The organism is Pedococcus sp. P5_B7 (genome assembly GCF_054049895.1).
This window is the reverse complement of record NZ_JBFULM010000004.1, coordinates 1-57671: the sequence shown is the minus strand read 5'-3', so window position 1 is coordinate 57671 and position 57671 is coordinate 1. Positions and strand designations below refer to the sequence as shown.

At 70.9% G+C, this 57671-nt stretch carries 38 protein-coding genes and 1 tRNA gene (1 of these 39 running past the window's edge); 23 read left to right on the top strand and 16 right to left on the bottom strand.

From position 1 onward, the window contains the following. Window positions 1-388 carry the 5' portion of an O-methyltransferase gene (locus ACXJKD_RS10855; RefSeq protein WP_457254551.1) on the bottom strand. The gene continues 266 nt to the left of window position 1, outside the view, so the window shows 388 of its 654 coding nt (coding positions 1-388); its start codon is at window positions 386-388; its stop codon lies beyond the left edge, outside the window. 69 nt (window positions 389-457) lie between these two features. Then, the gene (locus tag ACXJKD_RS10850) at window positions 458-1057 is read right to left on the bottom strand and encodes a TetR/AcrR family transcriptional regulator (RefSeq protein WP_457254854.1); all 600 of its coding nucleotides are present in this window, start codon (window positions 1055-1057) and stop codon (window positions 458-460) included. Between the two features lie 83 nt (window positions 1058-1140). On the opposite strand from ACXJKD_RS10850, the gene ACXJKD_RS10845 reads away from it, so the two are divergent. Continuing rightward, window positions 1141-1971 carry a peptidoglycan recognition protein family protein gene (locus ACXJKD_RS10845; RefSeq protein ID WP_457254550.1) on the top strand — a complete coding sequence of 277 codons (831 nt, stop codon included), beginning with the start codon at window positions 1141-1143 and terminating at the stop codon, window positions 1969-1971. A gap of 7 nt (window positions 1972-1978) precedes the next feature. Here the strand turns inward: ACXJKD_RS10845 and ACXJKD_RS10840 are convergent, their stop codons facing one another. Beyond that, the gene (locus ACXJKD_RS10840; protein ID WP_457254549.1) at window positions 1979-2977 is read right to left on the bottom strand and encodes an acyl-CoA desaturase; all 999 of its coding nucleotides are present in this window, start codon (window positions 2975-2977) and stop codon (window positions 1979-1981) included. A 191-nt stretch (window positions 2978-3168) separates the two neighbouring features. On the opposite strand from ACXJKD_RS10840, the gene ACXJKD_RS10835 reads away from it, so the two are divergent. Both ACXJKD_RS10835 and ACXJKD_RS10830 read left to right on the top strand, forming a co-directional pair. Then, window positions 3169-3247 (top strand) — tRNA-Gln (locus ACXJKD_RS10835). 147 nt (window positions 3248-3394) lie between these two features. Continuing rightward, window positions 3395-3679 (top strand): PspC domain-containing protein, encoded by a 285-nt coding sequence (locus ACXJKD_RS10830; RefSeq protein ID WP_457254548.1) that lies wholly within the window; start codon window positions 3395-3397, stop codon window positions 3677-3679. Window positions 3680-3827: 148 nt separating this feature from the next. On the opposite strand, the gene ACXJKD_RS10825 is transcribed toward ACXJKD_RS10830, so the two are convergent. Then, window positions 3828-4283 (bottom strand): hypothetical protein, encoded by a 456-nt coding sequence (locus tag ACXJKD_RS10825; protein WP_457254547.1) that lies wholly within the window; start codon window positions 4281-4283, stop codon window positions 3828-3830. A gap of 231 nt (window positions 4284-4514) precedes the next feature. Between ACXJKD_RS10825 and glmU the strand changes: the two genes are divergently transcribed. Next, complete coding sequence (gene glmU / locus ACXJKD_RS10820; RefSeq protein ID WP_457254546.1) at window positions 4515-6038, top strand: bifunctional UDP-N-acetylglucosamine diphosphorylase/glucosamine-1-phosphate N-acetyltransferase GlmU; 1524 nt, start codon at window positions 4515-4517, stop codon at window positions 6036-6038. Next, window positions 6035-7015, top strand: a complete 981-nt coding sequence (locus tag ACXJKD_RS10815; protein ID WP_457254544.1) for a ribose-phosphate diphosphokinase — start codon at window positions 6035-6037, stop codon at window positions 7013-7015. Before glmU ends, ACXJKD_RS10815 begins: the two co-directional genes overlap by 4 nt. Here the strand turns inward: ACXJKD_RS10815 and ACXJKD_RS10810 are convergent, their stop codons facing one another. Both ACXJKD_RS10810 and ACXJKD_RS10805 read right to left on the bottom strand, forming a co-directional pair. Next, complete coding sequence (locus ACXJKD_RS10810; protein ID WP_457254543.1) at window positions 7016-7873, bottom strand: hypothetical protein; 858 nt, start codon at window positions 7871-7873, stop codon at window positions 7016-7018. A gap of 48 nt (window positions 7874-7921) precedes the next feature. After that, on the bottom strand, window positions 7922-8479 hold the full coding sequence (locus ACXJKD_RS10805; protein ID WP_457254542.1) for a CGNR zinc finger domain-containing protein: 558 nt from the start codon (window positions 8477-8479) through the stop codon (window positions 7922-7924). 94 nt (window positions 8480-8573) lie between these two features. On the opposite strand from ACXJKD_RS10805, the gene ACXJKD_RS10800 reads away from it, so the two are divergent. The 9 genes from ACXJKD_RS10800 (at window position 8574) to ACXJKD_RS10760 (ending at window position 25765) form a co-directional block, all read left to right on the top strand. Further along, window positions 8574-9548 carry an EamA family transporter gene (locus tag ACXJKD_RS10800; RefSeq protein ID WP_457254541.1) on the top strand — a complete coding sequence of 325 codons (975 nt, stop codon included), beginning with the start codon at window positions 8574-8576 and terminating at the stop codon, window positions 9546-9548. Window positions 9549-9698: 150 nt separating this feature from the next. Then, entirely contained in the window at window positions 9699-10394 is a 696-nt protein-coding gene (locus ACXJKD_RS10795) for a 50S ribosomal protein L25/general stress protein Ctc (protein ID WP_457254540.1), read from the top strand. Between the two features lie 84 nt (window positions 10395-10478). Further along, complete coding sequence (gene pth, locus ACXJKD_RS10790; RefSeq protein ID WP_457254539.1) at window positions 10479-11081, top strand: aminoacyl-tRNA hydrolase; 603 nt, start codon at window positions 10479-10481, stop codon at window positions 11079-11081. Window positions 11082-11379: 298 nt separating this feature from the next. Continuing rightward, window positions 11380-12855, top strand: coding sequence for a sugar transferase (locus tag ACXJKD_RS10785; protein ID WP_457254538.1), 1476 nt, complete (start codon window positions 11380-11382; stop codon window positions 12853-12855). Further along, window positions 12855-13514, top strand: a complete 660-nt coding sequence (locus ACXJKD_RS10780; protein WP_457254537.1) for a hypothetical protein — start codon at window positions 12855-12857, stop codon at window positions 13512-13514. Before ACXJKD_RS10785 ends, ACXJKD_RS10780 begins: the two co-directional genes overlap by 1 nt. Further along, the gene (locus ACXJKD_RS10775; RefSeq protein WP_457254536.1) at window positions 13511-14827 is read left to right on the top strand and encodes a hypothetical protein; all 1317 of its coding nucleotides are present in this window, start codon (window positions 13511-13513) and stop codon (window positions 14825-14827) included. The genes ACXJKD_RS10780 and ACXJKD_RS10775 overlap by 4 nt, the downstream gene beginning before the upstream one ends. Continuing rightward, entirely contained in the window at window positions 14817-19796 is a 4980-nt protein-coding gene (locus tag ACXJKD_RS10770; protein ID WP_457254535.1) for a PKD domain-containing protein, read from the top strand. The genes ACXJKD_RS10775 and ACXJKD_RS10770 overlap by 11 nt, the downstream gene beginning before the upstream one ends. Before the next feature lie 102 nt (window positions 19797-19898). Beyond that, a complete protein-coding gene (locus ACXJKD_RS10765; protein WP_457254534.1) occupies window positions 19899-24611 on the top strand; it encodes a PKD domain-containing protein in 4713 nt (1570 codons plus the stop codon). Window positions 24612-24616: 5 nt separating this feature from the next. After that, window positions 24617-25765, top strand: coding sequence for a glycosyltransferase family 4 protein (locus ACXJKD_RS10760; protein WP_457254533.1), 1149 nt, complete (start codon window positions 24617-24619; stop codon window positions 25763-25765). Here ACXJKD_RS10760 and ACXJKD_RS10755 read toward each other — a convergent pair. After that, window positions 25717-27039: an O-antigen ligase family protein gene (locus ACXJKD_RS10755; RefSeq protein WP_457254532.1), complete on the bottom strand. Its 1323-nt coding sequence runs from the start codon at window positions 27037-27039 to the stop codon at window positions 25717-25719. The two genes, ACXJKD_RS10760 and ACXJKD_RS10755, sit on opposite strands and share 49 nt — an antisense overlap. Window positions 27040-27153: 114 nt before the next feature. Here ACXJKD_RS10755 and ACXJKD_RS10750 point away from each other — a divergent pair, with 114 nt between their 5' ends. Continuing rightward, window positions 27154-27837 (top strand): arsenate reductase/protein-tyrosine-phosphatase family protein, encoded by a 684-nt coding sequence (locus ACXJKD_RS10750; protein ID WP_457254531.1) that lies wholly within the window; start codon window positions 27154-27156, stop codon window positions 27835-27837. Between the two features lie 24 nt (window positions 27838-27861). Here the strand turns inward: ACXJKD_RS10750 and ACXJKD_RS10745 are convergent, their stop codons facing one another. The 6 genes from ACXJKD_RS10745 to ACXJKD_RS10720 form a co-directional block, all read right to left on the bottom strand. Continuing rightward, window positions 27862-29574, bottom strand: coding sequence for a polysaccharide biosynthesis tyrosine autokinase (locus ACXJKD_RS10745; RefSeq protein ID WP_457254530.1), 1713 nt, complete (start codon window positions 29572-29574; stop codon window positions 27862-27864). 118 nt (window positions 29575-29692) lie between these two features. Further along, window positions 29693-30565, bottom strand: a complete 873-nt coding sequence (locus tag ACXJKD_RS10740) for a hypothetical protein (RefSeq protein WP_457254528.1) — start codon at window positions 30563-30565, stop codon at window positions 29693-29695. Continuing rightward, the gene (locus ACXJKD_RS10735) at window positions 30565-31662 is read right to left on the bottom strand and encodes a Gfo/Idh/MocA family protein (RefSeq protein WP_457254853.1); all 1098 of its coding nucleotides are present in this window, start codon (window positions 31660-31662) and stop codon (window positions 30565-30567) included. Before ACXJKD_RS10735 ends, ACXJKD_RS10740 begins: the two co-directional genes overlap by 1 nt. Window positions 31663-31743: 81 nt before the next feature. Then, window positions 31744-32865 (bottom strand): DUF1972 domain-containing protein, encoded by a 1122-nt coding sequence (locus ACXJKD_RS10730; RefSeq protein WP_457254527.1) that lies wholly within the window; start codon window positions 32863-32865, stop codon window positions 31744-31746. 147 nt (window positions 32866-33012) lie between these two features. Next, window positions 33013-33813: a CDP-alcohol phosphatidyltransferase family protein gene (locus ACXJKD_RS10725; protein ID WP_457254526.1), complete on the bottom strand. Its 801-nt coding sequence runs from the start codon at window positions 33811-33813 to the stop codon at window positions 33013-33015. Continuing rightward, a complete protein-coding gene (locus ACXJKD_RS10720; protein WP_457254525.1) occupies window positions 33813-34229 on the bottom strand; it encodes an adenylyltransferase/cytidyltransferase family protein in 417 nt (138 codons plus the stop codon). The genes ACXJKD_RS10725 and ACXJKD_RS10720 overlap by 1 nt, the downstream gene beginning before the upstream one ends. 257 nt (window positions 34230-34486) lie before the next feature. Here ACXJKD_RS10720 and mfd point away from each other — a divergent pair, with 257 nt between their 5' ends. From mfd to ACXJKD_RS10705, 3 genes are all read left to right on the top strand, one after another. Beyond that, entirely contained in the window at window positions 34487-38083 is a 3597-nt protein-coding gene (gene mfd / locus ACXJKD_RS10715; protein ID WP_457254523.1) for a transcription-repair coupling factor, read from the top strand. 65 nt (window positions 38084-38148) lie between these two features. Further along, entirely contained in the window at window positions 38149-38676 is a 528-nt protein-coding gene (locus ACXJKD_RS10710) for a hypothetical protein (protein ID WP_457254522.1), read from the top strand. A 7-nt stretch (window positions 38677-38683) separates the two neighbouring features. Continuing rightward, window positions 38684-39706, top strand: a complete 1023-nt coding sequence (locus tag ACXJKD_RS10705; RefSeq protein WP_457254521.1) for a MazG family protein — start codon at window positions 38684-38686, stop codon at window positions 39704-39706. Here the strand turns inward: ACXJKD_RS10705 and ACXJKD_RS10700 are convergent. Continuing rightward, window positions 39664-43830: an nSTAND1 domain-containing NTPase gene (locus tag ACXJKD_RS10700; protein ID WP_457254519.1), complete on the bottom strand. Its 4167-nt coding sequence runs from the start codon at window positions 43828-43830 to the stop codon at window positions 39664-39666. The two genes, ACXJKD_RS10705 and ACXJKD_RS10700, sit on opposite strands and share 43 nt — an antisense overlap. A 151-nt stretch (window positions 43831-43981) precedes the next feature. Between ACXJKD_RS10700 and ACXJKD_RS10695 the strand changes: the two genes are divergently transcribed. Next, window positions 43982-44656, top strand: coding sequence for a hypothetical protein (locus ACXJKD_RS10695; RefSeq protein WP_457254518.1), 675 nt, complete (start codon window positions 43982-43984; stop codon window positions 44654-44656). 106 nt (window positions 44657-44762) lie between these two features. Here the strand turns inward: ACXJKD_RS10695 and ACXJKD_RS10690 are convergent, their stop codons facing one another. Together ACXJKD_RS10690 and ACXJKD_RS10685 are read right to left on the bottom strand one after the other, a co-directional pair. Beyond that, on the bottom strand, window positions 44763-48959 hold the full coding sequence (locus ACXJKD_RS10690) for an nSTAND1 domain-containing NTPase (protein ID WP_457254517.1): 4197 nt from the start codon (window positions 48957-48959) through the stop codon (window positions 44763-44765). Window positions 48960-49094: 135 nt separating this feature from the next. Further along, the gene (locus tag ACXJKD_RS10685; protein WP_457254516.1) at window positions 49095-53318 is read right to left on the bottom strand and encodes an nSTAND1 domain-containing NTPase; all 4224 of its coding nucleotides are present in this window, start codon (window positions 53316-53318) and stop codon (window positions 49095-49097) included. Window positions 53319-53469: 151 nt separating this feature from the next. Here ACXJKD_RS10685 and ACXJKD_RS10680 point away from each other — a divergent pair, with 151 nt between their 5' ends. The 4 genes from ACXJKD_RS10680 to eno all read left to right on the top strand — a co-directional run bounded on the left by ACXJKD_RS10680 (window position 53470) and on the right by eno (window position 57469). Further along, window positions 53470-53787 (top strand): hypothetical protein, encoded by a 318-nt coding sequence (locus ACXJKD_RS10680; protein ID WP_457254515.1) that lies wholly within the window; start codon window positions 53470-53472, stop codon window positions 53785-53787. 108 nt (window positions 53788-53895) lie between these two features. Further along, window positions 53896-55047 (top strand): PfkB family carbohydrate kinase, encoded by a 1152-nt coding sequence (locus ACXJKD_RS10675; protein ID WP_457254514.1) that lies wholly within the window; start codon window positions 53896-53898, stop codon window positions 55045-55047. Continuing rightward, window positions 55044-55973: a pseudouridine-5'-phosphate glycosidase gene (locus ACXJKD_RS10670; RefSeq protein WP_457254513.1), complete on the top strand. Its 930-nt coding sequence runs from the start codon at window positions 55044-55046 to the stop codon at window positions 55971-55973. Before ACXJKD_RS10675 ends, ACXJKD_RS10670 begins: the two co-directional genes overlap by 4 nt. 206 nt (window positions 55974-56179) lie before the next feature. Continuing rightward, the gene (gene eno / locus ACXJKD_RS10665; RefSeq protein WP_457254512.1) at window positions 56180-57469 is read left to right on the top strand and encodes a phosphopyruvate hydratase; all 1290 of its coding nucleotides are present in this window, start codon (window positions 56180-56182) and stop codon (window positions 57467-57469) included. The last annotated feature ends 202 nt before the right edge of the window (window positions 57470-57671 follow it).

Sequence of the window (57671 nt, the reverse complement as noted above, 5' to 3'; positions counted from 1 at the left end):
TCGGCAGGGACCGCAGGGTGTCGAGTGCGGGCGCGATGCGCAGGTCGATGCGGTCGGCGACCCCGGCCGCCCGCCAGGCCTCGACCCCGATCGCGGTCCACTCCTCGCTGATGTCGCAGCACACCAGGGTGCCGCCCTCGGCCAGTCCCCGGGCGATGCAGAGGCTCGAGTAACCGGTGAACGTGCCGACCTCGACCGCCACCCGGGCGCCGACGAGGTGCGTGAGCATGGTGAGGAGCTGCCCCTGGTCGTCGCCGATCTGCATGCCGGCGGGCCCGCCGAGGGCACGGGTGCGTTCCTGGAGCTCGCGCACGACCGGGTCGGGTCGCCACGAGCTGTGCGCAGCGGAGTAGTCGCGAACCGCATCGGTGACCAGGAACGAGCGCATGCCGTCAGGGTAGTCCGGGCTGACGCGGGTCCGTCCGCCGCGACGAGGGTCCGTCCGCCGCGACGAGGGTCAGTCCGCGCTGATGAGGGTGGGCTTCTTCTCGAGGCCGGCCAGGCCGTTCCAGGCCAGGTTGACCAGGTGGGCCGCGACGTCTGCCTTCTTCATCCTGCGCGAGTCGAGCCACCACTGACCGGTGAGCGCCACCATGCCGACGAGCATCTGCGCGTAGAGGGGAGCGGTCTTCGGGTCGAGCCGGCGACGCTTGAACTCCGCCGCGAGGATGTGCTCGACCTGGCTGGCGACGTCGGAGATGAGGCTCGCGAACGACCCGGTCGACTGCCCGGCCGGACTGTCGCGCACGAGGATCCGGAAGCCGTCGGTGTTGCTCTCGATGTAGTCGAGGAGGGCGCCGGCGGCCCGTTCGAGGGTCTCGCGGCTGTTGAGCTCGGCGCTCAGGGCACCGGTGATCCCGCCGAGCAGCGCGGCGATCTCTCGGTCGACGACGACCGCATAGAGACCTTCCTTGCCGCCGAAGTGCTCATAGACGACCGGTTTCGAGACGCTCGCCTTGGCCGCGATCTCCTCGACCGTCGTGCCCTCGAAGCCCTTGTCCGCGAACAGTTTCCGACCGACCTCGATGAGCTGCTCGCGCCGCTGCTTGCCGGTCATGCGCGCGCGGGAGCTCGGGGTCGTGGACTTCTCGCGGGCGTCGGTCACGCGGTCCATCATGCCTCCTGCGTAGCGTGGTGGTCGTGAAGGGCGGAGCCGGGTATGCCGGGGGAGCGAGACGGTTCGCGATGGCAACTGCCGTCGTGGTCGCCCTGTTGGTGCTCGGTGTGGCCCTCGACCAGGGGCTGCTCGGACGGGCCGAGTCCGCGACGCGCGACTGGGTGGCCGGCGTTCGCGACGCGGCGCACCCGAGCGGGGCACCCGAGCAGACGGCAGGTCCACCCCCGACCGGGGCGCCGGGCCCGGCCACGACTGCACCGGCCCTCGACATCCCTGCTGCGCCGCGCATCGTGGCCGACCACCTGACGTTCGGAGCAGCGCGCAAGGCCGAGACGGCGGCATACGCCCAACGTCACTACGGCACGCGGACCTCGCGGTTGCGACCGACGATGATCGTGCTGCACTACAGCGAGAGCGACACCTACGCCTCCGTGCGTTCGCTCTTCGAGGCCGACCTGCCCAACCGTGGTGAGGAGCCGGGGACCTGCGCCCACTACGTCGTGGACCAGGACGGGACGATCCACGAGCTGGTGCCGCCGACGCTGATGTGCCGCCACACGGTGGGGCTCAACCACGTCGCGATCGGGATCGAGTTCGTCCAGTCGTCGCGGGGGCACGATCCACGCTGGGCCACCCAGCAGGTGCTCGCCCGTCGGGCGCAGGTGGCCGCCGGGGTCGCCCTCGTGGAGCACCTGCAGCGCCGGTTCGCGATCTCGGACGACGACGTGATCGGCCACTCGATGGCCAACCAGGCCAACGAGTTTCGCGATCGCGAGGGCTGGCGCAACGACCACGTCGACTGGCAGGCGCCGGAGGTCGTGACGTTCCGCCGCCTGCTGACGACGGCTCCCTGAGGCCTGCTCAGGCAGACGCGACCCGGCGGGCGTCGATCCGCTTGGCCACCGGCCAGCGCACGTCCGTGGCCCAGCCGAGCTTCTCGAACGCCCAGATGACGCGAGCCGTCGAGTCGATCTGACCCTTCTCGACGCCGTGCCGGGCGCAGGTGGGATCGGCGTGGTGCAGGTTGTGCCACGACTCGCCCATCGACAGGAAGGCCAGCCACCAGACGTTGCCCGACCTGTCGCGGCTCTTGAACGGCCGCTCGCCGATGGTGTGGCAGATCGAGTTGATCGACCAGGTCACGTGGTGCAGCAGCGAGACCCGCACGAGGGACGCCCAGAAGAAGGCCGTCAGCGCCCCCTGCCAGCTCATCGACCAGAGCCCACCGACCACCGCGGGGAGCAGCATCGAGCCGGCGACGATGAGGGGGAAGGCGCGATCGACCTTCTGGAGGTCGGGGTCGGCGACCAGGTCGGGCGCGTACTTGCTGCGGGGCGTCTGCTCGATGTCGAACAACCAGCCGGTGTGCGCCCACCAGAGCCCCTTGGCCAGCGCCGGGATGGTCTCGCCGTAGCGCCACGGGCTGTGCGGGTCGCCCTCGCGGTCGGAGAACGCGTGGTGGCGCCGGTGGTCGGCGACCCACCGGACCACGGGACCCTGGATCGCCATCGAGCCCGCCACCGCCAGCGCGATCTTCAGGCCGCGGTTGGCCTTGAACGACCCGTGCGTGAAGTGACGGTGGTAGCCGACGGTGATGCCGTGCCCCGCGAGCGCGTACATCACGATGAAGATGACGATGTCGTGCCAGCCCAGACCCCACCCCCAGGCCACCGGGACGGCGGCCAGCAGGGCAAGGAACGGGATCCCGATGAAGAGCGCCAGCGCGACCTGCTCACCGCCGCGCTTCAGCTCGGGTTCGACGGTCGGAGGTGCGGGTGCGGCTGCGGCTGTGGGTCCGGATGCGGTCGCGGGGGGCGGTGTCGCGGGAGCGGACTGTGCGGAGGGGGTCGCGGTCGTCATCGCCGGGGAACCTTCCTTCAAGTGGTCGCCACGGAGGCATCGTCGTCAACTTACGAAACCGTAACCTACGGATTCGTAGGTTGTCATCGTGAGCGACCGCTGCTCAAGGACCCGCGCCGACCGACCCGTCGTGACGATGCCGAGGTATGCCGCGTGCTTGGCTACCCTTGGCGGGTCCCCCTAGGGGGCGTTCCCCGGTTGGTCTGCTGGCAGGGCCCGCCTGACTTTGAATCAGGACAAGCGACGTAGGTTCGATTCCTACCCGGGGAGCACGACGCTCCGAACGAGACCCTGAGAACCCCGGGCCCCAACCGGGGTCGGGTCAGGGGCGCACCCGATGGGCAGCGGCGTCGCCGGCGAGCACTCTTGAGGTGTCAGGGAAAGCCCCTGACACCAACCGAAGGAAGTGCTCCACCCATGAACGACATCCACTCGAGCTTCGCCCAGCAGGGCCTGGTCCGACCCCGCGACGAGCGCGTCCTCGGCGGAGTCGCCTCCGGTCTCGGTCGCCGGTTCGGCATCGCGCCGTGGCCCGCGCGGATCCTCTTCGTGCTGCTGCTCATGGTGATCCCCGGCAGCCAGATCCTCATCTACCCGATCCTCTGGATCCTCATGCCGTCCGAGCACGTCGTCGGCGCCCAGGGCGCCGCCCAGCCGGCCGGACCCGCGTACCCCGGCCAGGCGCCGACCGTCGCCTCCTGACCGTCGCCTCCTGACCGGCGCGCCAGCCGAGTCCCCGCCCGGAGCCGGGGCACGGAAGGGCCCGACCGCCAACCCTCGACGTGGACGAGGTGGTGGTCGGGCCCTTCCGGCCTGGGGTGCTGACCTGCCTGGCCGGCAGGTGGTCGGATCAGCTCGTGGGCTGTGAGGACGAGCTCGAGCTGGAGGAGCTGGAGCTGGACGTCGACGTGCTCGGTCCGCAGTAGTAGTTGGACAGCACGAACTGGCCGGTCCAGGTGGTGGGGACGACCGCGGTGGCGTCCGTCACGAGGGTGCCGGTGAACCAGGCGTCGTAGTGGGCGACGGATTGGGTCTGCTTGGACTTGGCCACGGTCTGCGAGCTGCCGTCAGCGAGCGAGACGTTGATGGAAGCCGGGCCCGACGAGATCTGGTTGATGATGAAGTGGGCTCCGATGACGCCGTCCGGGCAGTCCGCCGCGTGGTCAGCGACGCTGGCCTGCTTGACGTGGACGACCATGGTGTCCGCGGCCTGCGCCGGACCCATGCTGATGGCGATGGCCGCCGCTGCAACGATGGCCGCGCCGGCTGCCGGCAAGCTCCACCTGTTGATGGTGAGTGTCCTCATGACTTTCCTTCCAAGCGTTCCCTGTAACGGACCTCCAGTCTCACCAGCGCGAGGGTGGGCCGGATCGCGTTGAAGTTCGACAGCCACCTACAGCCTCGGTATGAGTCCGTGTGCGTGTCGTGGTGGTTTGTCCTGACCCGGGGCGGTTGACCGCCGGGAGAACGGGGTGCGACTGGCGGGTAGCATGACGCCCGTCCCGTCGCACCCGACCAGATCGCTGGAGCCTCGCGCGTGAACACCCCCACCGGCTCGCACCGCCTAGCCGCAGTCATCGTCCTCGCCGCCGGTGAGGGCACCCGGATGAAGTCCTCGACCCCCAAGGTCCTGCACCGCATCGGGGGCCGGACCCTCGTCGGGCACGCGATCGCCGCAGCGCGGGCGGTCAGCCCCGAGCACCTCGCCGTGGTGGTCCGCCACGAACGCGACCTGGTGGCCGCGCACGTGGCCGAGGTCGACCCTGAGGCCGTGATCGCCGACCAGGACGAGGTCAAGGGCACCGGCCGGGCCACCGAGTGCGCCCTCGACGCGCTGCCCGCCGGACTCGAGGGCACCGTCCTCGTGACCTACGGCGACGTGCCGCTGCTGGCCGGCGACACCCTCCGGTCGCTGGTCGAGGAGCACGTCGCGACCCAGAGCGCGGTCACGGTCATCACCGCCCACCTCGAGGACCCGACCGGCTACGGACGGATCCTGCGCGGCGCCGACGACGGCGTCGAGGGGATCGTCGAGCAGAAGGACGCGACCGACGAGCAGCGCGCCATCACCGAGATCAACTCCGGCATCTATGCCTTCGACGCGGCCGTCCTCGTCGAGGCGCTCGGCCAGGTCGGCACCGACAACGCCCAGGGCGAGAAGTACCTCACCGACGTCCTGGCCATCGCGCGCAAGGCCGGCGGGCGGGTCAGCGCCCACCTCATCGCCGACCTGTGGCAGACCGAGGGCGTCAACGACCGCGTCCAGCTCGCCCGACTCGGCAAGGAGCTCAACCGTCGCACCACCGAACGCTGGATGCGCGAGGGCGTGACGATCATCGACCCCGACACGACGTGGATCGACAGCGACGTCACGATCGGCCGCGACACCACGATCCTCCCCGGCACGCAGCTGTTGGGTGCCACCACGATCGGGGAGCGCGCCACGATCGGCCCCGACACCACGCTCACCGACACCGAGGTCGGCGCCGCCGCCGAGGTCAAGCGCACCGAAGCCCTCCTGGCCGTCATCGGCGAGGGCGCCACCGTCGGCCCGTTCTCCTACCTGCGCCCCGGCACCGAACTCGGCGCCAAGGGCAAGATCGGCGGGTTCGTCGAGACGAAGAACGCCAAGATCGGTGCCGGGGCCAAGGTCCCGCACCTCACGTATGCCGGTGACGCCACGATCGGGGAAGGTGCCAACATCGGGGCGGGCACCATCTTCGCCAACTACGACGGGGTGGCGAAGCACCACACCACCGTGGGCAAGCACAGCTTCGTCGGGTCCGACACCGTGCTCATCGCTCCCGTGACCATCGCCGACGGCGCCTACGTCGGCGCCGGCTCCGCGCTCACCGGCGACGTCGACCCCGGGCAGATCGCGGTGGCCCGCGGGCGCCAGCGCAACATCGACGGCTGGGTCGCCCGGGCCCGGGCCGGCACGAAGACCGCCGAGGCGGCTGCCGCCGCGCTCGCGCAGGTGACCGAAGGCCACGGCGACGACGTCGCCGAGGCGAGCACGCGGCATACCGATGACTCCAGCGAAGGGCAGGCCCAGGCGTGACCGGCATCACCAAGACCACCGAGAAGAACCTCATGGTCTTCACCGGGCGAGCCAACCCCGAGCTCGCCGAAGAGGTGGCGAGCATGCTCGGCACCGGGCTGGTCCCGACCAGCGCCTACGACTTCGCCAACGGTGAGATCTACGTGCGCTACGAGGAGTCGGTGCGCGGGTCCGACGCGTTCGTCATCCAGAGCCACACCACGCCCATCAACGAGGCGATCATGGAGCAGCTCATCATGATCGACGCGCTCAAGCGGGCCAGCGCCAAGCGGATCACGGTCGTGCTCCCGTTCTACGGCTACGCCCGGCAGGACAAGAAGCACCGCGGCCGCGAGCCGATCTCGGCCCGGCTGATGGCCGACCTGTTCAAGACGGCCGGCGCGAACCGGCTGATGGCGGTGGACCTGCACACCGCGCAGATCCAGGGCTTCTTCGACGGTCCGGTCGACCACCTGATGGCGCTGCCGATCCTGGCCGACCACGTCGCCACGAAGTACGGCCACGAGAAGCTCGCGGTCGTCTCACCGGACGCCGGCCGGATCAAGGTCGCCGAGCAGTGGTCGCAGCGGCTCGGGGGAGCGCCGCTGGCGTTCATCCACAAGACCCGTGACATCAACCGGCCGAACGAGACCGTTGCCAACCGCGTCGTCGGTGAGGTCAAGGGCCGGGTCTGCGTGCTGGTGGACGACATGATCGACACCGCCGGCACCATCACCAAGGCGGCCGACGCGCTGATGGCCGACGGCGCCGCGGGGGTCATCATCGCCGCGACCCACGCGATCCTCTCCGGTCCGGCCATCGACCGGCTGAAGAACTGCAGCGCCGTCGAGGTCATCGTCACCAACACGCTGCCGATCGACGAGGCGCACGAGTTCGACAAGCTGACCGTCCTGTCGATCGCGCCGCTGATCAGCCGGGCGATCCAGGAGGTCTTCGAGGACGGCTCGGTGACCAGCCTGTTCGACGGCCACGCCTGATCAGACGGGAGCGCCCACCCTCGCCACAAGGTCGGCGATCTCCGGCTGGTGCGGGGTCTCGGCGACCGTGACGAAGCCGCCACCCTCCTTGCGGTAGAGGCCTCCGCGCTCGTCGATCCCGGCGATCCGTGGGTTGTCCACGAGCAGGAAGTGGCCGCCCTCGACGAGCGATGCGTGGATCGAGCGGAGCCCCTCGAGCAGGCGGTCGTCGCTGAAGTACAGCCGACGCAGGAGGTTGGCGACCTTGATCACGTCCACCGGCACGGGCCACACCGTGAAGACGTCGTGGGTGCGCGCACGCATCCGCGGGTCGTCGCGCATGACCTGGCGCACCGTGGGGTTCAGCAGCGGGATGGTGGTCCGCTGGTCCCGGTCCTTCGTCGCACGCCTGATCGTGCGGCGGTAGAGGCGGCCGACCACGGGGGACATCTCCGGCCACGCGAGGAGGCGCGGGCCCACGATCAGGACCGGTTGTTCCCTCGGGTCGAAGAAGACGGTTCGGTGCCCGACGTCGACGTGGGAGACCTCGAGGTAGAGATCGGCGATCGTGTAGGTGGCGAAGGCGCCGAGCCGTGCGGCCAGGTCCGCCGAGGTGGATCCGTCGGAGGCGCCGATGTCCACGATGTCAGCCCGGTCCGTGGTCACTCTGGAGACGAGCAGGTCGTCAGCCTCGGGGTGCCGGTTGGTGCCGGTGATCTTGTAGGTCCCCCCGAGGTGAAAGGCCTTCATGGCCTCTCGGAAGCGTTCCGGGGTCGTGTCGGACGTGACAACCCGGGGATCGGCCCAGACGTAGCGCCCCAGCAACCGCTCGACGAACGCGGGCCACCCGCCATGGACCAGTCTGATCGGTGCGAACACCTGTCCCCCTTGCCGTCGTGCAGCCCCAGCTCTCCGGTCTGCGAGCGATCAGGATAGGGCTCGCCCCGACCGGCGTGCTCGGTAGGCCGCGACGTTGGCGCGGTTGCCGCAGCCGCCGTCGCAGAACCGCTTGGAGCGGTTCTTGGACAGGTCGACCACCACGTCCGCACAGTCGTCGGCTGCGCAGACCCTGAGCCGGGCGAGCTCGTCGGCGCGGATCACGTCGACCATCGCCATCGCCGCCTCCACCGCCATGCGGGTGGCCAGCGGTGCCTCGGGTGGGGTTGCGTGCAGGTGCCAGGACCACTCGCCGTGACGCACCAGCTGGGGGAGCGCCCCTGCCTCGGCCAGCAGCTCGTTGACGAGGGTGACGGCGTCGTCGGTCTCGGCGGTCCAGAGTCGTCGCAGCCTCGGGCGCAGCTCGCGCACGGCGTCGAGCTCGGCCGGCTCACCGGTGTGCGACCCGGTCCACTCCCAGTCGCGGAGGAACTCGTCGAGGTCGGCGACCGTGGCGAGGTCCTCGGTGTCGGTGGGCAGGGTCGCCGCGGTGTTGACCAGGGCTGCCGCCCCGCGAAGGGCCAGCTCCGTGTCATGGGCAAAAAGCATCTTGACTCCTGACCCGCTCGATCGCTACCGTCATGAGTATAAGGCGTTTGACCAATTACAGGCAGGGCGCGCAGACAGACGGGGAGGACGCGGCATGGCGGCACGATCGAAGGGCCTCGGGCTCTGGTTCGCGCTCGCCTCGGCGGCGACCTTCGGGAGCAGTGGTCCGTTCGCGAAGTCGCTGCTCGTCGAGGGCTGGAGCTCGGGCGCGATCGTCCTGCTCCGCGTGGCCGGAGCCACCCTCGTCCTGGCCGTGCCGACGATCCTCGCCCTGCGCGGGCGCTGGTCGCTCGTGCGCGACAACCTCCTGACGATCCTCGTCTACGGCGCGGTCGCCGTGGCCGGCTGCCAGGTGGCCTACTTCTATGCGGTGCAGCGGCTCGACGTCGGGGTGGCCCTGCTGCTGGAGTACCTCGGGGTCGTCCTGGTCGTCCTGTGGGTGTGGCTGCGCACCCGACGCGCCCCCAGCGCCCTCACCGGCCTCGGTGTGGTGCTCGCCGTGGCCGGGCTGGTCCTCGTGCTCGACCTCTCCGGCCAGAGCCGCCCCGACCTCCTGGGGGTCGCGTGGGGCCTGGTCGCCGCCACCGGTCTGGCCACCTTCTTCGTCCTCGCGGCGGAGGACAGCACCCTGCCGCCCGTCGCGCTCGCCGGGCTCGGTATGGCCGCGGGCTCGGTCGCCCTCGGCATCCTCGGTGCCGCTCGCGTCATCCCGCTCGAGTTCGCCTCCACCCCGGTGACCCTGATGGGTGGCACGGCGCCCTGGTGGGTCGCCATCGGTGAGCTGGCCCTCATCGCCGCTGCCGCGGCATACCTCCTCGGGGTCACGGCGGCCCGCATGCTGGGCTCGACGGTGGCCTCGTTCGTGGGGCTCACGGAGGTGTTGTTCGCCGTGTTGTTCGCGTGGCTGCTGCTCGACGAGCTGCCCGGTCTCGTCCAGCTGGCCGGTGGCGTCTGCATCGTCGCCGGGGTGGTCGCGGTGCGCCTCGGTGAGCTGCGGCGGGCCCGCGTGGAGCAGGGCCCGGCAGTCGCCGAGGACGCGGATTTCGCACTCCCCGCAGGCGTCGCCTAGACTCTCGGGGTTGCCTCGGCGAGGGACACTGCACGGCCGCCACCACCTTGGGCCGGTCACGTCCGTAATTCGACGCGGTGTGGTCTCCGTGCTGCGCCCCGCGTCGAGGCCCACCGCATCCTCGAGTCCCCCACCGCACAGGAGATTTCCGTGTCTGACAACAAGCTCGTCGCTGAGACGCGCACGCAGTTCGGCAAGGGCGCAGCCCGCAAGATTCGCCGCGACCACAAGATCCCCGCCGTCATGTACGGCCACGGCGCCGAGCCCGTGCACATCACCCTGCCCGGCCACGACACGATGATGGCGCTGAAGGTCGCGAACGCGCTCCTCACCATCGTCATCGACGGCAAGGAGCAGCTCGCCCTGGCCAAGGACGTGCAGCGCGACGCCATCAAGCCCGTCATCGAGCACATCGACCTCGTGGTCGTCCGCAAGGGCGAGAAGGTCTCCGTCGACGTGCCCGTCCACGTCGAGGGTGAGGCTGCCCCGGAGACCGTCGTCACCGTCGACTCCCAGACCATCCAGCTCGAGGTCGAGGCCACCCACATCCCGGAGCACATCGTCGTCTCCGTCGAGGGCCTCGAGGCCGGCACGCAGATCAAGGCGTCCGACCTCGTGCTCCCCTCCGGCGCGACCCTGGTCGTCGACGAGGAGACCCTCGTCGTCAACATCACCCAGCAGATCTCGCAGGAGGCGCTGGACGCCGAGATGGCGGAGGCCGAGGCCGAGGCCGGCATCGAGCACGAGGAGCCCGGCGACGCCGAGGCCACCGAGGGCGAGGACGGCGAGGCTGCTGCCGAGGGCGACGCCCCCGCCGGCGAGAAGGCCGAGTCCGAGGACGCCTGAGTCCCGCTCACCGTTGTATGCCGGAAGGCCAGGTCCCCTGAGTAGTGTCATCGGGGACCTGGCCTTCCGGCATACTTGCGCCCCGTGAGTGACGACGGCACCTGGCTCGTGGTGGGCCTGGGCAACCCCGGCCCCAAGTACGCGGGCAACCGTCACAACGTCGGCGCCATGGTCGTCGACGAGCTCGCCTCGCGGGCCAGCGCCAAGCTCACCTCGCACAAGGCGCGCGCGTCCGCCGCCACGGTGCGGATCGGCATGCGCCCCGGCGGGGCCCCCGGCCCGGCCGCAGTCGTCGCCGTGCCGTCGTCCTACATGAACGAGTCGGGCGGCCCGGTCAAGGCGCTGATGAAGTTCTTCTCGGTCGAGGTCGACCGGCTGCTCGTCATCCACGACGAGCTCGACATCCCGGCCGGCGACGTCCGGCTCAAGAAGGGCGGGGGAGAGGGCGGCCACAACGGGCTGCGCTCGATCACCTCCGCCGTCGGGACCAGGGACTACCTGCGCGTGCGGGTCGGAATCGGCCGCCCGCCGGGTCGGATGGACCCCGCCGACTTCGTGCTGCGGGACTTCGGGACGACCGAGCGCAAGGAGCTCCCGTTCCTCCTCGGAGACGCCGCGGACGCCGCCGAGATGGTCGTGGTGGAGGGGCTCGTCGCGGCCCAGCAGAAGTACCACTCCCCGGCCTGAGGGCCGTCTGCACCCAACCGGAGCCATCCCGCCCCGAACGTCACCACCTTCTCCCCCAAACGGTGGAGTGGGGTACGGCATACCCCGTAGTCAAGGTGAGGTTGTCTGGCCTAGCCCCGGGATCGTATGTGCGCAATCCCTTGCGGTGACAGCATTTCCAGAGCCTGAGGACGTCTTCTCATGAGGGCACATCGGTAAGTCCACTTGGGAGTTACCTTCAGGCGCTGAGCGGTTTAGGGGAGTAGCCATGACGGATCTTGCGGGGGCAAAGTCCGTTTCGCCAGTAGGGGCGGAATGGGTGCGGAAGCGCACGACGACGGCTTCGTCGCGCTCGGCGCCGCCCGGTCACGCACCCCAGAGCACGAAGCCCGCGCGCCCCTGGCACGTGGGCTACCGGCGTCGTGCGCTCCTGTCCGACGCCGCCACGGCCGTCGTCACCTCAGCGGCCGTGATCGTCCTCCCGGTCGGCGGCGCCCCCGTGTCCGTCCGGTGGGGCGTTGCGCTGCTCCTGCCCGGTGTGTGGATCCTCATGCTCCAGCTGTTCCACGGCTACGAGCGACGGTTCCTCGGCATCACCACCGACGAGTACCGCTCCGTCGCCAGGGCGGCGATCAGCCTCGGCGTCGCGGCGGTGCTCAGCTCGTGGCTCCTGCACTTCGAGCTGGCCCGCGGGCTCGTCCTCATCGTCGTCCCGATGCTGATGCTCCTCGGGCTCGTCTGCCGCAACCTGCTCCGCCGTTCCCTCCTCCGGCGCCGTACCAACGGTCGCGACACCCAGCGCACCGTGGTCATCGGCAACGTCCGCACGGTCGGTCCGATGATCCGCCAGCTCCAGCAGGCTCCGGGCGAGGGAATGCACGTCGTCGGCGCCTGCGTCTCCGGGATCACCAATGGTGGCGACTTCTCCTCCGAGGTCGAGGGCATCCCGGTCTTCGGCTACCCGGAGGAGGCGCTGCATGCCATCGACCTCCTCAACGCCGAGGTCGTCGCAGTGTCGGGGGACCCAGACCTGAGCGGTCGGGCCCTTCGCCGCCTCGCCTGGTCACTCGAGGAGCGGGCCGTCGACCTCGTGGTCGCGACCGGGCTGCTCGACGTCGCGGGACCGCGGCTCTCCATCCGTCCCGCGGCGGGGATGCCGCTGCTCCACGTCGAACGGCCGGCCATGTCCGGCGCCCGCCGCGTGGTGAAGCGGGCCGTCGACTGGTGCCTCGCGCTCGGCCTCACGGTCGCTGCCCTCCCGGTGCTCGTGGCCATCAGCATCGCGATCCGCCTCGACTCCTCGGGCCCCGTGCTGTTCCGTCAGACGCGGGTCGGGGCCCGGGGCGAGACCTTCAACATGCTCAAGTTCCGCAGCATGGGCGTCGACGCCGAACAACGACTGGCCCAGCTGGCCGCCGAGGCCGACGCCGGCAACACGGTCCTGTTCAAGATGCGCCACGACCCGAGGATCACCCGGGTCGGCGGATTCCTGCGCCGCTACTCACTCGACGAGCTGCCCCAGCTGGTCAACGTCCTGCGCGGTGAGATGTCCCTGGTCGGGCCCCGGCCGCCACTGCCCGACGAGGTCGCCGGCTACGAGTCCGACGCCGTGCGCCGCCTCCGGGTCCGCCCTGGCCTGACCGGTCTCTGGCAGGTGAGCGGTCGCAGCGACCTGTCCTGGGACGAGTCGCTGAGGCTCGACCTCTGGTACGTCGACAACTGGTCTTTGGTCCTCGACCTCCAGATCATCGTCCGCACCGCTCGCGCGGTCCTTCGTGGAAAGGGCGCCTACTGATGACGCCGCGTCTCCGTCTCGCCGCCAGCCTGGCTGGTCTCGCCCTCGTCGCCACCAGCCTCTCCGGCTGTGCTGGCAACGGCCAGGCCCTCGCCTCCACCCCTGGCACGTCCTCGACGTCCTCCCCGGCGCCGACCGAGACCCCCGAGACCGAGACGACGCCGACCACCGTGTCGCCGCCGCTGCCGCAGCCGGTCAAGTCCGTCCCGAAGGTCAAGCGGGTCGGGCAGCCGAACACGCCGTCGGTGAGCGCGCCCGGTGCGAAGTTCAGTGGCGTGGTGACGTACCCCGACGGCGTCACCCTGGTGATCACCAAGGCCGTAAAGGGGGTCGAGACCGGCCACGGTCCCGGCGTCATGGCCGGGCGCGCGTACGTCCGCTTCACGCTCAAGCTCACCAACGGCTCGACCAAGGCCGTCAATCTCAACCAGGTGGTCCTGACGACCACCTACGGCGCGACGAAACAGCTGGCCGCCCCGGTGTACACCGAGAGCGCCGGCACCTACGACTTCTCCGGCACGGTGAAGCCCGGCGCCTCCGCCACGGCCCTCTATGCGTTCGCCGTGCCGACCAAGCAGCTGAACCGCGTCGCGATGGTCGTCGACTTCGACGGCCTCCACACCTCGGCCACCTACACCGGCGCGGTCGTGGCCAAGTGACCCACGATTCTCCTTCTCGACCCGGGCGGCTGCGGTCCCTCGCGACGTCACGCGCCTCCGGGGCCGTCGTCGCGCAGGTCTGGCAGGCGGCCGGGAGCTTCACCCTCCAGGTCATCGCGGCCCACCTCCTCGGCGCCCGTGGGCTGGGCGTCGTGGCGCTGTGCCTCGGTGTCATCGTCCTCACCACCGCCATCACGAGTGGCTTCGTCGGCGACTCGCTGACGGTGCTGGACCGGGCCGACGCGCGGGTCCGCGCAGCCCTCCAGGTGTGGACGGCCGCCTTGGCCGTCATCGGGCCGGGAGTGGCGGGAGCGGTGCTGTGGGTGACGGGCACCTTGGACGGCCGTGAGTCGGCCGTCTTCGTCGTCGCCGCCGCCCTCTTCCAGGTCGAAGAGGTGGCTCGTCGCCTGCTCATGGCCGGGCTGCGATTCTGGCGCCTCGTGGTCGTCGACGGGACCGCCCTGGTCGTGGCCCTCACCACGGTCGTCCTCACGGCCTCCCTCGGATCCATCACCCTGGGCACCTTCCTCGCAGCGGTCGCAGTGGGCCAGCTCGCCGGACTCGTCGTAGCCATCCGGCTCCTGCCGTCGCACGAGCGCTGGCTGGCTCCGATGTCGATGGCGAGCCTGCGTGCTGTGGCCGCCTTCGGCGCCTGGCGCGGGGCCCAGGTGGCCGTCAACCCGGGTGTCTTCACTGCGATGCGCGTCCTCGTCGTGGCCTCCGCCGGTGGCGCTGCGCTCGGGCAGGTCGAGGCCGCCCGCATCTACGTCGCCCCAACCATCCTGGCGATCCAGGGCTTCGGCTCCTACCTGCTCGCGTCCTACGCGCGTGACCGCGATCGCCCGCTGGCCTCCCTGGTCCCCAGTGCGGTCCGCGCCTCCGCCGTCCTCGCTCTGGGCGTGCTGCTGGTGGGGGCGGCCCTGTGGGCCCTTGTGCCGGTGGTCGGTCCGTGGATCACGGGCGGGTCGTTCACCCTCCCGGCGGTCACGGTCCTCGGCTGGTCGGTGTACGCCGCCTCGACAGCCACTTTCACCCCTTTGCTGTGCTTGGCCGTATCGCGCGGGCAGCAGCGGGCGCCCCTGGCGATCCGCGCCGTCGACGCGACGGTCTCGCTCGGCGCGCTCTCCCTGCTGCTGTGGGCCGGGATGCCTTTCACCGCAACACCTTTCGCCCTCGCCGCCGGTCCGATCGTGGGTGGCCTCGCCACCCGCGCCCTCGTGATCGGTTCCATGCTCCGCTTGGAGCAGCCCGCCCCCGCCATGGCAGCACCCGCCACCGCGCAGCCCCGAGAGGCAGCACACCATGCACGCTGATGAACTCCGAGGAACTGGCCGTCGCGTCGTCGCGACCGTCACCGCGGCCGCCCTGGTGTGGCTCGGCCTCCTCGTGGCGAGCCCCGCAGCCCACGCGGCGGACGTCGAGCCGCCGGCGCCCCCGCCGACCACCGTGACCGCAGACGCGCTGCCCACCTGGCAGATCAACGGGGTCGTCTGGGCCCAGGTCATCGTCGGCAACACGGTCTACGTGACCGGCAGCTTCACCAAGGCCCGCCCGCCGGGCGTCGCGGTCGGTGGAGCGGGCGAGGTCGATGCCCTCAACATCTTCGCCTACGACGTCACGACCGGGAACCGGGTGACGTCGTTCAACCACGCGCTCAACGCCCAGGGCTTGGCCATCACCAAGTCGCCGGACGGGTCGCGTGTCTACGTCGGTGGCGACTTCAGCACCGTCGACGGCATCGCGCGCGGTCACGTCGCAGCCTTCTCGACGGCCGACAACTCGCTCCTGCCGTGGAGCGGCGTCGTCGGCGGCCAGGTGCGCGCGCTCGTCGTCTCCGGTTCCACCCTCTACGCCGGTGGCAGCTTCCCCTCGGCCGGTGGCCAGGCCCGCGCCGGGCTCGCCGCCTTCTCCGTCACCAGCCCGGTGACCCTGTCGACCACCTGGGCCCCGTCCGCCGGTGGCGTCAACGCCACCGTGCTGGCCATGGTCCTGTCGCCTGACAACAGCCGGGTCATCCTCGGTGGCTCGTTCGAGACCCTGTCGGGTACGGCGGCATACGGCATGGGCGCGGTCGACGCCGTGAACGGTGCCGTCCTGCCGTGGGCCGCGACCAGCAGGATCCACACGGCGGGCTACAACGGTGGCATCACCAGCCTCAGCACCGACGGCACGCAGGTCTTCGGGACGGGCTACGCATTCGGCTCGGGTGCCTCGTTCGAGGGCACCTTCGCGGCCGACCCGGCGACCGGCAACCTCAACTACGTCAACGACTGCCTCGGCGACCACTACAGCTCGTTCCCGCTGGCCGGCGTGCTCTACTCCGTCAGCCACTCGCACGACTGCACCGTGGTGGGATCCTTCCCCGACACCAGCCCCCGGGCCCGCTGGCAGAAGGTGACGGCCGAGCCGACCACCCCGATCGGCATGACCGCCCGGACCGACGCCTACGGGTGGGACTTCCGTGGCATCCCCTACGCGGGCATCCTGCACTGGTTCCCCGACTTCAAGTTCGGCACCTTCACCCCGGACCGCCAGGCCGCGTGGAGTGTGACCGGGTCGGGCAACTACCTCTCCTTCGGTGGCGAGTTCCCGACCGTCAACGGCAAGGCCCAGCAGGGTCTCGTCCGGTTCGCGCTGCCCGCGGCCGCGCCACGGCAGGCCAAGCCGCTCTACAGCACCTCCCTCGACCCGGTCGCCACCTCGATCGAGTCCGGCCGCGTCAACCTCGACTTCGGCGCCGTCTACGACTGGGACGACGCCACGCTGACCTACGACGTCTACCGTGACAACGGCCCGTCCATCGGGTCGATCAACGCGGCGAGCAACTTCTGGACCCTGCCCGGCCTCAGCTTCACCGACACCGGCGTCGCCCCGGGCACGACCCACACGTACAAGGTCAGGGCCAAGGACAAGGACGGCAACGTCCAATGGAGCCTGGCCTCCAACACCGTGACCGTGTCGTCCGACCCGACGCCCACCTACGTCGCGGCCGTGCGCGCCGACAACCCGACGCACCACTGGCGCCTCGGTGACGCCGGACCGACCTTCACGGACCTCGCGGGCAACGACCAGGGGACGTCGACGAGCGCGACCTTCGGTCAGGCCGGGGCGGTCCCGGGTGACACCGCGGTCCGTGCCTCCGGTGGTACCGGGCCCAAGCTCTACCCGAACTTCAACGAGCAGCACCCCGACGAGGTGACGATCGAGGGCTGGATGTCGACCTCGAGCACCTCGGGCGGCCGCATCATCGGCTTCGGCAACAGCCAGTCCGGCAACAGCGCGTCGTCCACCAACGACCTTGTGCTCTACGTCGACAGCGGCAACCGCCTCGCCGTGACGCAGACGCTGCCGAACCTCACCGTCCGTTCGGTGCGCAGCGCCCGCACGGTCAACGACGGTCAGTGGCACCACGTCGCGGCCACCCTCGGCGCGGCCGGGATCTCCCTGTTCGTCGACGGACGCCGCGTCGGTCGCGACCAGACGCCGGTCTCGATGCTGGACTTCGCCGGCTACTGGCGGATCCTCGCGGACCAGACGTCCGGGCTGCCCAACCGCCCATCCAACGGAGCCCTGAACGGCTCGATCGACGAGCTCGCGGTGTACCCGACCCAGCTGAGCCAGAGCCAGCTCCAGGCGCACTACCTCGCCTCGGGCCGTGCGGCGGCGTGGAGCACGCCTCCCGTCGATGCCTACTCGGCAGCGGTCAACGCCCAGACGCCGGACCAGTTCTGGCGGCTCGACGAGACCTCCGGCAGCTCGGTGCTCGACTCGTCGAGCAGCGGTCAGGACGGCACCGTCCTCGCCGGCGTGACCTGGGGGGCCGCGGGCTCGCCGGCCAGCGCGGTGAACCGGGCGGCGACGCTCAACGGCAGCAGCGGTGCGATCGTCGGCCGTGAGACGTCCACGTCGCCGAAGACCTACTCGACCGAGCTGTGGTTCAAGACGAACACCACTCGTGGTGGTCGCCTGATCGGCTTCGGCAACAGCTCGTCCACCACCCTGAGCGCCTCAGGCACCGCGGACCGCCAGATCTGCATGCTCAACAACGGCCGGCTCCAGTTCGGGACCTCGGGGGCGGTGCGCAACCTCGCCGAGACCACCACGTCGTTCAACGACAACGCCTGGCACCACGTCGTGGCGACCCAGGGTGCTGACGGCATGAAGCTCTACGTCGACGGCCTCCAGGTGGCGAGCAACACCGCCACCGACGCGGCGAGCTACGTCGGCTACTGGCGCGTGGGCGGCGACCGTTGCTACGGCGGCCAGACCAGCAACTACCTCGCCGGCACGGTCGACGAGGCTGCGGTCTACGCCACGGCCCTCACCGCGGCCCAGGTGCGCAGCCACTTCGAGGCTGCTGGCGGCGCCATCCCGAACCAGGCCCCGACGGCCTCGTTCACCAGCACCAAGGACCTCCTCGCCCTCTCGGTCGACGGCTCGGGGTCCTCGGACGCCGATGGCTCGATCGCGTCGTACTCGTGGAACTGGGGTGACGGCACGCCGGCAGGCTCGGGCGCGACGGCGACCCACACATATGCCGCAGCGGGCACCTACACCGTCGCCCTCACGGTGACCGATGACGACGGCGCGACGAACACCACGAGCGCACCTGTGACCGTCGTGGCCAACCAGAACCCGACCGCGTCCTTCACGAGCTCGTCGAGCTTCCTGGCCGCGTCGGTCGACGGCTCCGGCTCCACCGACGCGGACGGCACCATCGTGTCGTACTCGTGGAACTGGGGTGACGGCACGCCGGCGGGCTCGGGCGCGACGGCGACCCACACGTATGCCGCGGCAGGGACGTACACGGTCGCGCTGACCGTGACGGACAACCGCGGTGGCACGGGCACTACCTCGAAGAGCGTCACCGTGGCCGAGGCCCCCAACCAGGCCCCGACGGCCTCGTTCACCAGCACCAAGGCCAAGCTCGTGCTGTCGGTGAACGGTTCTGGGTCCTCGGACGCGGACGGCACCATCGCGTCGTACTCGTGGAACTGGGGTGACGGCACGCCGGCAGGCTCGGGCGCGACCACGACCCACACGTATGCCGCGGCTGGCACCTACACGGTCCAGCTGACCGTGACCGACGACGACGGCGCCACCAACAGCACGAGTGCCTCGGTCTCCGTGGTCGGCAACCAGGCGCCGACGGCCTCGTTCACCAGCACCAAGGACCTGCTCGCGGTGTCGGTGGACGGTTCCGGCTCCTCGGACGCGGACGGCACCATCGCGTCGTACTCGTGGAACTGGGGTGACGGCACGCCGGCAGGCTCGGGCGCGACGGCAACCCACACGTATGCCGCGGCCGGCACCTACACCGTCCAGCTCACCGTGAGCGACGACGAGGGCGCCACGAACACCACGAGTGCCTCCGTCTCCGTCGTGACCAACCAAGCGCCGACAGCCTCCTTCACGAGCTCCGCGACCTTCCTGGCGCTCTCGGTCAACGGCACGGGCTCCACGGATGCGGACGGCACCATCGCGTCCTACTCGTGGAGCTGGGGTGACGGCACTCCGGCCGGCTCGGGCGCGACGGCAAGCCACACGTATGCCGCGGCCGGCACCTACACGGTGGGACTCACCGTGACGGACAACCGGGGCGCCACCGACACGACGACCCGCAGCGTCACCGTCGTCGCACCGTCGGTGCTCGCCGAGGACCACTTCGGGCGGACCCTCGCCTCCGGCTGGGGCAGCGCGGAAACCGGTGGAGCGTGGACCCTGGGTGGTCAGATCGCGCGCTGGTCGGTCGCGGCCGGCCTCGGAAGGGTCTGGCTCAACGCAGGAGAGGGCTCGACCGCGGCGTTGAACGGCGTCTCGAGCACGAAGAGCGACGTGAACGTCGTCGTGACCACCGACAAGGACCCGACCGGTGGTGGCCAGTACATCAGCGTGATCGGGCGTCGCGTGACCACGACGGCTGACTACCGGGCCAAGATCCGCTTCGCCGCTGGTGGGGCCACGGCCGTGTGGCTGACGCGCAACGAGGGTGCGACGGAGACCGTCCTGACCAGCGTCACCGTCCCCGGCCTGACCTACCTGACCAACGACCGCATGCAGGTGCGGTTGCAGACCTTCGGCACGTCGCCGACCACGGTGCGGGTCAAGATCTGGAAGCAGGGGACCACCGAGCCCACCGCCTGGACCCTCACGGGAACAGACAGTGCGGCGGCCTTGCAGGCACCCGGTTCGGTGGCGGTCTACCCGTACCTCAGCGCCACCGTCACGAACGGGCCGGTGTCCTACGGCGTCGACGACCTCACGGTCACCGAGCTCCCATAACCCACAACCGACACGCACATCAGTCAGCAGCACCCCCGCGTCAGCGGGGCAATCCCCCGGAGGGCAGTCATGGCAGGGACGGCAGCACCAAGGACGATGAGATTGTGGACGAGGCGCCTCACCGCGTTCTCGGCGGCGGGGGCGCTCGCGATCCTGGGGTTGGTCGTGCCAGTCCAGGCCGCCAGCGCCGCCGTCGACCCAGCCACGCCGGATGTGGTGACGACCGACGCGCTGCCCACGTGGCAGATCAACGGTGTCGTCTACAGCCAGGTGATCGTCGGGAACACCGTCTACGTGACGGGCTCGTTCACCCGCGCCAGGCCGCCGGGGGTGGCGGCCGGGGGTGCCGGGGAGGTCGTGGCGAACAACCTCTTCGCCTACGACCTCACCACGGGTAACCGCGTGGCGTCCTTCAACCACTCGCTCAACGCCCAGGGGCTGGTCATCAAGGCGTCACCGGACGGCTCGAGGATCTATGTCGGTGGTGACTTCACGCAGGTCGACACCATCGCGCGCGGACACCTGGCTGCCTTCACGACGGCCACCGGCGCCCTCGTGGGGCCGCCCGGCTACACGCCCCCGAACGTCGGCGCTCAGGTGCGTGGTCTCGGGGTCACGGCCAGCACCGTCTACGTTGGCGGCAACTTCCTGTCCGCCAACGGTGTCGCCCGCACTCGCCTCGCGGCCTTCGCGAACTCCAACGGCGCCATGCTCCCGTGGGCCCCGGCAGCCGAGGGCGGCTACGTGTGGACCATGACGATGACCCCGGACAAGACCAAGGTCATCCCTGGCGGTTCGTTCCAGACGCTCAACGGTTCACCGGCCATGGGCATGGGCGCGATCGATGCGGCCACTGGTGCCACGCTGCCCTGGGCGGCGTCGTCCAAGATCCACGCCGGCGGACCGCAGGCCGCGATCACCACGCTCAAGTCGGACGGCCAGCAGGTCTACGGCGGCGCCTACGCCTTCGTGCTCGGCCAGGAGGACCAGGCGAACTTCGAGGGCACCTTCGGGCTCGACCCCGCGACTGGTGCGATCAACTTCGTCAACGACTGCCTCGGTGACACCTACGACGTCGCCCCGGTCAAGGACTTGCTCTATGCAGTGAGCCACTACCACGACTGCACCGCCATCGACTCGATCCCCGACACCACCCCGCGGGCCCGGTGGCAGAAGGCCGTCGTCTCGTACAACCACCCGACTGACCTGACGACCCGGAACGACGTGTACGGCTGGAACTACACCGGCTACCAGTACGCGCGGCAGCTGCACTGGTGGCCCGACCTGAGCTTCGGGAACTTCACCTCGGCCCAACAGGCAGCCTGGGCAGTCGACACCTCGGGGGACTACGTCGTCATGGGTGGCGAGTTCCCCCGCGTCAATGGCGCCCTCCAGCAGGGACTCACGCGCATGAAGACCCGTCCCACCGCACCCAAGCTGCGTGGGCCGCGCTATGACACCGTTCCGGCCACCCCCACCCCGCCCACCCGCGCAGTTGCCATGGGCGCGGGTACGGTGCGCGTCTCCTGGGGTTCCGCCTGGGACCCGGAGGACAAGAACCTCAAGTACGAGGTCCTGCGCAACAACAACACCTTCGTCTACACGACCACAGGTGACTCGGAGTTCTGGGACCTGCCCAACAAGGGGTTCTTCGACAGGGGCCTGGCCCCGGGCACGACGGTGCGCTACCAGGTGCGGATCACCGACGCCGACGGCAACATCCTCTGGAGCCCGGTGTCCAACACCGTGACCGTCCCTGCAACAGGCGCGACGAGCGCTTACGCGCAGAAGGTCATCGACGACGGCGCCCAGCACCTGTGGCGGCTCGGTGACTCGTCGGGTGACTCACTCGACTGGGCCGGGTTCGACGACCTCACGATGAACGGCGGCTACACCCGTGGGGCCACCGGCGCGATCATCGGAGACTCCGACAAGGCGACCAGCTTCGGTGGCAGCGACGGCTTCGGGGCCACCCCGACGCCCATACCGGGGCCGGATGTGTTCAGCGTCGAGTCGTGGTTCAAGACGACCACCACCAGCGGCGGCAAGATCGTCGGCTTCGGCAACTTCAACACCGGCACGTCCACCAACTACGACCGCCACATCTACATGGAGCCCGACGGCCGGATCACCTTCGGCATCTACCACGACGGCTTCTTCACGGTCACGTCGCCCACCTCCCTCAACGACGGGCAGTGGCACCAGGCGGTCGGCACCCTCGACCCCTCTGGCGTGACCCTCTACGTCGACGGCAAGCGGATCGGCCGCAACGCCGGAACCTCGGTGGGTCAGGCCTACTCCGGCTACTGGCGCGTCGGTGGTGACAGCCCGTGGAGTGGCAACCCCTACTTCGCCGGTGACATCGACGACGTGGCCATCTACCCGACGGCCATCCCGCTCGCGACGGTCCAGTCGCACTTCACGACCAGCGGTCGCACGCTCAACATCCCGACCCGTCCGGCCGACGCCTACGGGCAGGCGGTGTGGGACGCGAACCCGGACCTCTACTGGCGACTGGGTGACACCAACGCCACGGCCAAGGACTCCGGTCCGAACGAGTCCGACGGCGACTACCGGGGTGGCTACAGCCAGGGCCAGACCGGCGCGTTCGACGGAGCGACGAACAAGGCCGTGGCCTTCGACGGGAACGACGGGTTCGTGGCGTCGAAGGCGGTCTACAGCAACCCGCACAACTACACGCTCGAGGCATGGTTCAAGACCACGTCGACCAGCGGCGGGAAGATCCTCGGGTTCGGCTGCTCCAATGTCGGCACCTCGGGCTGCTACGACCGGCACATCTACGTCAACAACGACGGCCGGATCACCTTCGGGGTCTGGACCGGCTTCACCAACACGATCGACTCGCCGTTGGCCTACAACGACGGGCAGTGGCACCACGTGATGGCCACCCAGAGCAACGCCGACGGGATGAAGCTCTATCTCGACGGCGCCCTGGTCGGCACGAACGGGCAGACGGACGCCCAGGCATACGACGGGTACTGGCGGGTCGGTGGCGACAACCACTGGGGTTGCTGCAGCCCGTTCCTCGCCGGCACCATCGACGAGGTCGCGGTCTACTCCTCGGTGCTCCCGGGCACTGCGGCGACGCAGCACTTCCAGCTCGGTGGCGGCAACGTCGCCAACCAGGCGCCCCACGCGGCGTTCACGCACAGCGAGACGTTCCTGCAGACCTCGGTCAACGGGTCCACCTCGAACGACCCGGACGGCTCCATCGCGTCCTACTCGTGGAACTGGGGTGACGCCACTCCTGCGGGTTCCGGGGCAACGGCCAACCACACCTATGCAGTGGCCGGCACCTACACGATCACGCTCACGGTGACCGACAACGACGGCGAGACCGACACCGAGGCCGCCACGGTCACGGTGGCGGCGCCGCCGCCGAACCAGGTGCCCACCGCGGCGTTCACGCACAACGAGACGTTCCTGCAGACCTCGGTCAACGGGTCGACCTCGAGTGACGCCGACGGCACCATCGCGTCGTACTCGTGGAACTGGGGTGACAGCACGCCGGACACCACTGGCGCCGCGGCCACGGCCAACCACACCTACGCCGCAGCCGGTTCGTACACGGTGACCCTCACCGTGACCGACGACGACGGGGCCACGGACACCGAGACCGCCTCGGTCGCAGTGGTCGACAACCAGGCTCCGACGGCAGCGTTCACGCACAGCGAGACGGCCCTGCAGACCTCGGTCAACGGCACCACGTCGAGCGACCCGGACGGCACCATCGCGTCGTACTCGTGGAACTGGGGTGACGCGACCGCCGCCGGCAGTGGCGCCACGACCACCCACACGTATGCCGCGGCGGGCACCTACACGGTGACCCTCACCGTCACCGACAACGGGGGCAAGACCGACAGCGAAACTGCGTCGGTCACCGTCACGGCGCCGCCCAACCAGCTGCCCACTGCGGCGTTCACGCACAGCGAGAACGCCCTGACCACCTCGGTCAACGGCACCGGGTCCTCGGACCCGGACGGCACCATCGCGTCATACTCGTGGAACTGGGGTGACCTGACCGCCAACGGCTCGGGCTCCACGGCCAACCACACCTATGCCGCGGCGGGCACCTACACCGTGACCCTCACGGTGACCGACAACCGGGGCGGAACGGCCAACGTGTCCGACGCCGTCACGGTGGCAGCGGCAACGGTCTTCGCCCGGGACGACTTCGGTCGGACCGTCGCGAACGGCTGGGGCAGCGCCGACGTCGGGGGTCCGTGGACCCTGGGCGGGCTGGCCTCGCGCTGGTCGGTCTCGGGCGGCACCGGCAAGGTGAGCCTGAACGTCGGCGACGGGTACAACGCGTACCTGCCCAGCGTGAGCAGCACGGGCACCGAGGTCAAGACCCTGGTCACGACCGACAAGGTGCCCACCGGCGGCGGACAGTACGTCAGCGTCATCGGTCGTCGGGTCAGCTCCACGGTCGACTACCGCGCGAAGGTGCGGATGGCCGCTGGTGGCGCGGTGGCGGTCTGGCTGACACGCAACCAGAGCGGCGCCGAGACGGTGCTGACCAGTGCCACACTGACCGGTGTGAACTACGGGGCCGGTGACTCGCTGCGGGTGCGCCTGCAGGTGACGGGCACCGCACCGACGACCGTCCGGGTCAAGGTGTGGAAGGTCGGTGCCACGGAGCCGGCGACGTGGAGCCTCACGTCGACCGACAACACGGCAGGGTTCCAGGCGGCAGGTTCGGCCGGGTTGTACCCCTACCTCAGCAGCACCTCGACCAACGGGCCAGTGGTCTACTCGTTCGACGAGTGGTGGGTTGGGCCGCCTCAGCCGTGACGTCCATGCCCTCGGAGATCGGCAGGCGGGTGGCCCTCGTGGCCAACCCGTCTGCCGATCTCTATGGGTCCGACCGGATGATGCTCGAGACCGTGCGTGGGCTCTGCGAGCTCGGCTGGACCGTGGTCGTCGCAGCGTCGGAGCGCGGTCCGCTCGACCGGGAGCTGCTGGCCGCCGGGGCGACCGTCGAGGTCTGCCCCTCCCCGGTGGTGCGGCGCAGCAACCTCAGTCTGCGCGGGATGCTCCGGCTCGTGGCCCAGGTGCTGCGCGGGGTGCCTGCCATGGTGCGCCTGGTCCGGCGGGTCGAGCCGGACGTGGTCTACGTCAACACCCTGACGATCCCGTTCTGGTTGGTCGTCACCAGGCTGCTGCGCATCCCCTCGGCCATCCACGTCCACGAGGCCGAGAGCTCGGCTCCGGCCCTGGCGAGGTACGGCCTGACGGTGCCCACGCGGTTGGCCGACCGGGTCATCTGCAACAGCGCCACGAGCCTCGAGGTCGCCGCCCGGTCCGGTGGTCGGCGCAGCCGCATGCAGGTCATCCCCAACGGCGTGACGGGCCCCGAGAGCATCGAGTCGCCACGGGAGTCGGTGAGCGACCCGCGGCTGCTGTTCGTCGGGCGACTCTCACCGCGCAAGGGAGTGGATGTCGCGGTCCGGGCGCTCAGCTGCCTGCGGAGGGACGGTTCCCCGGTTTCGCTGGACCTCGTGGGCGCCGTCTTCCCGGGGTACGAGTGGTACGAGACCGAGCTGCGCGACCTGGTGCGCACGGAGGGGCTGGCCGACGCGGTGAGCTTCCACGGCTTCACCCCGGATGTCTGGCCACACCTGCGGGCCGCCGACATCGTCCTCGTGCCGTCACGGGCCGAGGAGTCGTTCGGCAACGGCGTCATCGAGGCGGCGCTGAGCGCTCGCCCGGTGGTGTTCAGCGATCACACCGGGCTGAGGGAGGCGGCTGCGCACCTCGAGGCGGCCGTCGCCGTCCCCGCCGACGATCCCGAGGCCGTCGCGGGGGCCGTCCGGAAGCTGCTGGGCGACTGGCCGCAGACGCGGGCCAAGGCGTTGCGCGATGCCGAGGAGTCGGCCACTCGCTACGCGCCGGAGCGCTACCGCCGGGCGGTCAATGCGGTCCTCGAGGACCTCGCGTCCCGCTGACCCTGGAGCTGCAGCTCGCGCAGAGTGGCGTCTGACACGACGAGGTGGTCTCCGTCGGCCGCCTCCAGCGCCGCGGGTGCGCCCGGGTCTGGTGCGGTGCGAGTGGCTCGTTCGCTCATCAGGCTCACCATCGCGAAGACGATGAACGAGGTGCTGGCGTCGAACAACCCACTCTCAAGCAGGCTGCGCAACCCGATGAACACGACCAAGCCCACCCACAGCGGACGCCACGGCCGGGGAGTGCGGAACGCCGAGGCCAGGGCCGCCACGACCCAGACCGCAGTGAGCGTGAGCCCGACCAGTCCGGTCTGCACCAGCGCGGAGATCCAGCTGCTGTCGAGCAGCTGGGTCTGCCAGTACTGCCCCGAGACGGGGATGTGCTTCATCGGCAGACCCCCGCCGAACCAGCGCTGCCAGGTCGACCCGTTCATGGTCAGCGCCGCCTGCCAGGCGATGGTTCGCGAACTGAGCGTGGTGACGTTCTGGTCGCCACCGCGCAGCAGCATGTTGGTGACCGCACTCGTGCCGAGGGCCGCGAACGCGACCACCGGCACGGCTGCGACCAGCACGAGGAAGCCAGGGGCCGAAAACTTCCGGGCCTGGAGGACCATCACCGCCACGGCGAGGAAGAGCGTCGCCGCAGTCGTCCGTGACCCAGTCAGCCACACCACGCCGAAGAGGGCCACTGCCAGGGCTGTCTCCGAGCGCCGGGCCTGACCCTCCATCATCCGCTGGATCGTGAGAAGCAGCACGGTCCCGGTCAGGAACGCGATCTCGTTGGGGGCCAAAGGCGGGACCGCGCCCTGCAGACGACCGCTGCCGAGGGTGCCGGCCCCGGTGCCCACGGCGAAGAGCGCCACGAGACCCATCGTGCGCACCATCGCGGTGATCAGGCGACTCACGCCGACCGCCTGGAGCAGCATGACCAGGCTCCCGAGCAGCATGGCCACCCGCACGGCCACCACGACCGAGGGCAGCGCCTGGCCGGCCGCCCATCCGCCGAGGCACGACACCGCGAGATAGAGGCCGGCGAAGGTCAGGGTGCGAGCGCCCAGCGGGGTGTGCCGCGTAACGCGACGGGACATCAGGAAGGCCATCGCCAGCCCGATGCTGCCGATCAGTCCCTTGGCCGCCACGACTGGGTCGAGCGCTCCCGAGAAGTACGTGGCACGGCGCCAGGGAATCGTGCACGCGACCAGTAGCAGGCAGCAGAGGTACAACTGCCACCGGGCGATGTCGGGGCGCGGCCGGGGTGTCCGCTTTGTCGGGGTCATGCCGGTTCCGGTCCGTCGGATGACGCAGGCCGACTCGCCAGATTGTTGGTATCTGCACCCGGTTGTAGCGACCCATACTGGGGGGACGCGACTACTCGGCGGGACGAGGTGGGTATGGAGACGACGGTGCTCGTCCTGTGCGCGAACGACCGGTGCCTTGCGCCGGCGGCCTCGACCATCCTGCGCACAGCCCTCCAGGCCCACGGCGAGTGGCAGGTCCAGGTCGTCTCGGCCGGGATCCGTGCCGAGGTCGGTGCCGGGTGGTGTCCGCAGATGAGCGCGCAGCTGACCAAGGACCACGACCTCATCATGCGACCGCACCGCGCGCAGCAGGTGACCGCCGAGCTGGCGCGGGCCGCTGACCTCGTGCTCGTGTCCGAGCGCAAGTACCGCGGCTCCACGAGGCTTCTCGACGCCGGCAGCGCCGACCACACCTTCACCTTCCTGGAGGCGGCGATCCTGGCCAAGGAGGCGTTGGCCCGCACCGTGAGCGAGGGGGCCGCCCCGTCGCTCGAGGGGGCCGTGCAGTCCGGCACCGGACGGCTGGGCACCCGCGAACGGCTCCTGTGGCTGCTGGAGGAGATGAACGCCGTGCGCGGCCTCGTGGCGCTACCGCCCGAGGAGCCGCGCGGCTGGCGCAGGCGGTTCGGGAAGAGCGTCGAGGTGGTCGGGCACGACATCCTCGACCCCCATGGTGACCGCGGCTCGCACCGCAAGGCTGCTCCGGCCGTGCGCGACGCGCTGGACTCGTTCGCGGCGAGCCTGGCCGCCGCCTCGCCGAGGACCGTTCCGGCCTGACCGACCGTGGCCATGCGTGCCACGTCAGTGAACTCTGCCCCGCCCCAAGGGCTTCGAGAAGCTGGTGCCGACCACCTTGGGATCCAACGAGATCGGCCGTTCCCGGATGTCGTCGCGGGTGCCGGCGCCGTCGCGGTCACGGGTGCTGTCACCATCGCGGCTGCGGTCACCGTCGCGGTCACCATCGCGGCTGCGGTCACGGCCCGGGTCAGCGATGCCCTCCGCGACGGGCCGCGGCCGGTCCGACGGCGCTGGGGCCGGGCCCCGGTCCTCGGGCCCGGCGTCCGGCGCGTGGACGACCTGCGTCGCACCATCGGCCTCAGGGTCGGAGCTCTCCTTGGGGGAGGTCGGCAGGGCCGCCCAGTCGCTCTCGGACACCGCGGCGAGGGCCGCGTAGTCCTCGTCGTGCCCACGCAGGTCGCGCTGCCCGCGGGCTGGCACCATGGTCAGCGCGGTGCCGATGAGCCGGGCCTTGACGGCGTCCAGATCGGCGATGGCGCTGGTGAGCTGCTCGCGACGGGTCTTGCCGTATCGAGCCACCAGCACGGCTCCGTCGGCGCCCCGGGCGAGCACCGCGGCATCGCTCACCGGCAGGATCGGCGGGGCGTCGATGATGACGAAGTCGAAGTCCGCCCGCAGGGTGGCGAGCACGGCCGCCATGTTCTTGGACCCGAGCAGCCGGGTCGGGTCCGGCGGGGTGGTCCCGGCCGGCAGGATCGTCAACAGTCCGCGGTGCCACGGCATGAGCGCGTCAGCGAGGTCGATCTGGCCGGCCACGACGTTGGACAGGCCGATCGAGCCGTCGATGCCCATGAGCGTGGCAGCGTTGGGTCGGCGCATGTCGGCTTCGACGAGGCAGACTCTCAGGGACGACTGGGCCAAGGCGATGGCCAGGTTGCAGGCCGTGGTCGTCTTGCCCTCGCCAGCGAGCGCCGAGGTGATCACGATGACGCGCGGCGGCTGGTCCACGTCGACGAACTGCAAGGTGGTGCGCAAGGAGCGGAACTCCTCCACCCCTCGACCATGTCCCTGCATCGTGATCAGGGGGTGGGTCTTGACCTGGGAGTTCAGCCCGATGAGCGCCAGGGCCGGGCGGCCGGTGAGGTCCTCGAGCTCGTCACCCTTGACGGTGGTGTCCTGCTGCTCGCGGATCACCGCGACGATGACGCCGAGAGCCAGCCCGGCAAGCAGTCCGAGGGCCATGTTGAGAGGGATCCGCGGAGAGATGGGGAACTGCGGCTTCTGGGACGGAACGGTGGTGGTCACCTTGACGGGGGGCTGCCCGCCCTCGCGGGGTGTCTCCAGCCGCTCGATGACGACGCCGAGCTGGTCGCTCACGGCGTTGACGATGGACTGGGCGCGCGCGGGGTTGCGGTCGGTCGCGCTGACCTTGATGAGGACCGTGTCGACCGGGTTCTCGGCTGCGACGACCTGGCGCAGGTCTCCCACTGTCATCGGCAGGTCGAGCTCGTCGATGACCGGCTGGAGGACGTCGGGGCTCTTGACGACCTCGGTGTAGGACTTCACCCGCTGCATGGCGAACTGCGAGCTGGCGTAGATCGAGGTGTCCGCCGTGCTCCCGGTGGAGCTGATCGACACGAAGGCCGTCGCGTTCGCGGCATACGTGGGTGGGGTGAGGTAGGTGAGGGTGGCCGCGGCGCCGAGCACGAGCACAGTGCACGCGACGACGATCCGCCAGCGCTTGAGCAGGATCTGGAGATAGGCGCGCAAGGTCATCGGCTGCCTCTCCTTCCATTCCTGTGGCGGCGTTCGCCGTGCGTGCGCGGGTGGGTCCTCGTGGTTCCATTCTGCGTTCCGGGGGCGGCCCAGCCACTCGTCCGAAAGGTGGAGAGCATCACCGGGGCACCGGGGCCCAGCTCTTGTCGACCAGGGCCCTCGTCGAGGCGATGTTGCGGCGGCTGGACGCCCCGAAGACGATCGACTCGATGTTGGGCTGGGCACACACCCAGTCGATGGCCTCTTCCGGAGGGATGGCGCCCGAGGCGAAGACCGACATCGCGATGGCCCGGAAGCGGCGGTCGCGCAGGGCGGTCTCGTAGGCCTCGAGACCGCCCGGCATCCGGAAGCCGATCTTGTTGATGTTGGAGCACACGATGGGGTTGTCGATCCCCAGGCGCTCGAGGGTGTCGAGGAGGCGTGGGAGGTTCATCGTGATGAAACCGGGCTCGGCGTCGTACTGCGTGCGCACGTGGTCGGCGAAGATGACGAACGCCTCGTCGAAGCCCAGCCCCAGCAGCAGGTCGACGACGACGTTCTGCAGGAAGACCACCGGGGTCCGCAGCCCGCGGAACATCGACATCTCGGCGTCGATGAGGAGTCGCGTGATGCCGTCGATGTCCTTGCTGGCCAACGACTTCGTGCCGGTCAGGGCGGCGCTGAAGACGCTCTGGTCGGGCAGGAAGCGCCGCAGCGCGCCGAGCGGACCGTCCTCGGTCATCGCGTTGGCGTACTTGTGGGCGTAGGGCATGCACGGGAAGAACTCCATGCGCGCGTAGCGGTCCTGGTCGGCGCGCACGAGGTCGCAGATCTCGGCCACCCGGTCGTGGGTCGTGCACATGAAGGTCGTGACGCCCTCGTCGTAGGCGGCGTCGAGGACCTCCATGACCGCGCCGAGGTCCTGGAAGCGCATCTGCTGGCTGCGCGCCTTCTCCTCGGACATGTGGTTGACGCCGAAGAACTGGTTGTCACCGAACAGGAGGCGGTCCATCAGGCAGTCCTCCTTCGCCCGAAGGCCAGTCGTCGGCGATGGGTCGGGGCCACCGTGGCCGTCGAGGCGGCGCGCTCGCGGGAGCCGGCGGTGCCCTGCGCATCGGCCGAGATCATCGACAGGATGCGGTCGGTGGCCGCGGCGGAGCTGAACACGTTGGGGCCCTCGGTCACCTGGCCGGCGACCCGGCCGACGAAGGTGTCGGCCTGCGCGCTGTACTCCTCGCCGCGCAGGTAGAACCACGGCTGCTCGGTGAGGTCGGTCGTGTAGTGCACGTTCCAGCCGGTGCGGTAGCCCTCTGGGACGGCGGCCGTGTCGCGCAGGTAGACCTGAACCTCCTGCCGGTCGGCGACCGCCCGACCGGTGGTGCCCCAGACGCTGATCTTGGTCGTCATCTTGCGCTGCGACTCGTCCGACCAGTTCACCGAGACCTGGGCGGTGACGTCGCCGGGGTACATCAGGGTCGACACCACCTCGTCGTCGGTCTCGGCGGAGAAGATCCGGTTGAGCCGGCTGCCCTCCACACCGGTCGGCATGCCGAGGTACCACTGCACGAGGTCGATCGGGTGCGCGGCGTAGTCGTAGAGGCAGCCACCGCCGGACGACCGGCGGCTGCGCCAGGTGCCACCCTTGGGGGCCAGGACGACCGGACCGTACGCCTCGGCGACGACGTGGGTGACCGCGCCGAGGGCGCCGCCGTCGATCAGCCGCTTGAGCTCGGCGAACGCCGCGACGAACCGGTTGTGGTAGCCCACCTGGGTGACCAGCCCGCGCTCGCGGGCGAGGGCGGTGAGCGCCTCGCCGTCGGCGTCGGCGAGGGTGAACGGCTTCTCGCAGAACACGTGCACGCCGGCCTCGAGCGCGGTCCGCACCATGGGCGCGTGCAGGTGGGAGGGGGTGGCGATGACCACCGCGTCGAGCTGCTCCGCCGCCAGCATCGCGCTGAGGTCCTTGTAGGTCCGCAGCCCGGTGTACTTGCTCAGCACGTCGAGGACGTAGCCGGTGGAGTCGCACACGGCGACCAGGTTGACATCCGGGTGCGCGCGGAAGATGGACAGGTGGGAGAGGCCCATCTTGCCGAGCCCGACGACCCCCATGGTGATCACGACGACTGACTCCGTATCTGTGGCCCCCATCCACCTCGATGCCGGTCGGCGGGTGCGACCGGCAGCGCCCCCTCAGGCGCGGTGCATGAGTCCTGCATGGAAGCGCGCGAGGACGGCTTCGTACTGGCCCGCGACGTGCTCCCACGTGAACTCTTCCGCATGGCGACCCCGGGACGCGTCGTGCATTTGGTGGAGGACGTCAGGAGAGGCGAGCAGTTCGTCGAGCTGGGCCTCGAGCTCCTGCGCTGTGGTGAAGTAGCGCTGGGCGGGCCCGGCCACCCAGCGGTTGTAGACGTTGTCGTGCGCGATGACCGGGTTGCCGGCGGCCATCGCCTCGACCAGCGAGGGGTTCGTGCCTCCCACCGTGTGGCCGTGCACGTAGGCGAGCGAGTGGAACCGCAGGGCCTGCACCACCTCCGGGTCGTAGATCGCGCCCGGGAAGACGACCTCGTCGCTCGCGGCCGCGAGCACCTGCCGGTGGTAGTCGTCCGTCGCGCCGTCGAGGTCGCCCAGGACCACCAGCGTCCGCTCGCGGGGCTTTGCCGAGAACGCCTCGACGATCTCGAGCAGCGAGTTCTCGGGGATGGGGCGGCAGATCACGGTGAGGTAGCCGCCCGGGGTGAGTCCCATCGCCTCGACGGGACCGGGGGGTGCCTCGGTGACCGCGTGCGCGCCGTAGGTGATCATGCTGATCCGGCTGCGCCGGGCCCACCGCGCGAGGTAGCGCTCGATGTCGGGGTGGTCGGCGATCAGGTGGTGCCCGAACAGGCTGGCGAACCGCTCGTTGGCCAGCAGGATGGCCTGGCGCGGGATGCCCCAGCGCCGCCGGGTCCACTCCATGCCGTCCATGTTGATGACGTTGGGGATCCGTTTGACCCGCTGCAGGATGTTGAAGACACCGGTGTTGTAGCCGAACGTGAGGCAGACGTCGTCGTGCCGGATGGCATGCCGGATCGAGGTCCAGTCGAAGGCCGACGTGCCCAGCCAGCCCTCGCGGTGCTGGGGGATGGTGACCCGCTCGATGCCGCGCCACGTGTCGTAGGTGATGGGGCCCCTCCCCTCGGCCTGGCAGTAGACGACCACCCGCCAGCCCTGCCCGACGAGGAACAGCCCGATCTGCTCGGCTGCCGTCTCGAAGCCCCCGTATGCCGCCGGCACGCCGTGGGTGCCCAGGATTCGTACCGTCCGCGTCATGTCTCCTGCCCCCCCGTCGTCAACGCCCATCGAACCAGTCACTTCGCTCGTGACCGAGCCGCGCGCCCAGCCGCGGCCCCGCCGTGGCCACCCTAGAGGGCGCGCCGACCACCCGGCATACCAGTCGTGCCACCGCGATCGGCCCGCTCAGGCCACGCGGGACAGGTCGCGGTACCACTTCCCGAAGGCCGCGACGAGCAGGACCACGCCCATCAGGGCGAGCGCGCAGTAGGCCCAGATGAAGAGCTGGTGGAAGCCGAGCAGGACGAACGTCACGCACAGCAGGCCGTAGTCGAGGGGTAGGACGAGCAGCGAGGCGAGCACCGGGGGCCGCCCGTCGTCGACGCTGACGGCGGGCGGTGTCGTGGGCTCGACCGGTGCCTCGGCAGCGAGCGGGGAGGCAGCAGCAGCCGAGACAGCGGCGGAGGCGCGGAGCTGGTCGGTGAGGATCTTGGAGAAGAAGTAGGTGGAGGCCTGGATCCCGAAGACGATCGGGACGAGCAGCAGCGCGTCGGGCACGTCGTAGGAGCGGTACCAGGCGATCAGGACGGCGGCGTGCAGCGCGGCGATCTTGAGGCAGTCGATCACGTGGTCGAGCCACTCACCGGTGCGACTGCCCCCACCCCGCATGCGCGCGACCTGGCCGTCGGCCGAGTCGAGCGCGTAGGCGAGGGCCAGGAGGAAGGCGACCAGGAAGCCGATCGGGACGGTGGCCGGCGCGAGCGCCAGCACCACGATGCCGACCAGGCTGGTGAAGCCGGACAGCAGGGTGACCTGGTTGGGCGACAGCCCGATGCGGAAGGCCAGGATGGCCAGCTGGCGGCCGGCGGGTCGGTTGATCCACCGCGAGTAGCCGGGCGCCCCGCGGTTGGACTTCCCGGCACCGGCGGACAGGGCCCGGGCCTGGGCCATGCGGCGGACCGGCGGGCTGAGGGTCTCGTCGGACATCAGGACGCGAACTGCTCCAGGGCAGCACGCAGCAGCGTGCTGGACGTGTGCATCGTGTAGGGGAAGTACGCGACCTCGACCCCCACGGTGCCGAGGTCCCGCTCGAGCCGCTCGCCCTTGGGGGTCCCCCGCCAGTCGTCGCCCTTGAAGATGACGTCGAAGGGGTGGTCGTGCCACACGTCGAGCTTGCTCGGCTGGTGCTCGATGATGACCTCGTCGACGAGGGTGATGTGCTCCAAGATGGACACCCGCTCGGCGAGGGGGATCACCGGCATCTTGGACTTGGCGCGGTAGGCGTTCTCGTCGGTGACCACCCCGGCAATCAGCCAGTCGCACTGCTCGCGGGCGCTGCGCAGGATGTTGAGGTGACCGATGTGGAAGAGGTCGAAGACCCCGGGAACGTAGCCCCGAACCATTGCCTCACCTCCTCCAGGCCACGGCGCCCCTGCGCCCGGCCTCACGAGCTCACTCATTCCTGGTCCCCCTACAGCCGTTTCTTACGTCGTCGTATGCAGTTCACCCAAGTTTGTTGGACGGCCGCGCCCGGCGACTCATGCAAACGACTGACGACGGGTCACCCCGTCTGCGGGGTTAGGGTGGACCCCCACCCCACCAGCCGTTTGCTGTGGGGCGTTTGTGCTGTCTACACCCGGTCTGTCCCAGGAGCCCCTTCATGACCCTCGCCCCGCTGCTCGACCTGCTGGGCACCGATCCCGCCGTCGCGCGGGCCCTCGCGGTGGCGCGGGCCGGCGAACCGGCCGCCGATCTCACCGTGCCGGCCGGCGCCCGACCGGCCCTGGTCGCCGCCCTGGCCCGTGACAGTGGTCGGCCGATCCTCGCGGTGACCGCGACCACCCGCGAGGCCGAGGACCTCGTCGCCGCCCTGGGCTGCTACCTCGACGCCGATCGGGTGGCCGACTTCCCGGCGTGGGAGACGCTCCCGCACGAGCGGCTGAGCCCCCGCAGCGACACCGTCGGCAAGCGCCTCGCGGTGCTGCGGCGCCTCAAGCACCCCGACCCCGCCGACCCCACCTACGGCCCGCTCGACGTCGTGGTGGCCCCGGTGCGGGCCGTGCTGCAGCCGGTGTCCCAGGGCCTCGGTGACCTCGCGCCGGTTGCGCTCAAGGCCGGGGACGAGGCGCCCCTGGAGCACGTCGTCGAGGACCTCGCGGCCGCGGCATACTCCCGCACGGACCTGGTCGAGCGGCGTGGTGAGTTCGCCGTGCGCGGCGGCATCCTCGACGTCTTCCCGCCCACCGAGGACCACCCGGTGCGCGTGGAGTTCTGGGGCGACACGGTCGAGGAGATCCGCTGGTTCAAGGTCGCCGACCAGCGCAGCCTCGAGGTCGCGGAGCACGGCCTCTGGGCCCCGCCCTGCCGGGAGATCCTGCTGACCGAGTCGGTGCGCGCCCGCGCAGCCGCCCTCGTCGACCAGCTCCCGGGCGCGGTCGACCTGCTCTCGAAGCTGGCGGAGGGGATCGCCGTCGAGGGGATGGAGTCGCTGGCGCCCGCCCTCGTCGACGGCATGGAGAGCGTGCTCGACACCCTGCGCGACGGCACCGCGGTCGTGCTGTGCGACCCCGAGCGCGTCCGCACCCGCGCCCACGACCTCGTCGCCACGAGCCAGGAGTTCCTGGAGGCCGGCTGGGCCAACGCCGCGGTCGGCAACAGCGTGCCGATCGACCTCCAGGGCATCCTCGGCACCGCCTCGTTCTGGAGCCTCGCCGACCTGCGCGCCCACGCCGCGCAGTCGGGTATGCCGTGGTGGGACCTCGGCCCGTTCGTCGCCGACGAGGAGCTCGCCGACGGCGACGCGGTCGTGGTCAACACCGGTCTGGAGGAGGCGCCGCGCTACCGCGGCAGCACCCCCGAGGCAGTCGGCGACCTGCAGGGCTGGGTGGCCGACGGGTGGCGGGTCGTCGTCGTCACCGAGGGCCCGGGACTGGCCCGGCGCGTGGCCGAGGTGCTCGCGGGGGAGTCCGTGGCGGCGCGGCTGGACTCCGATCTCACGGACCTCACCGAGGGCGTCGTGCACCTGACCACCGGCACGGTCGGCAGCGGGTTCCTCGCTCCGGCAAGCAAGTTCGCGCTCATCACCGAGACCGACCTGACCGGGACGCCGGGTCAGGGTGGCTCGACCAAGGACATGCGCAAGATGCCCTCGCGGCGGCGCAACCAGGTAGACCCCCTCCAGCTCAAGCCCGGTGACTTCGTCGTCCACGAGCAGCACGGCGTGGGCAAGTTCGTCGAGATGGTGCAGCGCACGGTCGGCGGTGCGACGCGCGAGTACCTCGTGATCGAGTACGCGCCGGGCAAGCGGGGGCAACCGGGCGACCGGCTGTTCGTGCCGACCGACCAGCTCGACCAGGTCACCCGCTACGTCGGCGGCGAGATGCCGGCCCTCAACAAGATAGGCGGCAGCGACTGGGCCAAGACCAAGGGCCGGGCGCGCAAGTACGTCAAGCAGATCGCGGCCGAGCTGATCCAGCTCTACTCGGCCCGGATGGCGACGGCCGGTCACGCCTTCGCGCCGGACACCCCGTGGCAGCGTGAGCTCGAGGACGCCTTCTCCTACGTCGAGACCCCCGACCAGCTCAGCTCCATCGACGAGGTCAAGGCCGACATGGAACGCACCGTCCCCATGGACCGCCTCATCTGTGGAGACGTCGGCTACGGCAAGACCGAGATCGCGGTCCGGGCTGCCTTCAAGGCGATCCAGGACGGCAAGCAGGTCGCCATCCTGGTGCCGACCACGCTGCTCGTGCAGCAGCACCTGCAGACCTTCACCGAGCGCTACCAGCAGTTCCCGGTGACCGTTCGGGCGCTGTCGAGGTTCCAGAGCGACAAGGAGGCGCGCGAGACCATCGAGGGGCTGGCCAACGGCAGCGTCGACCTCGTCATCGGCACGCACCGGCTCCTGGGTGGCTCGATCCGCTACAAGGACCTCGGGCTGGTCGTCATCGACGAGGAGCAGCGCTTCGGTGTCGAGCACAAGGAGCAGCTCAAGACCCTTCGCACGGCCGTCGACGTGCTCGCGATGTCGGCCACGCCGATCCCGCGCACCCTCGAGATGGCCGTGACCGGCATCCGTGAGATGTCCACTCTCGCAACGCCTCCCGAGGAGCGGCACCCCGTGCTGACCTACGTCGGCGCCTACGACGAGAAGCAGATCGTGGCCGCCATCCGGCGCGAGCTGCTCCGCGAGGGCCAGGTCTTCCTGGTCCACAACAAGGTGTCGAGCATCGAGCGCGCCGCCAGCCGGATCCGTGAGCTCGTGCCGGAGGCCCGGGTGGCAACCGCCCACGGCAAGATGGGCGAGCACAAACTCGAGCAGGTCGTCGTCGACTTCTGGGACAAGAAGTTCGACGTCCTCGTCTGCACGACGATCGTTGAGACCGGTCTCGACATCTCCAACGCCAACACGCTGATCGTCGAGCGCTCCGACGTGCTCGGTCTCTCCCAGCTCCACCAGCTTCGTGGTCGGGTGGGGCGTGGGCGAGAGCGGGCCTACTGCTACTTCCTCTACCCACCCGAGAAGCCGATGACCGAGACGGCGCACGACCGGCTCCAGACGATGGCCAGCCACACCGACCTCGGTGCGGGCATCCAGATCGCCATGAAGGACCTCGAGATCCGCGGGGCCGGCAACCTGCTGGGCGGCGAGCAGTCCGGCCACATCGCCGGCGTCGGCTTCGACCTCTACGTGCGACTGGTGGGGGAGGCCGTGGCCGACTTCCGCGGTGACGGCGAGACCGCTCCGGGAGAGATCAAGATCGAGCTGCCGGTCGACGCCCACCTCCCGCACGAGTACGTGCCGGGGGAGCGGCTGCGGCTGGAGGCCTACAAGAAGCTCGCCAGCGTGGTCGACGAGCCGGCCCTGGCCGAGATCGAGGCCGAGCTGGTCGACCGTTACGGTCCGCTCCCCGAGCCGGTGCGCAACCTCATGGAGGTCGCGCGGTTGCGCACGGTGGCCCGCCAGGCGTCGGTGGCCGACATCTCCGTGCAGGGCAACTATGTGCGGTTCGGGCCGGTGGACCTCCCCGAGTCGGCGCAGCTCAGGCTGCAGCGGCTCTACCCGAAGTCGCTCGTCAAGGACGCGCTGCATACCATTCTGGTGCCGAAGCCGATGACGGCTCGGGTGGGTGGCCAACCGCTGCGTGACACGGCAGTCTTGCAGTGGGCCAGCGACCTCATCCGGTCCGTCCTGCTGGGCAGCGTCGCCGACGCCGCCCGGGTGGGCACCCGCCAGGGTGCGGACTCGGCTCGATGAGCGTGGCGCCGCAGATGGTGAAACTGAGCAAGGTGAGAGGGCAGTACATGACGAAGGGCCATCCCGTGAAGGCATTCAGCGTCCTGCGTGGGGCCGTCGTGGCGGTCGCCGTCGCCGGCGTCCTGGCCGTGTCCGGCTGCGCCACTGCCGATACCGCTGCCGTCGTCAACGGCCACCGGATCACCGAGCAGGAGGTCCAGGAGGCCACCAGCCAGATCACGAAGGCCTACCCCGACTCGTCGCTCAACACGGCCAACGCGCTGTCGAGCCTCGTGATGGCCGGCTTCATCAACCAGATCGCCGACGAGTCCGGCAAGGGGCTGTCCGACAGCGCCGCCAAGGCCGCCATCACCGAGATCGAGGACCCGAGCGCCGCGACCCTCGAGCTGGTCAAGTCGAGCCTGGCCTCGCAGCAGCTCACCACCATCGAGCAGGGGCACGTCGTGGACCTCGCCAGGAAGGCCAAGGTCACCATGAACCCGCGCTACGGCACCTTCGACGCCAAGAACGTCCGGTTCGACGCCAGCCAGCCCAACTGGATCAAGGCCGAACCCGCGCCTGCCGAGCCCGCTCCGACCACCCCCGCGGGCTGAGCGACCGGTGACGGGTCGGCTGACCCTGCTGGTCGGCAGCCCTCGCATCGCGCCCGGGCTGTTCACCCGCACCGCCTGGGAGACCTTGGGCGCCGCAGACGCGGTGCTGGCCCGCGACGACTCGGAACCGCTCGCCGACGCCGTCTCCGAGTCAGGTGTGCCGGTGGGTCACCTCGGCGAGCTCACCCCGCCGTCCCTGGCGCGGACGCTGATGGACCGGGCGGCCGAGGGAGACGTCGTGTGGGTCTCCTCGGCCGACGGTGACCCCGGCCTCACCGACGCCATCGCGTCAGAGGTGTCGCGCCTCGGCTCGCCGCCGGAGGTCGAGGTCCTCGTCGCCTCCTGGGACGTCCCCGGGTCGCGGCTGCTCGACCTGGTGGCGGTGATGGACCGTCTGCGTTCGCCGGGTGGGTGCCCCTGGGATGCCGAGCAGACCCACGAGACGCTGGTGAAGTACCTCATCGAGGAGAGTCACGAGGCGGCCGAGGCGATCGAGTCCGGCGACCGCGACCACATCCGCGAGGAGCTCGGCGACGTGCTGCTCCAGGTGGTCTTCCAGGCCCGCGTCGCCCAGGAGCACGCCACCGCGCCGTTCGACGTGGACGACGTGGCCGGCGCCATCATCGAGAAGCTGGTCCGCCGGCACCCGCACGTCTTCGCCGACGGCGACGCCTCCACCCCCGCCGAGGTGGAGCGCGCCTGGGAGCAGATCAAGGCAGCCGAGCGCGCCGCCAAGGCTCCGCACGGCGGGGGCGAGGACGGTCACCCGGGGCTGATGCACGGCATACCGAGGTCGTTGCCAAGCCTGCTCGCCGCCGAGAAGGTGCTGGCCCGCTTCGACCGGACCGGTGGCGACCTCGCGACGGTGGGCGAGGGGGACGACGACCTGGGCATGGCCATCGTGGCGCTGGCGGCACGGGCGCGCGAGCGCGGGGAGTCTGCGGAAGCCCTGGTGCGCGTGGCCCTGGCCAGGCTCGACGCGACTGCTCAGGACGAGCAGACCGGCACGAACGGGCGGTCCGGCACGTAGTTGCGCCACTCCTGCTCGGTCAAGGAGCGGCCCGCCAGCCGACAAGCGGTGGCCAGCCAGGACCGCGGGTCAAGGGTCCACGTCAACAGCGACCCGCCGGCACCGGCGAAGAGGATCCGGCTGTTGTCGTTGGTGAAGGCGGGTGCGCCATCATCATCGACCGTGGTGGAGCCGAGGTAGGCGCCGGTGATGCCGTCCCACTGGCTCAGCTTGCCCTCGTTGACGCTCGCGACCAGCCGGCCGTCGTCGCTGAACCGGGTGTAGTAGCCCATCAGGCCCACCTGGGTGGGGCTGGGCTCGGACAGCCACGTCATCGACGGGGCGCTCAGGAGCCCGACCCCTCGGTCGCCGAGGTCGACCAGGAGCCGCGTGCCGTCGGGCGACACCTGAAGCTGCTTCACCAGCGCCCCGAGGTCGGGCATCGGCCGCACGTCGCCCGACAGGTAGTCGACGATGGAGTGACCCGCGTAGGCCGTGTGCAGGTCACCGCTCGGGACGATGCCATCCAGGGGAGGCGCCTCGGTCTGCCCCTCCTTGCTCGGCTGCACCTGGATGGGCGCGCGAGCCGGCAGGAGCGTGCGCGCGTCCAGAACGTGCAGCCTGCCCGTCGTGCTGCCGACGAGCAGGTACTTCCCGTCGAGGGTGAAGAACGCGATCGCGGCCCCTTCGCTCGAGTCAAGGGGGCCCAGCCGATGCTCCGCGAGCACACGACCGGTGGTCACGTCCCAGGTGCGCACCACCGGGTCGCCGGTCGTGACGTTCAGGGTCGTGTCATCGGGGTGCCAGGCCAGGTCGATGTAGTTCCGCTGCTGCATGCGAAGCTCGAGCAGCGGTCCCAGGCGGCCCGTGGCGACGTCACGGATGCGCAGCTGCGGTCCTCCTTCGACGTAGGCAACCTTGTCGAGGCGGGGCGAGACGCGCACCGCGGGCTGTCCGAACCCGGTGGGCGCGCCCACCCGGGAGGCGAGGAACCGTCGGGAGCCGTCGAGGTCCCACGCCTGCACCAGCCCTGCGAGCGTCGCGGTGTAGATCGTCCGACCGTCAAGGCTGAAGGCCGGGTTGGCGGCAGGGCTGTCCTCGGCAAGGATCTCGCGTGCCTCGTCCCCATCCAACGCCCACACCGTCAGACGGTCCCCGGAGGCCGCGACCTTGGTGCCGTCAGGCGAGAAGGCCAGTCCGTTCGTCCAGCCCTGGCCTGAGAGATAGGTGCGCGGCTTCAGCGTTGAGGTGTCGACGAGCACGGCCTCCACCCCGGCGCCGACCGCGAGCAGCCTCCCGTCGGGGCTCAGCACCAGGGATTCGTCGAGCTGGCGGACCCCGAGGTCGGCGGCCTCCAGGACGCGTCGCGTCGTCCCGCCCGGGAGGGCGGTCACGACCAGACGCCCACCTCCCGAGCTGGTGGTGAAGAGCGTGTGCCCGTCGTCGCTGACGTTGGGGGTCCCTCCGTCGTCGAGCTCGAGGACGGCCGAGGGCTTCCCCGGTGCCCGCAGGTCCCACACGGCGGTGACCCCGGGCTTCTCACCGAGGAGGTCCCGGAAGCCGACCGCGAGCCAGCGACCGTTGGGGCTGAAGCCCATGGTGTCGAACACGTGGAAGCCTGCTGGCAGCCCACCGAGCTGCGTCGTGGACCGCGCGCCCGTCCGGTCGAGCAGCTGGACCGCCGGCTCGGTGCCGCTCTCGACGAGGTCGGCCCACGTCGAGACCGCGTAGCGCGACCCGTCGGGGCTGACCACCACCCCGATCCCCTTGATCGGCTTCGGGACCCGCACCTGCTCCAACGTCCGGCCGTCGCGCAGCTCGAGCCCGACGTCGTCGCCCGCCACGGTGGCGACCTGTCCCGTGGCGCTGTTCACCCGCATACTGAAGATGCGGCCGGTGCTGCGAGCGCTGGCCACGAGGGACGGACCCCTGTCCAGGGTGGCGAGGAGGGCGTTCCGAGTGTCGACCGTGTCGTCCAGGGTCACCGCCGCGGCGGCGAGCAGCAGGGAGCGGTCGAGGTCATCGGCGCGCAGCGCCTCGGCGCCGAGACGGCGGGCGTCTGCGACCAGGGCTTGTCGGTCGGCCCGGTCGGCGGCCGTCCTGGCCATGGCCCCCGCGACGATCGCGACAGCCAGCAGCACGGCGACGGCGGCCAGCCCGGCCCGCAGGCGCTGGTTGGAGCGGTGTTCCCGGCGGACCTGCTCCTCGGTGGCGCGCTGTTCGGTCTCGGCCAGGGCGGCTCCCGCGGTCAGGAAGTCCTGCTCGGCGGGTGTGAGGGACGCGGTGGCACGCTCGCGCCACTCGACGGCCCGCGCCTGCCGCGCGCCTCGGTAGAGCTCGCTGTCCGGGCGGCCCAGGTCGTCCCAGCTGGTCGCGGCGACCGAGAGGTGTCGCATGATGCGGAGCCCGTCGACGTCGTCGTCCAGCCAGGACCGCAGCCGGGGCCACGCCATGGCCAGGGCTTCGTGGGCGATCTCCACGGTGTCGCCGTCGGTGCTGAGCAGGCGGGCGCCCACAAGCCGTTCGATCAGCAGGGTGTGGTCTTCGTCGGTGGCGACGGAGCGGCGCGGGACCCGTTGGCGCACGGGCTCGCCGAGGTCGTCCGAGACCACGAGCCGCACCATGAGGTCGCGAAGGACGCCCTGCTGACCGGTCGTGAGGTCGCGGAAGAGTCCTTCGGCGGACTGCGAGATCGCCTCGCGGATCCCTCCGGTCGCCGTGTAGCCGGCGACGGTGAGGGTGGTCCCCTCGCGCCGTCTCCAGGTCTGGCGCAGGACGTGGGACAGGAGGGGGAGGGCGGCAGGCTCGCCCTGGACCTCGCGCACGAGCAGGTCGACGAGACCGGGCTCGAGCCGGAGCCCGGCCTGCGCGGCCGGCCCCTCGATGGCCAACCGGAGGGCGGGCTCGGTCATGGCGCCGAGCAGGTGGAGGCCCCGCTCGACGAGTCTGGCGAACTCCGGGTGCGTGGACAGCTCGCCGAGACGATCCGCGCGCAGGGTGACGACGAGCACCCCGTGCCCGTGCGTGGTGAAGGCGACGAGCTGGTCGAAGAACTCGGTGCGTTCGGGCGACTCAAGGTCGAGCGAGAGTGCCTCCTCGCACTGGTCGACCACGAGGACGTCGCTGGCGCGGGGGTTCGTGGCCGACAGGGAGTCGGTCGGGCGGCCCCCCGGTGTCAGCACCCGCACTCGATGACCATCGCGCTCGAGGGCGGCCGCGACGCCGGCGCGGGCCAGCGATGACTTGCCGCACCCGGAGGGCCCGACCACGGCCAGGACGCGGCTCTCGTCCAAGCGCTGCAGGCACGCGGCGATGTCGGCCTCGCGGCCGAAGAAGGTGGGGGAGTCGGCTAGGTCATAGGCGATCAGCCCGAGGTACGGGCACTGGGCGCTGGTCGGGGGGAGTACCGTCTGCACGGCGAGAGAAGGGTCCTGGCGGAGAATGGCCTGCTCCAGCTGAGCCAGCTCCGGGCCCGGGTCGAGGCCCAGCTCGTTGCCCAGGACGCTGCGCGCCCGGTGGAGCGTCTCCAACGCCTCCTGCTGGGCGCCGGCCTGGTACTGCGCCAGGGCCAGCAGTCCCCAGCGGCGTTCCCGGTAGGGCTCCTCGCTGACCAGCCGGACCGCGGGCGCCACGGCCTCGCGGGCGTGTCCGGAGCGGAGCATCGCCTCGGCTGACAGTTCCTCGGCCTGCCGGTGCAGCTCGAGCAGCCGCTCCGCCTCTGCGCGCGCGGGAGCCCATTCGGCGAGCTCTGCGAACGGCTCCCCTCGCCAGAGGGAGAGGGCTTCGGTCAAGAGGTATGCCGCGCGGTCGGGTTCGCCGAGGGCGAGGAGCTCGCGGGCACGCCCGAGGAGGCGTTGGAAGTGGAGGTGGTCGAGGTGGTCGACGTGCAAGGTCAGTCGGTACCCCTGGGGCGAGGTCTCGATCGCACCGGCGCCGAGCGACTTGCGCAGCCGGACCACACAACCCTGGACGATCTTGGTCGACGAGGCGGGGAGTGAGTCGCCCCACAGGGCCTCGGCGAGGGCCTCAGGTCGAACCGGGGTGCCGGGGCGCAGGGCGAGCGCCTGGAGGACCACCCGGTCGCGGAGCCAGAGGCTCGCCGCAGCACCGTCGACCTCCAGCGGTCCCAGCACGGCGATACCCATGTCATTGACGGTGAGGCCTGCGGTCCGGGCCGTCAACCAGTGCGATACCCCCGTGATACCGGCGCGGTGCTGCCAGTGAACCGCGTTGTGACACAACACCTTCAGGCCGCCAGGCCACACCTCGAAGCAGGATCTACGGAAAGGCACGGATATGTACCGTTTCACTGCCTCTCGCCTCCGTCGGCCGTCGCGCGGGTCCGCCGCGTTGGCCGCGGCGTCGCTCGTCCTGGCCATGGGCGCACTCACCGCCACCGCTGGTCAGGCCGGCGCAGCGCCTGCACCCGTCGACCCGGCGACCCTCACCCCGGCGCCGCCGGACTTCTTCAACGCCACCTGCACCCACAACGGCGTCGGCATCACCTGCGACCTGCACTTCACCGAGGTCGTGCTCGACCACGAACCCAACGGTGTCGTCTGTGACACCCCAGCCGGACCGGTGGAGCTGATCGAGACCAACACCCGGTCGGTCGTCGGAAAGCGCTTCTACGACAGGGACGGCCTTCTGCTGCGGCGCCACTTCCGCGACGAGTGGGCGGGCACGATGACCAACCCGGTCAGTGACCGCTCGGTGACCTACGCGCAGGCCGACCGGATCCTGCACGACCTGGCCGTGCCCGGCGACAACACCACCGGCACCGAGGAAATGACCACTCGGCTGAGGGTCGTCAACGACGCGGGCTCCACGATCTTCGTCGACGCCGGGCGCACCGTGATCCGCGAGGCCGACGGGACCATCGAGTTCCAGGCCGGACCCCACCGGTTCGACGACTACTTCGTCAATGGCGACGCAGCGGCCATCGCGCCGCTCTGCGCTGCGCTCACCTGACGGCGAGGTCGAGTGGGTGGGGGGCAGATGTGGAGGGAGGGGCCTGGCCACACCCACCTCTTGGGGCCCCACCGACCGAACGCTGTGGCCCGGCAGCGATTCGAGGTCAGGAGGCGCAGACCGGCACGAACGGGCGGTCCGGCAGGTAGTTGTGCCACTCCTGCTCGGTCAGGGGGCGGCCGGCCAGCCGACAGGCTGCCGCGACCCACGACCGGGGGTCGAGGTCCCAGCTCCGGACGGAGCCGTCCGCCCCGGCGAACAGGAGCCGCTTGCCGTCCGCCGAGAACGACGGGTCCCCAGCCACGCCCACGGTCGCGCTGCCGAGGTAGGTTCCGGTCCGGCCGTCCCAGTAGCTCAGGTGTCCGTCGCTGGCGCTGGCGACGAGGGACCCGTCCGCACTCCAGTTCGTGTTGTCGCCGACGAGCCCGGTCTGGGCGGGGCTGGGTCGGGAGATCCACTTCAGGGTGCGGGCGTCGAGCAACCCTGCGCCCGTGGGTCCGGTGTTGACGAGCACGCGCCTGCCGTCGGGGGAGGGGTACATCGCGTCGACCTCCGTGCCGAGGTCTGGCATCGGACGGACCGTCCCGGACGTGTAGTCGACGATGGCATCACTGATCCACAGCGTCCGCAGGTCTCCACTGGGTCTGAACGCGCTGATCTCCTGCGGACTCGGCGCCCCTTCTGTGGTCTTGTACACCTGGATCGGCGCCCGGGTGGGGGCAAGAGTGCGCGCGTCGAGCACGTGGATCCGGCCCTTGGTCGTGCCGACGAGCAGGTACTTCCCGTCGAGGCTGAACCACGCGATGTCAGCCCCTTCATCCGAGCCCGGTGGTGCCAGCCGTCGTTGCGCCACCTGTCGACCTGTGGTGCTGTCCCACGTCCGGACGTCCTGCGCGCCGGAGGTGACATTGAGCGTGATGCCGTCGGGATGCCACGCGAGGTCGTCGACGTTCGCTTGGGTCATGTCAGGGGCCACGATCGGGCCCAGCTCGCCCGTGGTGACGTCGCGCACGCGGAACTGGGGAGCGACCGCGACATAGCCGATCCGCTTCAGGTCCGGCGAGAACCTGGTGACCGGCTCGGCCCAGCCGAGGCGGTCACCAGCAGGGGCGGCCGGCAGGAAGCGCCGTCCGCCGACGAGGTCCCACGCCTGGACCAGGCCCTGGAAGGTCGCGGTGTAGAGCATCGTGCCGTCGCGGCTGAACGCCGGGTCATCGGCGGCGCCCTCCTGGGCGAAGACCTCGACCGGCTCCTTCGCGCTGAGGTCCCACACCACGAGGCGATCTCCGGCGGCTGCCAGGTGGGTGCCGTCCGGCGAGAAGGCCAGCGAGGTGGTCTCGCCCTGACCAGAGAGGCGGGCGCGGGGCGTCAGCGATGCGGTGTCCACCAGGACGGCGTCCATGCCGGCACCGACCGCCAGGGTCCGGCCATCCGGGCTGAGCGCGAGCACATCGTCGACCTGGCGGACACCGAGGTCGGTGGGTGCGAGGGCGCGACGCGTCTTCCCACTGGGGACGTCCGTGACGAGCAGGTGTCCGCCCCCTTCGTACTGTGCCGAGTAGAGCGTGTGGCCATCCGCACTGATCGTGGGGGCGCTTCCCTCGCTGCCGAGCTCGAGCCTCGCCACTGGCCGGCCGGGCGACTGAAGGTCCCAGACGAAGGTGGCGGTGGGCTCCTCCTCCTGGATCTGGATCAAGGACGCGGTGAACCAGCGGCTGTCGGGGGAGTACCCGAGGTACGAGCGGTTGTGGGGGTATGGCGCAGCGTCCTTGGAGTGGTAGCTGGCCGGGAGGCCGCCCAGCTGGACCGAGGACCTCGCGCCAGCACTGTCCAGCAGCACGATGGGCGGCTCGAGCCCATCAGCGATGAGGTCAGCCACGATCGACACCGCATATCCCCGGCCGTCGGGTCGGGCGTAGACCGACCCGCCGACGAGCTTCTCCGGGAGGGGGATCCGGCGCAGTGTGGGTCCGTCGTAGAGCTCGAGCCCCTTGCCGTCACCGGCCATCACCGCGACCTGGTCGGTGGCCGTGTTCGCTGCCAGGCTCAGGATGCGACCGGCACTTCGACCGCTGCCCGCGAGGGCCGGTGCGCGGTCGAGCGTGGCCAGCAGGTTGGTGCGGGTCTCCACCGCGTCGTCCAGGGTGACCCCAGCGGCCGCCAGGAGCAGGGCGCGGTCGAGCTCGCCGGACCGCAGCGCCTCGGCACCGAGGCGGCGGGCGTCGGCCACCCTCGCCTGCCGATCCGCGGCATTCTGGGCGGAGAGCGCCACGGCCCCAGCGACGATCGCGACGGCCAGCAGGGCCGCGACGGCCGCCAACCCGAGGCGGAGCCGCTGGTTCAACCGCTGTTCTCGCCGCACCTGCGCCTCGGTCGCACGCTGTTCCTTGTCGGCCAGCAGGGCTGACTCGTGCAAGAAGTCGCGTTCGGCGTCTGTCAGCGTGGCGCTGGTGCGCCGGTGCCACTCGGCCGCGCGTGCCTGGCGGACGCCGCGGTAGAGCTCGCTGTCGGGGCGCCCGAGCTCGTCCCAGCTCTCGGCCGCGACGGTGAGGTGGCGCAGCGTGCGCAACCCGTCGACGTCCTCGTCCAGCCACGACCGCAGGCGCGGCCACGCGACCGCCAGAGACTCGTGCGCGATCTCGACGGTGTCACCGTCGCTGGCCAGCAGCCGGGCCGCGACCAGCTGCTCGACCAGCTGGAGGTGCTCCTCGTCCCCGGTGACCGACCGCCGGGGGACCCGGGTGCGCACCGGGTCGCCCCCCTCGTCGGGCGTGACCAGCCTCAGCATCAGGTCGCGGAGCATGGCCTGGCGCGCAGGATCCAGCGTGCGGAACACCCCTTCAGCGGACTGGGCGACCGCCTCGCGAACCCCGCCTGTCGCGGCATACCCCTCGACCGTGAGGGTGCCGCCCTCACGGTGGCGCCACGTCTGGCGGAGCACGTGGGACAGCAACGGGAGGGCCGAGGGCTCGCCGGCCACCTCGCGCACGAGGAGGTCGACCAGGCCCGGTTCGAGCCGCAGGCCCGCTTGGGCGGCCGGGCCCTCGATGGCCCGGCGCAGGTCGGGTTCGGTCATCGGGCCAAGGAGGTAGAGGCCGCCCTCGACGAGCCGCGCGAAGTCTGGGTGCGGAGCCAGCTCGCCGAGCCGGTCCGCACGCAAGGTGACCACCAGAGAGTGCCGCTTGGCGAACTCGACGAGGGTCGCGAAGAACTCGGCCCGATCCGGTGAGGCCTCGTCGACGGCCAGCGCCTCCTCGCACTGGTCGACGACGAGCACCGTGCCCCGGCGCGTAGGGGCGCCAGTCAGGGCGCTCAGGGGACGGCTGCCCGGCGTGAGCACGTGGACGACCCGCCCGTCGCGCTCCAGGGCTGCCGCGATGCCCGCCCGCGCGAGGGAGGACTTGCCGGATCCCGACGGCCCCACCACCGCGAGCACGCCGGCCCGGTCGAGGCGGTGCAGGCAGGCAGCGGTCACCTCGTCCCGGCCGAAGAAGGTCGGGGCGTCGGCGATGTCGTAGGCCACCAGCCCGAGGTAGGGGCACTCGACGCTGGTCGGGGGGAGGACCGTCCGGGCGGCCACGGAGGGGTCCTGGCGCAGGATCGCCTCCTCCAGCTCGGCCAGCTCGGGACCGGGGTCGAGGCCCAGCTCGTGGACGAGTGTCAGCTTGGCGCGGTGCAGGGTCTGGAGGGCGTCACCCTGCCGTCCGGCCTGGTACTGCGCGAGAGCCAACAGGCCCCAGCGGCGCTCGCGAGTCGGCTGCTCGGCCACCATCCGCAGGGCATCACCGAGGACCTCCTGGTAGCGCCCGGACCTCAGCCCAGCTTCGGCGTGGAGGTCGTCCGCGTCGCGCCACAGCTCGACGAGTCGCTCCGCCTCGACCCGTCCCGGGCCCCAGTCCGCGAGCTCGACGAGTGGTTCGCCCCGCCACAGCTCCCTGGCCTGCCCGGTGACGTAGCGGGCCCGCTCGGGCTCGCCGTTCGCCAACAGCAAGCGAGCCCGGGTCAGGAGGTGCTCGAAGTGGAGGTGGTCCACCTCGTCCTGGTGCAGGTCCAGGCGGTAGCCGTGCGGTGAGGTCTCGATCGCCTCGGCACCGAGCGCCTTGCGGAGCCGCACGATGCAGCCCTGGACGACCTTCTGCCACGTCTCGGGCAGGTCGTCGCCCCACAGGGTCTCGGCGAGAACCTCCGCGCTCAGGTCCGTGCCGGGACGGGTGGCGAGGGCCTGCAGGATGATGCGGTCGCGGGGGCCGAGAGTCGTCCGACCCTCGTTGACCTGCAGCGTTCCCAGCAGCGCGATGCGCATGCCTCGACAGTGATCCTCACCCGAGACGGCGTCAACAGCCCTGACACCGGACTGACACCGGCGCCGCACGACGGTGTCACCGAGACGGCTTCAGCCAGGTCAGCGAGGCGTATGCCGGCGAGCGGAGTACCCCTTTCAGCAGAGCGGCTCGAACGGCCGGTCCGGCAGGTAGGTCTGCCACTCGTCCACGGTCAGGCCGCGGCCCGTGATCCGGCACGCCGCGTCACGGGCCGCCCCGGGGCGGACGTCCCACTCCCGGGTCGCGCCGTGTGCGGCGGCCAACAAGACCTTCGAACCGATCTCGGTGAAGCCGGCTACTGTTCCGTCCTCCACGCGCAGGGCGGCGGACAATGACCCCGCGGCGTCCCACAGCGCGACCCGTGCGCCTTCGGCCGTCACGAAGCCCTTACCGTCGTTGCGATACGTGACCGTGCACCCACCCGCCGTCTCGGCTCCCGCACGTCGTGTCCGGACGGTGAGGGTCGCGGGATCCAGCACCGCCACCGCGGGCCCCCCGTTCCCGGTGGTCTCGCTACCGCTGAGTACCGCAGCCCTCCCGCCCGGCGCCCACGCGATGGCGCACGGGTCCAGGCCGAGGTTGGCGAAGTCCACGACCAACCCGCGGTCGAGGTCGAGGAGGGAGACGTTGCCGTTCGCAGCGGCCAGGACCCGGCTCCCGTCGTCGTTGACGGCCACCGCCACCACCGGCTTGTCGGAGATGTGGATCCCGGCTCTCGGGCCGCTGCCCGCCCCGGTGAACGACCGAACCCAGCCTTTGCTGGTCCCCACCACCAGCCGGGACCCGTCGCGGCTGAAGGCCACGCTCGTCACGCCGTCGCCCGCCAGGCGGTGCTCCTCCACCAGGTCCCCGGTTCGTCGGTCCCATACCCGCACCCATTCGTCGTCGAGGACGGTCGCCACGACCCGGCTGTCCCCTCTCCAGGCCATGTCGCCGTAGTAGCCCTCGACGTGGCGAGTGGGGACCACCGGCCCGATCGCACGCGTCCGGATGTCGAGGAACTGGACCGCGAAGCCAGCGGTCTCGGTCCCCACGAGATGGGCGACGGTCGCGCCATCGGGTGAGATCCGACGCAACACCGGGTCCCCGGCGAGGGTTCCGGACCGCACGGTCCTGGTCGCCACGAAGCGCCGCTCGCCGGACAGGTCCCAGGCAAGGAGGAGGTCGCCGGTGTGCGTGGCGTAGAGGGTCTTGCCGTCCAGCCCGAAGGTCAGGGACCAGGGGGCCTGCTCGTCGCCGGAGGGGTAGTGCGTGGGCGGCTCGCCGGGACGGGTGAGGGACCGTACGACAACGACGCCGTCGACCGTGTAGGCGAGGTACCGGCCATCCTTGGACAGGGCCATCGGTCGACCGATCGTCCCCTGCTCCACGTAGGACGCACGGGTGGCGAAGGTGCGGGTGTCCAGCAGGCGGATGCGGTCCTTGTCACGGACCGCGATGAGCGAGCCGTCCGTGCGCAACGCCAGGCCGATCGGGCCGATCATCCCGCCTGGTTGCTCCTTGAGCGGCATCGACCGCAGTATCCGGCCGGTGTGCGCGTCGACGAGGTGCAGGCCCCCTTGGGTCGTCGCGAAGAGGCGTCGGCCATCCGGGCTGAGGGCGATGGACTCCGCGATCCACGGGAGCTCGAACGAGGCGACCGGGCTGGCCAGCCGGTCCTTGCGCCAGATCCGCACCGCGGTCTTGGTGTCCAGCTCACGGGGGTGCTGGAAGCCCGCGACCAACCACCGTCCGTCGGCGCTGAACGCGACCGCCTGTTGCACGATGCGCTTCGTGGGCATTCCCCCCAGCTGGGTGTTGAGCGGCTGGGCGGTCGCCGGGTCGAGCAGGCGCAGGGGCTCCTGGGTGACACGGCGTCCCCCGTCTGTGGACCACACGTTGGTCGCGGCCACGAGAAGCGACCCGTCCGGGCTGAAGCGCACTGTGGAGACGGGAACCTCGTCGTTGGACTCCACCTTGGCCAGGGTGGTCGCGTCGAAGAGGAGCACGCCCGTGACGGCGCCTGCGGCGGCGACCCTGCGGCCGTCCGGGCTCATGGACAGCGACAGAAGAGAGGTGGTCCTCGACGACCGGATGAGCTCGGGCGCTCTGGCCAGCACCTGGGTGAGGTTGTCGCCGGTCTCGCGCGACGGATAGATGTGTGCGCCGGCCAGGGCCAACAGGATGGCCAGGTCGATCTGTGGTGCCTCGATGGCCTGTGCGCCCAGCCGTCGCGCATCGGCCACCAGGGCCTGCTGGTCGGCTACCGCCGCCTGCTGGTCGGCCAGTCGAGCCTCCTGGTCGGCCCGGTCCGCGGCGGTCTTGGCCAGCGCCCCGGCGACGATCGACACCGCGAGCAGCACGGCCACCGCCGCGAGACCCGCACGAAGCCGTTGGTTGGAGCGGCGTTCCCGGCGGACCTGCTCCTCGGTGGCGCGCTGTTCGGTCTCGGCCAGTTCGGCCGAGGTGTCGAGGAAGGCCCGCTCCGGAGGCGTCAGCTCGGGATCGTGGCCTCGTCTCCATTCCGCGGCGCGGGCCTGGCGGAGCCCGCGGTAGAGCTCGCTGTCGGGTCGCCCCAGCTCGTCCCAGCTCTCGGCGGCCACGGTGAGGTGCCGCATGATCCGCAGGCCGTCGACGTCGTCGTCCAGCCACGACCGCAGCCGCGGCCAGGCGACCGCCAGCGACTCGTGCGCGATCTCCACCGTGTCGCCGTCGCTGCTCAGCAGTCGAGCCCCCACCAGCGCCTCGACGACAGCAGTGTGCTCGTCGTCCGACGTCACGGTGCGCCGCGCCACCCGGGTCCGGACCGGCTCGCCCGCGTCGTCGGAGGACACCAGCCGCACCATGAGGTCCCGGAGCATGCCCTGCTGGCTCGCGCTCAGCTCGCGGTACAGCCGCTCGGCGGACTGGGCGACGGCTTCGCGCACTCCTCCTGTCGCGGCATACCCCTTGACCGTCAGCGTGTCGCCCTCGCGGCGCCGCCAGGTCTGCCGCAACACGTGGGACAGCAGGGGCAACGCCCCCGGCGAGCCCTCCACCTCGCGCACCAGCAGGTCGACCAGCCCCGGCTCGAGCCGCAGCCCAGCCTGGGCGGCCGGGCCCTGCACGGCACTGCGCAGCTCAGCCGGACCCATGCCGCCCAACAGGTAGAGGCCCCGCTCGGCGAGGTGGGCGAACTCGGGGTGGACGGCGAGCTCGCCGAGGCGGTCCGCGCGCAGCGAGAGGACGAGTCGACCGCGTGCGGCGAACTCGCCCAGTCCTGCGAAGAACGCCTCCCGCTCCGGTGAGGTCTCCGGGAGCGCGAGGGCTTCCTCGCACTGGTCGATGACGAACACCGCACCAACGCCGGCCGGCGCCAGGGCCAGCACCTCCTCCGGGTGGGTCCCGGGCGTCACGATCTTCACCGCGTGACCGTCACGGACCAGTGCCGCGGCCACCCCGGCGCGGATCAGCGACGACTTGCCACACCCGGACGGTCCCACCACCGCGAGGACGCCGGCCTCGTCGAGGCGCTGCAGGCAGGCGACGACGTCCGCCTCGCGGCCGAAGTATGCCGGGGCGTCACCGACGTCGTAGGCGACCAGTCCGAGGTAGGGACAGGTGGCGTCCTGCTCGGGGGGCGTGCCCTGGGTCACGAGGGTGGGGTCCTGCCGCAGGATCGCCTCCTCGAGCTCGGCGAGCTGGGGCCCGGGGTCGAGCCCGAACTCGTTGACGAGGGTGGCCCGGGCGCGCTGGAGCGTCCCGAGGGCCTCCGCCTGACGGCCCGCCTGGTACTGCGCGAGAGCCAGCAGCCCCCACCGGCGTTCGCGGGTGGGCTGCTGGGCGACCATGCGGTGCAGCTCACCGAGGACGTCGCGGTGCCGCCCCGCGCGGATGGTCGACTCCGCATACAGGTCCTCCGCATCGCGCCGGCGCTCACCGAGCCGTTCCGACTCGATCCGCCCGGCCTCCCACTCGGTCAGCCGCTCCAGCGGGTCGCCGCGCCAGAGACCGAGCGCCTGTCCGCTGGCGTACCGGGCCCGCTCCGGCTCACCCGTCGCGAGCAGCTCCCCGGCCCGCTGCAGCAGGTCCTCGAAGCAGAGGTGGTCGAAGTCGTCGCGGTGCAGCACGAGCCGGTAGCCCGCGCTGGAGGTCACGATCGCCGGGGTCCCCAGCTCCTTGCGCAGCCGGGAGACGCACCCCTGGACGACCTTGGGCCACGACGGGGGAAGGTGCTCACCCCAGAGGGCTTCCGCGATGGCCTCGGCCCGCACGGTCTCACCGGGGCGGGCGGCCAGCGCCTCGAGGACGACCTGGTCCCGCGGCGCCAGGAGGATCCGTCCCTCATCGACTTCGAGGGGGCCGAGCACGGCGATGCGCACACCTTGAATGTGACCCTCTGCCGGTACCCCGTCAACGGTCCTGATACCCGGCTGATACCCGACCGGCGCTGCCCCGGTACCGGTCGGTGCGACAAAGGTCGTGGACACCCCGTCCGGCACCAACCACCAGCGCAAGCAAAGGACCAGGACCATGTCGCACCACACCAGCATCCGCCGGTCGGCCTCCATCCTCGGAGCCACCGGACTCATCGCCCTCTCGATGGCCGGGCCGGCCAGCGCCCGGCAGGTCCCGGGAAACGGCGACTGGGCGGACCAGCACTGCTCCACCAACTGCTACGAGGGCGGGACGACGGGCGGCAGCCAGCGGACCGTGCCCGGCCCGATCGACGGAAGCGGGGTCGAGGTGCTGCAGCTCGGCGCCGGCCTGCTCGCGGGTATCGCCCTCGCCGGTGCGGGTGCGGCGGCGTTCTCACGCCGCAGCCACGGCCACCTGGCTCACCCGGCCTGATCGCCCCGTACACCGACCCGCGGGGGCCCGGCACCGAGCAGGTGTCGGACCCCCCGGCGTTGCATCGGGCTCTTGTTTGGAATACCAAGTTCCCTTAGAGTTCCAAGCATGAGCCTCACCGACCGTGAGCGGGACATCGTCGACCTGCTCCGTGCCCAGCCCCTCCTGGATGCCGCAGCGATCGCGGAACGGCTCGGGTCGACCAAGGCGGCGGTGTCGGTGCACCTGTCCAACCTCACGCGGAAGGGCGCGATCCTCGGTCGCGGCTACATCGTCCGCCCGGATGCGCACTCCGTCGTCGTGGTGGGCGGCGCGAACATGGACATCAAGGCCCACTCGAACCACCCGATCGAGCTGCGCACGTCCAACCCCGGCGCGGCCATGAGCACCCCCGGCGGCGTGGGGCGCAACATCGCGGAGAACCTGGCCCGGCTCGGCAGCCCCACCCACCTCGTGGCCCCGGTCGGTGGCGACTCGTTCGGCGACGAGATCGTGGCGGCGACCCGCGCTGCCGGCGTCGTCGTCGACCACCTGATCGCGTCGGACGACCCGACCGGTACCTACCTCGCGGTGCTGGACTCCAGCGGCGAGCTGGTGGTGGCGGTGTCGAACATGCGGGCGACCGACCGGCTGACCGTGCGCCAGCTGATGGCCTCGCGCGACCTGCTCAGCCACGCGACCCTGCTCGTCCTCGACGGCAACATCCCCGAGGCGCCGGCAGCCTGGCTGCTCGACTTCGCCGCGGCGGTCGAGGTGCCGGTGGTGCTCGACCCGGTCAGCGTCGCCAAGGCGCGTCCCCTCGCCCACCTGCTCTCCCCGCAGCGGCCCGTGCTCGCCCTCACCCCCAACCTCGACGAGCTGTCGGCCATCGTCGGCGAACCGGTGACCCAGACCCGTGCGGCGATCGCCCGAGCGGCCCGTCGGCTGCACGACGTGGGGGTCCAGAACGTCTGGGTCCGCCGTGGCACCAAGGGGAGCCTGCTCAGCAGCCTCGGTGACACCGGACGGGCCACTGTGGTCACGCTGCCCGCCCCGCCCGTCACGGCGGTCGACGTCACCGGGGCCGGCGACGCGATGACCGCCGCGTTCGTCCACGCCCTCATGCGCGGCGACAGCGCCGTCGACGCAGCCCGGTTCGGCCAGATGGCGGCCGCCCTCACCGTCGCCAGCCCCGAGACGGTCCGACCCGACCTGACCCCCCGACTCATCGACGCGGAGCTCCGCAAGGCCCTGCGCACCAAGACCCAGGAGAGCGCATGACCACCCCCCACCCCTCGCTCCAGCTCACGACCGAGGTGGCCGAGGCGCTCGCTGCAGGCCTCCCGGTCGTGGCGCTCGAGAGCACGATCATCAGCCACGGCATGCCCTACCCCCGCAACGTCGAGATGGCGCTCGAGGTCGAGCAGATCATCCGTGCCGGCGGTGCGGTGCCGGCCACGATCGCGGTCCTCGACGGGGTGCCGCGGATCGGCCTCACCCGCGACGAGCTCGAGACCCTCGCGACCCACCCCGACGTCGCCAAGGTCAGCATCCGCGACCTGCCCTACGTCATCGCCCGTCGCGCGCACGGCGCCACGACCGTCGCCAGCACCATGCGGCTGGCTGCCCTGGCCGGGATCAGGGTGTTCGTGACCGGCGGCCTCGGCGGGGTGCACCGCGGCGCCGAGACGAGCTTCGACATCTCGGCCGACCTGACCGAGCTGGGCCAGACCGACGTGGCCGTGATCAGCGCCGGCGTGAAGTCGATCCTCGACATCGGCCTGACCCTGGAGTCGCTGGAGACCCTGGGCGTGCCCGTCGTGGTCGTCGGCTCCGACGAGTTCCCGTCCTTCTACTCGCGCGAGAGCGGCCACCCGGCGCCGATGCGGGTCGACGGTGCGGACGACCTCGCCGCGATGATGCGCGCGAAGTGGTCGCTGGGCCTGTCCGGCGGCATCGCGGTCACCAACCCGGTGCCCGTCGAGGACGAGATCCCGGCCGCCGAGATCGGCGTGCTCATCGACCAGGCCCTCGCCGAGTGCGCCGAGCGCGGCATCCACGGCAAGGACATCACGCCCTTCCTGCTGGGCCGGATCGTCGAGCTGTCCGGGGGTGCGAGCCTCGAGACCAACATCGCCCTGGTGCGCCACAACGCCCGGCTGGGAGCCGCGCTCGCGACGGCATACCAGGCACTTTCTCGGGTTTAGGGGGAAGGTTGCGCTTCACCCGACTTGCGTTGTCGGGTGAAGCGCAACAAAGTCCCTTGACCCGATAAAGGTGAGGTATGCCGCGGGGCCGGCTCCACGGGGTGCGTCCACGGTGCGGGTCGGTCGTCGCTGGGCGGGGTGCGGGCGGGTAGCCTCGGTTCGTATCTGTCCGGCACCGTCTGTTCAGCAATCCGATGGAGAATTCTGTGGCCACCATTGACGCAGTAGGCGCTCGCGAGATCCTCGACTCGCGCGGCAACCCGACGGTGGAGGTCGAGGTGGCGCTGGATGACGGCACCATCGCCCGCGCCGCCGTTCCCTCCGGTGCCTCGACTGGTGCCTTCGAGGCGGTCGAGCGTCGTGACGGCGACAAGAACCGCTACCTCGGCAAGGGTGTCGAGCAGGCGGTGGACGCTGTCCTCGACGAGATCAACCCCAAGCTCGTCGGCTACGAGGCCAGCGAGCAGCGCCTCATCGACGGAGTCATGCTCGGCCTCGACGGCACCGACAACAAGGGCAAGCTCGGCGCCAACGCCATCCTCGGCGTCTCGCTCGCGGTCGCCAAGGCCGCTGCGGAGTCGGCCGGCCTGCCGCTGTTCCGTTACCTCGGCGGACCCAACGCCCACGTCCTGCCCGTGCCGATGATGAACATCCTCAACGGCGGCAGCCACGCCGACTCAAACGTCGACGTGCAGGAGTTCATGATCGCGCCGATCGGCGCCGAGACCTTCCGCGAGGCGTTGCGCTGGGGCGCCGAGGTCTACCACGCGCTCAAGGGCGTGCTGAAGGAGCGCGGCCTGGCCACCGGCCTCGGCGACGAGGGTGGCTTCGCCCCCAACCTCGAGTCGAACCGCGCGGCCCTCGACCTCATCCTCGAGGCGATCGAGAAGGCCGGCTACCAGGCCGGCACCCAGATCGCGCTGGCCCTCGACGTCGCTGCCAGTGAGTTCCACAACGAGGACGGCACCTACCAGTTCGAGGGCGCCGCCAAGTCCTCGGCCGAGATGGTCGACTACTACGCCGACCTCGTCGACTCCTACCCGCTGGTGTCCATCGAGGACCCCCTCGACGAGGAGGACTGGGACGGCTGGAAGGCCATGACCGACCGCCTCGGCGACCGGGTGCAGCTCGTCGGTGACGACCTGTTCGTCACGAACCCGGTGCGCCTGCTGCGCGGCATCGAGTCGGGCACCGCCAACGCCCTCCTGGTCAAGGTCAACCAGATCGGTTCGCTGACCGAGACCCTCGACGCCGTCGACCTGGCCCACCGCAGTGGCTACCGCTGCATGATGAGCCACCGCTCGGGAGAGACCGAGGACGTCACCATCGCCGACCTCGCCGTCGCGACCAACTGCGGGCAGATCAAGACCGGCGCGCCCGCCCGGTCCGAGCGGGTCGCCAAGTACAACCAGCTGCTGCGCATCGAGGAGGAGCTCGACGACGCCGCGGTCTACGCCGGCGCCGGCGCCTTCCCGCGGTTCTCGGCACAGGCCTGACGGCGGGCAGGCAGGGACTGACGATGGCCGACTCGGGACACGGCACGGACGGGCAGGACAAGCCGGTCCGGCGGTCCAGCGCGCCCCGCGCCGGGACCGAGCGCGCCGGGACCCCGCGCGCTGGGACCCCGCGCGCCGGGACCCCGCGCGCCGGGACCGCCCGCGCCGGGACGTCCCGCGGCAGCTCGACCCGGTCCACCAC

What these genes read in the sequence shown, in the direction of transcription:
- ACXJKD_RS10690 (WP_457254517.1), bottom strand. Translation starts at nt 48,959, where the DNA reads ATGCGCATCGCGCTGCTGGGAACGCTGCAGGTCAACGAGGGTCGGACG.
- ACXJKD_RS10840 (WP_457254549.1), bottom strand. Translation starts at nt 2,977, where the DNA reads ATGACGACCGCGACCCCCTCCGCACAGTCCGCTCCCGCGACACCGCCC.
- ACXJKD_RS10760 (WP_457254533.1), top strand. Translation starts at nt 24,617, where the DNA reads ATGCCCTCGGAGATCGGCAGGCGGGTGGCCCTCGTGGCCAACCCGTCT.
- ACXJKD_RS10725 (WP_457254526.1), bottom strand. Translation starts at nt 33,813, where the DNA reads ATGTCCGACGAGACCCTCAGCCCGCCGGTCCGCCGCATGGCCCAGGCC.
- ACXJKD_RS10695 (WP_457254518.1), top strand. Translation starts at nt 43,982, where the DNA reads ATGTACCGTTTCACTGCCTCTCGCCTCCGTCGGCCGTCGCGCGGGTCC.
- ACXJKD_RS10805 (WP_457254542.1), bottom strand. Translation starts at nt 8,479, where the DNA reads ATGCTTTTTGCCCATGACACGGAGCTGGCCCTTCGCGGGGCGGCAGCC.
- ACXJKD_RS10735 (WP_457254853.1), bottom strand. Translation starts at nt 31,662, where the DNA reads ATGGGGGTCGTCGGGCTCGGCAAGATGGGCCTCTCCCACCTGTCCATC.
- ACXJKD_RS10730 (WP_457254527.1), bottom strand. Translation starts at nt 32,865, where the DNA reads ATGACGCGGACGGTACGAATCCTGGGCACCCACGGCGTGCCGGCGGCA.
- ACXJKD_RS10755 (WP_457254532.1), bottom strand. Translation starts at nt 27,039, where the DNA reads ATGACCCCGACAAAGCGGACACCCCGGCCGCGCCCCGACATCGCCCGG.
- mfd (WP_457254523.1), top strand. Translation starts at nt 34,487, where the DNA reads ATGACCCTCGCCCCGCTGCTCGACCTGCTGGGCACCGATCCCGCCGTC.
- ACXJKD_RS10745 (WP_457254530.1), bottom strand. Translation starts at nt 29,574, where the DNA reads ATGACCTTGCGCGCCTATCTCCAGATCCTGCTCAAGCGCTGGCGGATC.
- ACXJKD_RS10825 (WP_457254547.1), bottom strand. Translation starts at nt 4,283, where the DNA reads ATGAGGACACTCACCATCAACAGGTGGAGCTTGCCGGCAGCCGGCGCG.
- ACXJKD_RS10675 (WP_457254514.1), top strand. Translation starts at nt 53,896, where the DNA reads ATGAGCCTCACCGACCGTGAGCGGGACATCGTCGACCTGCTCCGTGCC.
- ACXJKD_RS10850 (WP_457254854.1), bottom strand. Translation starts at nt 1,057, where the DNA reads ATGACCGGCAAGCAGCGGCGCGAGCAGCTCATCGAGGTCGGTCGGAAA.
- ACXJKD_RS10800 (WP_457254541.1), top strand. Translation starts at nt 8,574, where the DNA reads ATGGCGGCACGATCGAAGGGCCTCGGGCTCTGGTTCGCGCTCGCCTCG.
- ACXJKD_RS10740 (WP_457254528.1), bottom strand. Translation starts at nt 30,565, where the DNA reads ATGGACCGCCTCCTGTTCGGTGACAACCAGTTCTTCGGCGTCAACCAC.
- ACXJKD_RS10830 (WP_457254548.1), top strand. Translation starts at nt 3,395, where the DNA reads ATGAACGACATCCACTCGAGCTTCGCCCAGCAGGGCCTGGTCCGACCC.
- ACXJKD_RS10750 (WP_457254531.1), top strand. Translation starts at nt 27,154, where the DNA reads ATGGAGACGACGGTGCTCGTCCTGTGCGCGAACGACCGGTGCCTTGCG.
- ACXJKD_RS10780 (WP_457254537.1), top strand. Translation starts at nt 12,855, where the DNA reads ATGACGCCGCGTCTCCGTCTCGCCGCCAGCCTGGCTGGTCTCGCCCTC.
- ACXJKD_RS10720 (WP_457254525.1), bottom strand. Translation starts at nt 34,229, where the DNA reads ATGGTTCGGGGCTACGTTCCCGGGGTCTTCGACCTCTTCCACATCGGT.
- ACXJKD_RS10670 (WP_457254513.1), top strand. Translation starts at nt 55,044, where the DNA reads ATGACCACCCCCCACCCCTCGCTCCAGCTCACGACCGAGGTGGCCGAG.
- ACXJKD_RS10700 (WP_457254519.1), bottom strand. Translation starts at nt 43,830, where the DNA reads ATGGGTATCGCCGTGCTGGGACCGCTGGAGGTCGACGGTGCTGCGGCG.
- ACXJKD_RS10770 (WP_457254535.1), top strand. Translation starts at nt 14,817, where the DNA reads ATGCACGCTGATGAACTCCGAGGAACTGGCCGTCGCGTCGTCGCGACC.
- ACXJKD_RS10680 (WP_457254515.1), top strand. Translation starts at nt 53,470, where the DNA reads ATGTCGCACCACACCAGCATCCGCCGGTCGGCCTCCATCCTCGGAGCC.